We start from the raw sequence: 56,784 nt of genomic DNA, 5'->3' as shown, positions 1-56,784 counted from the left end.
GCTTGGCCGACAAGGTCGACGCTTTTCCCAGCCGTCTTTCAGGCGGGCAAAAGCAGCGTGTCGCCATTGCACGGGCGCTGGCAATGCGGCCGGATGTCATGTTGTTCGACGAGGTGACGTCTGCGCTCGATCCCGAGTTAGTATCCGAGGTATTGGGGGTGATCAAGGCGCTGGCGGCGGAGGGGATGACCATGGTATTGGTGACGCATGAAATGGCCTTTGCCGCTGATGTGTCGGATCGCGTGGGGTTCATGCTGGATGGCGTCATGGCCGAAATCGATACCCCCGCTGAAATTTTCGGCCATCCGCGTAATGAACGCCTGAAATCCTTTTTGCAACGCTTCCATCACGGCTCGTCTTTGCCGGCGGCTATGGCAGCGTGAGTTTTTTTGATATTTGACGCATGACTTCTGAATCTTCCGCCTCTCGCGCCGCCTCGCATAGCCATGTCTACGATCGCATCAAAGCCATGGCGACCACTTTTCGCCTGCGCCCGGGCGAAAAAGTGAATGAGCTCGAGTTGTCGCGCCAACTGGGCGTGAGCCGCACGCCTGTACGTGAGGCGCTCAGCCGCATCGCTGCCGAGGGATTTCTGGTGGCGACCCCGAATCGCGGCTACACCGTGAGGGGGCTCGATGCCAAGCAGTTGATGGCGCTGTACGAGTATCGGGCGACGGTGGAGTTGGGCGTCGTGCGTCTGGTCTGTATGCGGGCCTCTGATCAAGAGCTGGCCGATCTGGCAAAGATGGTTGAAGGCAGCCGGGACGAAGTCGATACGGATGCTCAGGCATTGCGCCTATTGTCCCGGGATGAGGCTTTTCATGAGCATCTGGCGGGGTTGGCGGGCAACCCCGAGTTCTTGCGTTCGGTGCGTTCGATTAACGAGCGTCTGCGTTTCCCTCGTTGGATCGATTTGAAGGCCCGTCGCGGGCAGACGCGCAATGACCATCCGGATATTGTGCGCGCGCTGCAGGCGCGTGATCAGGCGGCGGTGCAGGCATTGATGAGCCAGCATATCGAAAAGCATCTGGATCACATCATTGAACTGACCCGCGCGGGGTATGCCGAGATTTATACGGGTAATGCGCTGGCCGATTATGCCGAGTCGCGTTTTATGGAACACCAGGAGGACTGGGCCTCGTCCTCTGAGGGTGGCAAGGAAACGAGGGATTAAGGGGCGTTTCCGCGACGCCAGCCGCGAGTCGGCGTCATTGCAGGTTTTGATTTACATCTCACTTTTTTCAGGAAGATTCTTGACTGCTCCCTGCCCTAAAGGAAAGGGATTCCCACTTCACCGAAACCGAGCCGTCGTACATCATCATTCATGCACTCAGGTCTTACCGTTTCTCCATGGGCTAACACCGCCAGTCCGGCGGCTAATACGTTATGTGCCGCGTTGACGTCGCGGTCGTGGTCTGCATTGCATTGCGGACAGAACCAATGCCGCACGCGCAACGGCAGCTTCGGTAAGACATATCCGCAGACGTGGCAGCGCTTGCTCGACGGATACCAGCGATCTACCCGCACGAACTCACGTCCATGCCAACGGGCCTTGTATTTGAGCTGCCTCACAAACTCTGCCCATCCGGCATCGCTGATGGACTTGGCAAGACAGCGGTTTTTCTGCATGTTGGACACAGACAAGCTTTCTACGGCGATCACTTGGTTCTCGTTGATCAACCGAGTAGAGAGCTGGTGCAGGAAATCCCTGCGAGTGTCTGCGATCTTGGCATGCAGCTTGGCGACTTTCAGCTTCGCCTTGGTGCGGCGGACCGATCCTTTTTGTTTCCTGGCCAGGCGGCGCTGTAGCTTAGCTAACTTAACTTCATGCTTGCGAAAGATCTGTGGTGCATCGACTTTTTCTCCTGTTGAGAGAATCGCAAAATGAGACAGGCCCAGATCAATCCCGACACAGCTCGGCGTACGCGCTTTTTGTGCCACAACGTCGTCGCACAGCAGACTGACAAAGTATCTTCCTGCCGGATCTTTGCTGACCGTGACGGTAGTAACCTTGGCGGCTTTGGGAATCTGACGGGACCAGCGGATGGGCAACGCCTCAGTCATCTTCGCCAGCTTGAGCGAACGGCCATCCCATCTAAAAGCACTGGCGGTGTATTCCGCCGATTGCGGGCCATCTTTGCTTTTGAAGCGAGGATATCCCGTTCGCTTGGCAAAGAACCCAACAAACGCCGTTTGCAGATGACGCAGTGTCTGCTGCAACGGAACACTGCTGACTTCGTTCAACCACGCGTAGTCTGGAACCTTTTTCAACGCCGTCAGCGCAGCAGAGGTCGCGTGATACCCCAGGCGCTCTTGCCGCTCAGCCCAGGCTGTCGAACGAAGGTTAAGCATGTGGTTGTAAACCACACGTACGCAACCAAACGTGCGAGCCAGCGTGATCGCTTGCTCGGGCGTCGGATAGAACCGGAATCGGTAGGCACGTTTGGTTTGCATGCCCGAGATACTATCCACGCCAGACCAGAAACCTGGATGTTTATCCAGTCATCAACTCAAATCAGACCAACCTTGCAGCCTTGCGGCTGCGCCCCTTACCTCCCCGGCATGAATGCCGAAGTTTCTCGGAGCAATGAATGAAAGCTATTTTCGTTGACGCCAATCCCACTTTGTCCGCGGTGGCAGAGCGCCTGCATCGTGCAGATGATCTGGAGCTGGTCATCAACCGTCAACCGGATATCACCTCGGATCAATTGCCGGGCGTGCTGGGCGATGCGGAAATCGCCATCATCGACCATACGCATCTGCCGACTGATATTGCTCGTCAATGCAAGGGTCTGAAGCATGTCGTGTTCCTGGGAACCGGTGCGCGCTCGTATATGAATCCTGAGGAATTGGCAGAGATCGGCATCGAGGTGCACATTATCAAAGGGTACGGCGATACGGCTGTGGCCGAGTGTGCGTTTGCCTTGATGTGGGCGTCGGCAAAGGGCTTTGCGCGCATGGACCGTGAAATGCGAGCGGGTAATTGGCTGCGCAGCGATGCCGTGCAGTTGACGGGCAAGACGCTGGGTCTGGTCGGTTTCGGAGGCATCGCAGCAGAGGTTGCGCGTCTGGCGCAGGGCGCTGGTATGGAAGTCATCGCCTGGAACCGCAGCGCGAAATCGCACCCAGGCGTGCGCTTCGTGGAATTGGATGAGGTGCTGGCCACGAGCCACGTGGTCTCGATGCATTTGCTGTTGACGGACGAGACCCGAGGCATCATTTCGCGTGAGCGCATCAACGCGATGCGCGATGGTGCGATCCTGGTCAATACGGCGCGCGGCGCGTTGGTGGACGAGGAAGCCATGATTGACGCATTGAAGTCGGGCAAGCTGGGCCACGCCGGTCTGGACGTGTTTGTCACCGAACCCATGCCGAAGGACCATCCGCTGACCAAGCTCGATAACGTGACGCTGTCGGCGCACTCGGCATTCCGTACCCCCGAGGCCAGCGACAACCTGATTCAATCCGCACTGAATCATTGCCGTCGTATTTCGGGCAAGGGAGTGCAGCAATGAGCTCGCCTATCACCCGGTTGGACCAGAACACACGCCGTTCGCGAGCGGTGATTCACAACGGCACGGTGTATCTCGCCGGCCATACGGCAGACGATCGCAGCGCCGATGCAGCAGGGCAGACGCACCAGGTGCTGGCCAAGATCGACGAGATGCTGGCGGCCTCGGGCACGGACAAGTCCAAGCTCTTGAATGTCACGATCTGGTTGCAGCACATGTCTGATTTTCAGGCGATGAATGAGGTTTACGATGCATGGATCGTGCCGGGCCAGGCGCCGGCGCGTTGCTGCGGCGCCGTCGAGCTGGCGTTGCCGGAAATTCTCGTCGAGATCATGGTGACCGCCGCGTTGTAGGCGGGAATGTTTTTTCAGGATTGATATGTCTACCGATAACTCTCAGGCGCCGGCGTTTCGCCGCGCCAGTCGTATCTCCCGTATTGCGGTGTCGGAGATCCTGCGCATCGGCGCGCGCGCTGCGCAGCTAAAGCGCGAAGGACGCGATGTCATCGTGTTGGGGGCGGGCGAGCCCGACTTTGATACGCCGGACAATGTAAAAGAAGCAGCGATCCGCGCGATACATGCCGGCGAGACGAAGTACACCTTGCTCGATGGCACCCTGGCGTTGAAAGCCGCGATCGCGCGTAAGTTCGAACGCGAGAATGGCGTGACGTACGGCTTGGATGAAATCAATGTGGGCGCTGGCGCCAAGCAAGTGATTCACAATGCCTTGATGGCGACACTGGATGACGGCGATGAGGTCATCGTCGGCGTGCCGTATTGGACGTCGTATGCCGACATGATCACCATCGCCGGAGGCAAAACGGTCGAGGTCGCATGCCGCGAGGAAAACGGTTTCCGCATGGATCCAGCCGATCTGGAGCGCGCCATCACGCCGCGTACGCGCTGGGTCATGTTGAATTCGCCGTCCAACCCGACGGGGGCCGCCTATGGTGAAGCGGATCTGCGGGCGTTGGCCGAGGTGTTGCTGCGGCATCCGCATGTGTGGGTGCTCGCTGATGACATCTACGAGCATCTGATTTATGGTGATTTCACGTTCAAGACCATGGCGCAAGTCGAGCCGCGCCTGAAGTCGCGCACGTTGACTGTCAATGGCTTGTCGAAGGCCTATGCGATGACAGGCTGGCGTTTGGGCTTTGCGGGCGGGCCGAAGGAATTGATCGGGGCGATGGCGGTGGTGCAAAGTCAGAGCACGTCGAACCCCTGCTCAATCAGTCAGGCTGCCGCAATTGAGGCTCTGGACGGACCGCAGGATGTGTTGGCAGAGCGCCGTGCCTCCTTCCAGGTGCGGCGGGATTTGGTAGTGAATGGCTTGAATGCGATTCCGGGTTTGAGCTGCCGTCTGCCCGAAGGCGCGTTTTATACCTATGCCAGCTGCGCTGGGGTATTGGGCCGTACGACGCCGAAGGGCAAGCGTCTGGAAACGGATGCGGATTTCTGCGAGTACTTGCTGCAGGATCATGACGTAGCTGTCGTGCCAGGCACGATTTTTGGTCTGGCGCCGTATTTCCGGATCAGCTATGCCACGTCGCAGGCCCAGTTGCAGACGGCGTTGGAACGTATTGCAAAGGCAGTTGAGCAGTTGAGCTGATGCAGCGAGGGCTGCCCGTCACGACGGACAGTCATTGCCGCATAGTGATTCATTACGCACATTCAATATCGCAGGCTAAAGATCTTCGGATATCCGGACTCGGCAGCCATGCTTTTTCAAGGGGAATAATCATGTTGCGTCGTTTCAATATTGCCGCGTTGACGGCTATGACATTGGCTGCTGCCATGCCGGCGGTTGCGCAGGACAGCAAATGGCCTACACACGCCATTACCATTGTCGGGGGCTTTCCGACGGGGGCAGGCACCGATCTGTATACCCGTAAACTAGGGCAGGGTCTGACGGAAACGCTGGGTGTGCCCATCGTGGCGGAGAACCGTACGGGCGCCGGCGGCAACGTGGCGTCGGATCTGGTGGCGCGGGCGGCGCCTGATGGCTATACCTTTTTGTTCGGCACGGCGGGCACTCACGCGATCAATGCGGAGTTGTACAAGAAGAGCCTGAGCTTTGACGTCTGGAACGATTTCACGCACATTGCGTTGCTGGGCGATGTGCCTAACGTGCTATTGATCAATCCGAAAAAGCATCCCGATATCAAGACCTGCAAAGATCTGCTCGAGCTGGCTCGCAAGAATCCCGGCAAGATGAATTACTCCTCGACCGGGAATGGGGCTTCGGGCCATTTGGCTGGTGCGTTGTTTACGCAGATGGCTAAAGTCAACATCGTGCATGTGCCCTATCGTGGACAGGGGCCTGCCATGACGGCACTCTTGTCGGGTGAGGTGGATTTCTTTTTCAACCAGAGTGCGGCATCGATCGCCGCTGTGAATTCGGGGCAAGTGCGCGCGCTGGGCGTGACGGTATCTAAACCGATCGAAGCGCTGCCCGGGGTGCCAACCGTGGCTGAAGGCTGCGGCTTGCCGGGCTATGAGAGCAGCACGTGGTATGGCCTGTTCGGGCCGGCGAAGCTGCCTGCCGACATCCAGAAACGCATGAGCGATGCGGTGATCAAGGAGATTTCCAAGCCTGAGTTCAAGCGTTGGCTGATCGATACGCAAGGCATCACGCCGCCGGCCGATCCCAGCCCCGCCGCGTTCGAGCGCGTGCACAAGGCGGATATCGCGCGATGGGCGGAGGTCGTCAAGATGTCGGGCGCGAAGGTGGATTAAACGCTCGCGTTCGTCGCTGCAGGGTTTGCTATCAGCCTGTCCGGTATGTTCGGATGGGCTGATTGTTTTTGTGGGCTCTGCAGGGGCGGCAAGCACGGGGGATCGAGTTCTATTGGACGTCGAGGCGGGGCAGTGACCGTGTTGGCGCTTCACGTGGCTGGTCGGCCGCCTGCGCGTCCGACACCGCTTCGTTCGTCTCGTCCGGCCCCTTCGGGCCTCCCTACGACCTCCACTCGCTCAGCCACGAGGCGCGCCAACACGGTCACTGCCCCGCCTCGACTCGCAGCATCTCTGATTCCCTCATCGCTGGCACGGCTGGTCTTCGTAGGCTTCGTAGCACTGGCGTTTGCAAGGAGGAAGATCTTGCAGGGCCGCTATTCATGGCCGCCTACGGGCGCGGCCATGAATAGCGTTCGGGATCTGCATGCGAAGGTTTTGGCATCGGAGATGAACAGAAGATCTCTCGAGCTACGATTTCTCGTGGACAAGCAGGAATATTTCGAACTGCAGCTTCGTGATGTCCAGACAGGGACAATGCATCATCGTCGCAGGCGTCAACTCCAGCCAAGCAGATCTTCCAAACTGGCACCATGCCACCCCGCCGCATGCCCGGACCGATCGCTATTCGCGCGTGTGCAGGGCACGCGCGAATAGCAGCCCTGCAAGATCTTCCTCTTTGCCAACAGGGCTACAAAAAAACGCCAAGCAAGAAAATCGTGCCAGCGATGTGATGAGCTTGAATGACTGCGAGTCGAGCCGAGGCAATCGGGCCGTGCGGGCGCCTCAAAGCCGAGTGGAGCGGACACCGAAGGAAGCGCGAAGGCGCGGACGAGGTGAGCGAACACGGTGTCCGGCGCCCGCGCGCCGGACCGGCTTTGTGAAGCCCGCACGGCCCGATTGCCTCGGCTCGACGTCCATAAGCACGCCAACCACCCGCCCCCCTCTGATGCCCCGAAAAAGGCTTTAGGCGAGGACAATAACCGCGATAGTCAGCAGGCCAAGTACCAGATTGACCGTCACCAAGGTTTTGATCGATTGCATCGCGCGGCCGCCCGCGGGCCAGTCACTGGCTTGTACGGCACGATCCAGGCGCGGGTAGAGCGCAAAGCGGATATGTCCGAAAATCGCCGCCATGATGACGCCCAACACCGCCATGCTTATCCAGGCATGCGGCATCTGAAAGCTGCCGCCGGTGTCCGCAACCTGGCGGGCCGTTCGGCCTATCATCCATGCGCCGCTCAGCAGCACGAGCAATACGGCTCCCAGCACAGCGTTCAAGAACCGTGCCAGCACATCGCGCATCAGGCGCAGCCGTTGAGGCGGCTCCAGCGCGGCCACGGCGGGCCGCAGGAAACAGTGAGCGAAGATCATTCCGCCTACCCACAGCAGAATGGCCAGGATGTGTACGAGCTTGAGGACGCTGTAAAACATGGCAGAGTGGTTCCGTGAGTCGCAGTGCCCGGGATAGGCGCCGCATAGCCGGTATTATCCATTGCTCCGGGGCCCGCGGCGTTGATTCGGCGGGAAAAGGGGGCAGTCAGATCGCCGCAAATCGTCTTACACTGGATACCTGTGCGGGTATGCGCATCGTAATGGATAGCGCTATCCTTGATTGACTCTTTTCTTTTGTAGGTTGCAGCCATGCCCAGTTTCGACGTGGTTTCCGAAGTAGACAAACACGAGCTCAGCAACGCGGTGGACCAGGCCAATCGCGAGTTGGCCACCCGTTTTGATTTCAAAGGCACCGACGCCAAATTCGAACTCGAAGGCTTTGTCGTCACGCAGATCGCGCCCAGCGCTTTTCAACTGAAGCAAATGCTCGATATCTTGCGCGGCCGGCTGTCGGCGCGGGGTATCGACGTGCGCTGCCTGGAGGTCGCCGATCCGTTGGAAAACCTGGGCGGCGCGCGCCAGAAAATCACGGTTCGCCAAGGGATCGAGCAACCTGTCGCAAAAAAATTGATCGCTGCCATCAAGGCGGCCAAGCTCAAGGTGGAAAGCCAGATCAATGGCGACAAGCTGCGCGTCAGCGGTAAAAAGCGCGATGATTTGCAAGAGGCGATCGCGTTGCTGCGCAAGACCGACGTGGATCTGCCGCTGCAGTATCAGAATTTCCGCGATTGAGTTTGATCCCCATCTGCGAATGAGGGTGTTCGTTTCATCCCGGCCAGGCGTGGCGGCCTCATATTTCTACGGGGCCGTCCGCGGGCAGCGCGCTTATCGTTTTGATTTGGGGCGTGCCTTTGCGGGCTGCCGATTGCCGACGGTGATCCCGATGGATGCGGCAACAATGGCGACGATGGCTGCCCATTGGGTCAGGGATAGCGTCTCGCGCAAGAACAGCATGCCGGAAAAGGCAGCAAAGACAGGCTCCAGGCTGAGCAGCGTGCCAAACACCCGGACAGGGATACGTGACAGGACGGTGATTTCCAACGCGTAGGGCAATGCGCTGGACAGCACGGCAACGCCCAGTGCCCAGGGCAATACCTCCAGCGCGAACAGGCCCGTGCCTGCTTGTGCGAATCCGAAGGGCAGAACCACCACGGTGGCGACTGTCGAGGCTAGTGCCACGGTCTGGGTGCCATGGTGCAGACCGGCACGGCGTCCGAACACGATATACAGCGCCCAGCATAAGCCTGCGCCCAGCGCCAGCAGCATCCCCGTGGGATCCAGCGTGTGGACCTCGGCGCCTCGGGGAATTAGCAACAGAATGCCCACGGCCGCCAAAATAATCCAGCAGAAATCCGCAAAGCGGCGTGAACTCAAGAGCGCTACCGTCAGCGGTCCTGTGAATTCCAGAGCGACCGCAATGCCCAGCGGGATGGTGCGCAGCGACATGTAGAACAGCAGGTTCATCATCCCCAGAGACAAGCCGTAGGCCAGCACCACGCGCCATCCCGAGGGAGTCAGGCGGACACGCCATGGCCGGAAATAGGCCAGCAGCATGAGCGCCGAGAACAACAACCGCAGCGCCGCCGTGCCTTGTGCGCCCACCATAGGAAACAGGCTTTTTGCCAATGCTGCGCCACTGGGCATGGACACCATGGCAATCATCATCAACAAGATGGGATAAAGCGAAGGGGTGGGCGAGGTAGCAGTGGATGCGGACATGTTGCATAAGCCCGGCACAAGAGGGCCGGTACGTCGCACATTCTACGCGCAACAGGAGCGGTCTAACGTTGAGGGCGATTTTGGTTTTGCGCGAGTGATCGGGCGAATCTTGATCGAGTGGCGTCGTTCCGTCATCCCCGGCGCCGATTTGCCCCCTCCATCGTCATGGTGATTGACGGATGCAATTGCGCGCCGGTGCGAGCAGGAGTAGGCTTTCGTCCCGATTGATCTCCCGCTGTTCAGAGCCGCCCGCTCGCTGCTCAGGAATCATCGCGTCCCGATCTCTGCTGGAATTTTGATGAACGCCTCGTCTTCGACTGCCGTATCTCCCGTGTCTGAGCCTCCCTCGTGCTGGGCTCTGTTCAAGGGATTTTTCTGGTTGGGCTTGAGCGCCTTTGGTGGCGCCTTGCCATTGGCCCGCCACATGGTGGTGGAGAAACACCGATGGCTATCGTCCGAGGATTTCACCGAGCTGCTCGGGCTGTGCCAGTTTTTGCCGGGCGGCAACATCATCAACATGTCCGTGGCACTGGGGATGAAATTCCGCGGGGTCAAGGGCGCGTTTGCTGCCCTGATGGGATTGATCGCCGCGCCGTCTTTCATCGTCATTGCGCTGGGCATGGTGTACGACAGGTATGCGGATGATCCGCATATTCAACATCTGTTCGCGGGCTTGGCGGCCGCGGCTGCGGGCCTGCTGATTTCGATGGCCGTGAAAATCGCCAAGCCGTTGCGCGGCAAATGGGCGGGTATCGCCGTGGCCGTGGCATGTTTTATTTGCATCGCCGTGCTGCGTACGCCCTTGCTGCCGACAATGCTGGTGTTGACACCGATCAGCATCCTGGTGACTTGGAGGCTGGCGCGATGACTTCCGTATTGATTTCGCTCTTCGTTATTTTTACGCAGTTGTCGGTGCTGGCCTTTGGCGGGGGCAATACGATTTTGCCCGAGATGCAGCGGCAGGTCGTGGAGATCCATCAGTGGATGTCGAATGCCGATTTCAGCGCCTTGTTCGCATTGAGCCAGGCTGCACCCGGCCCCAATCTGATGATCGTGACGCTGGTTGGCTGGAATGTGGCGGGGTGGCAGGGCGCCTTGGTCACGACGATTGCGAAGTTCGGCCCCTCGTCGATTTTGACGGCTGTTGCGTTGGGATTGTGGGAACGGTTCAAGGACAAACCGTGGCGGCGTGTGGTGCAGGCAGGTATTTTCCCCATGACGGTAGGGCTGATGGCTGCCAGCGCGTCGTTGATCACGGAGGCCTCTGTGCATACGTGGGTATTAGGGGGGATCACAGCTCTCGTCGCTGCCGTGACGATTTTCAGCCGCGTGCATCCTTTGTGGATGTTGTTGGCGGGGGCGTTGATCGGGTTGAGCGGGATCGGGCAGCCTTGAGGGGCGCTGCCCGTTGCGCAGGAAACGTTACTCGACGTAGCTCTTGGTGCTGTACAACTCGACGGGCAGTCGATTGAGAATCGGCAGGTTCGTGTTGGCGTCCTTAGCCTGCATATCGATGTAGGTTTGCAGCACGTCGGCATCCAGCACGCCGATGTCTTGACGCCGCTCATCGGGGACGTTGGCCAGCGTGGTGTAGCCGTCGCCGCCTGTCGCGTTGAAGCTCAAGACAAACAGCTTGTAGGTGCGGGTCGCGTTCAGGGATTGCCAGGTGTTCGCGGCGGAATCGAATACTTCCACGTTGGACACACGGCTGCCCTTGGCGGCCAGGCTGTTGACGTCATAACGCAAGCCGCCCGTGTAGGGGTAGGGGCCGGTGGTACCGCCGTCGCCGTAGACCGCCTCGAGGCCGTCCTCCAGCATGCCGATGACTTCGGTGCCGGTGATGTCCAGGCGCCACAGCATGTTGCCGAACGGCAAAACCTCGATGACGTTGGCCGCGGTCACGTTGCCATGCAGCGGGACGCGTACGCCGCCGCCGCTCTGAAGCGAGATGTCGGCACCGCCGTATTCGGCATTGGCGACTTCGAGATAGGCCTGGGCGACGAGCTGCTGAATGTCTCCGCCGCGAAGGCTCACGCTGCCTTCGGCGTTGCAGGCTGCGCTGGATCGGCTGTAATCGACCGAGCCGGGGCCGCCGGGAACACGGCGTGAGCAGAGTTCTTGCGGCACGTTGGCGACGACGCTCTGGCTGTAGGTGTCGACTTGTTCTTTGAACGGTTGCAGGGTTTGCGTGGCGTTGGCGTCGGGCGCTTGTACACGCAGGAAGCCGCTGGCTTCGATGTCGGCCTGCATGGCGGCTGCGTCTGCGGGGTTGGGCGCCGTGCCGCCGACGGTCAGTGTGTCGCCGATCAGGACGTGGGGCGTGCCGCTGCATGAGGTGACATCGCCATTGGCGTCAAAGCTGACTTTCAGTTCGCCTACGACTTGCGCGTATTCCCAGGCTTGGACCAGGCAGACGCGCTTGCCGTCTTTGTCGGTCAGTTCGGTAGGATAGGCGCCGGCGGGAGTACCTGCGTCGTAGGTTTCCATCGCGCCGGGGCCCAGCAGGGAATGCGAGTCGCCGCCTACGACGACGTCTACGCCGCTCAGATTGGGGATGATTTCTTTGTCGTAGCTGTAGCCGATATGGCTCATCACGATGATCTTGTTAACGCCTTTAGCGCGCAGCGCATCGATCTGGGTTTGGGCCGCTTCGGTTTCGTCGGAAAAGGTGGTGCCGGGGTCTGGGCTGGAGGACTGCTGTGTTTTACCGGCGATGGTCAAACCAATGAGGCCGATGGATTGGCCGCCGCGTTCGAGGGTGATCGAGGGCTGGACCCAGTTGGGCGCGTTGGCTGCATTCAACGGCGAGTTGGGGCCGAAGCTGACGTTGGCGCTGAGCAGCGGAGTCTGACACGTACCTGCGTGCAGGAGTTCGATAAAGCGATGCAGGCCGCTGTCGCCTTTGTCGAACTCGTGGTTGCCGAGCGTCATCGCATCGAAGCACACCGTGTTCATCAGGGCGGCATCGGCCTCGCCGGCCTCGCCTGCGCGGTTGAAATACAAGGTGCCGGTCATGGCGTCGCCCGCGTGCAGTTTGAGCACGTTGGGGGATGCTGTCGCGAGTTCGTTGATGGCTGCGGTCACGCGCGGAAATCCGCCAGCGTCGACAGTGGCTTCGGTCTGGGTGCCAGCGGCGTTTTTCAGCAGCAGGGTTCTGCTCTTGCTGTCCAGGTTGGAGTGATGGTCGTTGATGTGCAGGATCGTCAGGTCCATTGCCTGGCTGACGGGCGGCGTCGGGGGCGAGGCGTCGTCATCGTCATCGTCGTCGCTGTTGCTGCACGCGGCTAGCAGGGTCAGGCTGCTGAGTAGCAAGACTTGGGTGGTCCTCTTCCAGTTTTTCATCGCGCTGTGTCGGAATGTGTCTTGGTGGAAGAGGAATGATTGGGGAGGGAGGTTACGGGGGGATTAAGGTTGCATGACGGGGATGTGAAAAGGGGGCTCGAGGGAAGGCGCTTGGGAGCGCTGACCCGATGAATGTGGCGGTGTGTGGAAGTACTAGGCGACGCGCGTTAATCAATGTGCGACAGGCGCCACAGCGATGTGATTTCGGCTGCGCGGGCTGCGTGCAGCGGATCGGTGGGGTCTGATGCGCGGCCGTGGGCGGGGCGGGCCGTGAGGCGGTCTACGATGCGCAGGCCGGCGTTGGTGATCAGTGTGGACAGTTCGTCAGGGGCGCGTAGCCCCAGGTGTTCGGCCAGGTCTGAGAGAATCAGCCAGGCTTCGCCTTTGGGGGCGAGGTGTTTTGAGAGTCCTTGCAGAAATGCGCGCAGCATGCGGCTGTCGGGATCATAGACCGCGTATTCGACAGGCGCACTGGGACGTGCGGGCAGCCACGGTGGATTGCAGACGATCAAGGGGGCTTGGCCGTCGGGGAACATGTCGGTTTGCGTCAGGGTCACGTGTGACTGCAAGTCCAGTCGGGTCAGGTTTTCCTGTGCGCAAGCCAGGGCGCGTGGGTCCTGGTCGGTGGCAATGACTTGTTTGATACCGCGTTGTGCCAGAACGGCGGCTAACACACCTGTGCCGGTGCCGATGTCATACGCCAGCGATGTATCCGCCGGAAGAGGTGCGCGGGCGACGAGATCGATGTATTCGCCGCGTACCGGCGAAAACACGCCGTAGTGAGGATGAATGCGAGCATTGAGGGCGCGGATAGGAACGCCTTTTTTGCGCCACTCATGGGCGCCGACAATGCCTTGCAGTTCGCGCAGGGACGCCAGATAGGGACCGGGGGCTGGGCCATAGGCCTCCAGGCAGGCCTGTTGCACATCTGGTGCCCGGCGCAGCGGGATGGTGTGGTCTGCATCGAAAGGCACCAGTACGCTGCCTAGCAGCCGGGCGCGTTGGGATTGCGCTTGGCGATGCTGGTTGAACGCCTCCAGCGGCGTTGCCGCAGGTTTGCGTTTTTTCTTGTCGATACGGCGTGCCAGTGCCTGCAATAACTGACGCGCATTATGAAAATCGCCGCGCCACAGGAGTTGCGTGCCTTCGCAGATCAGGCGATAGGCCGCGTCTGCCGATAATTGATCGCCCGCGATTTGAATGCGTGTTGGCACTGGGGCGGCCGATTCGGAGCGCCAAAAGGCTGTCTGGGATTGGCCGGATTCGGTCCAATGGACGAGAGGTAATGCGGACATGGCAAAGGCAAGGAGTGAATGCCTGGCAATGTAGCAGGTTCTCGAGTGGAGGAAAGGGGGGGGCCGCCCGGATCAGGCGGCTCGGGGAGGCGGTCTAGTCGATCTGGGCACCCGACTGTGTGACGAGTTCGGCCCATTTGCTGATTTCGTCTGGGGTGAATGTGCGGAGTTCCTCTGCGGTGAGAGGGCGTTGTTCGATTCCCTGATTGCCGAGTTTGGCAGCCACGTCCTGATTGGAAAGCGCGGCCCGGGCGGCTTTTTGCAGGGTCTCGATGACGGGCGTAGGCGTGGCGGCAGGAGTGTAAATCATGAACCAGGCGACCAGGTCGAAATCCTTGCCGGTCTGTTCGGCTATGGTCGGGACGTCGGGTGCAGACGCGCTGCGCGTCGCACCGGAGCTACCCAATGCTCTCAGTTTGCCGGATTTGATGTGGGGCAACGTCGCGGCGGGGTGGTAAAACATGAACTGGGTTTGTCCTGAAATGACGTCGGTGACGGCCATGCCTCCTTCTTTATAGGGCACGTGTGTCATTTCGCCACCCAGGCGCAATTTCAGCAGCTCGCCGGCGAGATGTCCCGAGGTGCCGTTGCCGGCCGATCCAAAACTGATGCCTCCCGGCTTGGCGGCGGCGGTGGCCAGATCGCTGAGCGAGCGCAACGGCGAGTCAGCTTTGACGACCAGCAGGGTGGGCGTTTGGCCGACGAGCCCGATGGGGACGAAGTCTTTGACAGGGTCGTAGCCCAGCTTCTTGTATAGGGTTTTGTTGATCGCGTGTGTGCCAACGGTGCCCATTACGATGGTGTATCCATCCGCAGGAGTGCGGGCGACTTGTTCCGTGCCGATCGTGCCGCCCGCGCCCGCTTTGTTTTCAACAACGATGGTTTTCCCAAGTGATTCCGCCATGGCGTTGGCCATGATGCGTGCCACGGTGTCGGTGGATGTTCCCGGGCCGAAGGGGACAATCATTCTGATCGATTGCGACGGGTAGTCCTGAGCGTGAGCCGATGTGGCGGACAGCGCCAAAAGGCAGGTGCTTGCTGCGATCGCCAGGGTTTTGTGCAGCAGTATGCTGAGAGGGGTATAGCGTGCCATCATGAAATCTCCTCCTGAGTTCTTGTTCTGTGTGCGGGCATGGGTTGCCGCCGCAGGCCACGGCACAAGTGCGCCTTGGCGGACAGCAAACCGCCGGGGCTGTGTGCTGCAGCCGTGTCGGTTATTGGCCTGAACCAAATCCTGGCGGAACTTCTCCGTCGTATTGCAATTCGCGCGTGGCTTGATAGGACAGCGCAAATCCAATGGACGCCTGGAGTTCTTCGGTGAGGTGTGCAATCAAGCCGGCCGTTCTGGCCAGGATGGGTACGCCTTTCAGTGCGGCCAAGGGAAAGCCTACGCCCAGCAGCACAGCGGGGATCGCCGCCGAGACGTTGAGCCGGAGATCTTTGCCGATGATGGCTGGAATCTGTTTTTCGATTTCTTCGGCAATGGCAATGTAGTTCAGCTCTGCGCCGTTGATCCGGGCGACTTCGAGCAACCGTGCGACACGAGGGTCGCGTTCCTTGTGCAGCGGATGGCCGTAACCCGGAATCGCTTTACGTGCAGCGCGGTACTCTTGCAGTTCTGCCTGAACCGCTGCTTCCAACGTGGCGCCTGCGGCCTGGCGTTCTTGAATCGCAACGAATAACCGTCCGGCGTATTCTGATGCTCCGAGAATGACGGAGCCGCATCCCAGGATGCCGGCTGCGACGGCGCCCTGCAACGCATCGGGCGCTGCGGCGAGCGTCATTCGGCTGGCTTGCACGCTGGGTACCAGACCATGTTCCGCGATCGCAACCAGGGTGGCGTCGAGCACAGCCGTCGCAGTGACGCTGGGGCGTTGGCCGGTGACCAATAGATGAAAATAATCCGTGAAGGAAATGTGGCCGATGAGGTCTTTGCAGAGATCCTTGCCGCGCACGACGATGGTGTGTTCGTCAGAGGTGCAGATTGCACTATGAGGGATAGTCGCTTTACCGATTTTCATGGTTCTTTCTGAAAAGTAGATGGAATATCGTCAAGAGATGAGGGTGTTGATTCACACGCGAACGGGCGCAAGGCAGAAATCGAACGATGCGCTCCAAAAAGGCGTCGCGAGCGTTCGGCCATCATGAGCGGTGCCGGGAGGATGATGTTGGAAGTCGACGATCAGACTGTCCCGGACACCGAAGACCACGTCGGAGTCGATGTACGGACTGTTGGCGACGAATAAGTGGGTGGTGATATCGACATAGCCGGGGGCCGAGAGTTTGAAATGGATATGGCCGGGGCGATTCGGGTGTTGACCTATCTTGTTGATCATGAGACCCACGGGACCGTCCATGGGAATAGGGTAGTAGTTGGGCCGGATCGACCAGAATGCGTAGCGGCCGTCTTCGCCTGTCACGAAACGCGCACGGGCCAGCATGTCGGTTTGGCCCTCGATTTGCATGTCATAGACGCCTTCGCCGTCGCCTGACCAGACATCCAGCACGACACCGGAAAGGGGGGTGCCTTGCAGATCCGTGACGCGGCCATGGTAGTAGGCGGGTTCGCCCGCAACGCCTGCTGCGATGTCGCTGCCCATTTCCTTGTGTGGAGCGCCGGCCCAGTAGTACGGGCCCTGCACCGTCGCCTCGGTGGCGGCCGTCGCGGTGGTTGAACCGGGGGCAATGGCCGATGCGCGGGCTTGAGCCGACATGACGACTTGCATGGACGCGCCCAGGGTGTCGGACAGCAAGATGAACTCCTGCCGCTTATCGGTACAGGTTTGACCGGTTTGCGTCAGGAATTCAATCGCGGCCATCCATTCTTCGGGGGTTAAATCGACTTCGCGGATGAATTCGTGCAGCTTGGTGACGAGACCGGTCATTAGCGTTTTGAATCGCGCATCCTGAGTGTGTGCCAATCGCGCAATCACCGCTTGAGTCAGGTTCAGACTTTGCTGATCGTTCAACTGTGTTCTCCTTTGATCGTGTTCCAGCGCGTTACGCTTGTTGCTGTAGATGGGCATGATTCACCCAGCGAATGCGCATGGGTTGCAGCACAAAGAACGCAAGCAGCGCTGCGAGAATGTCGAGCGCGGCGATGGAATAGAAGATCAGATCCCAGGATTGCGTTTTCTCGTATAACAGCGCGGCGAGAGGGCCTCCCAGGATAGAGCCGACCGCTGTTGCGATCAGCAGGTAGCCGAAATTCCTGGCGGCATGTGTTGTCCCGAATGCGTCGGCCTGCAGAGAAGGAAACAAGGAATAGATTTCTCCCCAGCCAAAGAACACGACCGCAGACAGCAAGACGAATGCGATGGGGTTCGATCCGAACTTGAGCAGTAGCAGGATGGAGGCGGCTTCCATCAGAAAGGCGATCAGCATGGTCGGCTCGCGGCCGATTCTGTCCGATATCCATCCAAAGAACGGACGCGTCAGTCCGTTCGCAGCACGATCCAGCGTGAGCGCGAGCGGCAGCGCTGCCATTCCCAGAACGAGTGTCTGATCCGATATGCCGAAATGCACCGCGAGTGCGCCGAGTTGAGAGATGGCCATGAGCCCGCCTGTGGCGACCAGGGCCATGATGAAAAACATCAGCCAGAATAACGGGGTGCGCAGCATCTCACGCGAGTTGAAATCACGCCTGGACGCCATACCCGGCTGGGATGAGGGCTCGGCGCGCGGCAATGCGGTCGCGCGTTTCATGCCTAATGACGCGAGCACGATGACAGCAGATAGCGCCATACCGAAAACCACCAACGTCGTTTGCAGGCCGTGCTCGCGAATACTGGACGCGATAGGGAATGTGGTGACAATCGCACCGAGCCCATAACAGCCTGCCGCCATACCGACCGCAAATCCTCTGCGGCGCGGGAACCACTGCACCATGAGCTCGATGACAGCGACATACACCCATCCTGTGCCGATACCCGAGAGCACGCCGTAGGTGATATACAGCAGCGGCAGTGAGGTGACGTAGGCCGAGCTTATCCAACTGAGCCCTACCAGCAAGCCGCCTGCCGCTGCAAAGGCCCGAGATGAAAATCGGCTGGCCAATTCGCCATGTAGAGGGCCTATCCCGCATTGAAAAATGCTGAACAACGCAAAGGTGACTTGCAGGGCCGACAGCGAAACGTCAAGTGAGCTTTTAAACGGTTGAACAAAAAGCGCCCAGACATACTGCGGGCTGGAGATCGCCATCATGGCAATCATGCCGAGTATCAGTTGAATCCACGGTTGGGCGCTGCGGCTTTGATCGGCCGGCCCTGAGGCAGCGAGTGCGGGTGTTGGTGAGAGCGTCACGGTTGTCTCCATTCATTATTTTTGGGACCATCCACTCAATATCAGTTCATTGCTGTTTTGCCTGCAGTGCGGTCCTGATTTCAGTGTTGTGCTCGCCAAGCAGTGGCGGAGGAACGACGTCCAAAGGTCTTTCGCCATCGAAACTCACCGGCGATCGAACGGTCCGCCAGGTGCCGAGCGTTGGGTGCTGCCCCTGGATCTCAAGCTGCAGATGTTTCGCCTGAGGATCCTGCAACGCCTCGCTGGTGTCGTACATGGGCGCATGCGGAACATCCTCGGCCTCAAGCCGCCTGCACCATTGTTCACGAGTGCGTGTCACGAAAATCGAGCCTAATACATTGATCAGCATGGCTTGATTGTCAATGCGCGCCTCACGCGTGGCGAAACGCTCGTCCTGAAAAATATTCGGACGCTCAATCGCGCGGGCCAGGCCCTGCCAGAACTTTTCAGGCGACGACATGTGCAATGCTATCCATTTCCCGTCTGCGCATTTCAACGTATAAGACTGCGAAACGCTGGGCCGGCTATATGGGCCCATCACCTCGTCTTCGGCAAAGAAATGCGTGAACGCGTCCAGGTTAAAGTGGCTCATCGCCTCCAACATCGAGACCTCGACAGATCGGCCCGTGCCCGTTCGGCCTCTTTCGACCAGCGCACCCAGAATGCCGTAGGCCGCATAAAAGCCGGTCAAGGCATCTGCGATGGCGGGGCCGACAACACGAGGGTTTTCGGGATTGATCAGCAGATTGAGAAAGCCGCTCGCTGCCTGCGCTACCGTGTCATAGGCAGGCCGCCCCGCGGCGGGGCCGGTTTGTCCGAATCCGCTGATCGCACAGTAAATCAATCGTGGATTGATCTGACGCAGCCGCGCTTCGCTTGCGCCAAGGCGGGCCGCAGCACCCGGTCGAAAATTCTGGATGTAGACATCGGCCTCACGTATCAGCGCATCGAAAACCTCGGCGTCATCCGCCTGTTTGGTATTGAGCGTAATGCTGCGCTTGTTGCGGTTATAAGTCTGGAAATGCGGGCTGTAGAGCCCCCCCTTGAATGCGCGGAACGGATCACCCGTGTCAGGCTGTTCGACTTTGATGACATCGGCCCCCAGATCGGCAAGCAGCATTCCTGCCGCGGGGCCAGTAATGAACGTGCCTTGTTCTACGACGATGATTCCATCCAATACTTTGGCCATACGTGTCGTCCTTGAGCGTAAGAAGGAATGAGAGCTGGAGCAAGGCTAATCGAGCCAAACAAAAGATAGAAATGATTATTTTCTGCAGTTATCATTGATGGCATCGATTGATGAGGCAGGTATGGAATTACGTCATCTGAGGTACTTCATTGCGTTGGCGGGGACATTGAACTTCACACGTGCTGCTGAAAGCGTGCACGTCACGCAATCGACGTTGTCCCATCAGATCCGCCAACTCGAAGACGAAATAGGACAATCGCTCTTTGACAGGATAGGAAAACGCGTCTTTCTGACTGAGGCTGGCGAGGCATTTTTGGAGTACGCCTCTCGCGCTTTATCAGAAATAGACCAAGGCCTCGGTGAATTAAAGGCGCGTGACGTCTCCATGTCGGGCGTCCTGCGAGTCGGCACCACGCATACGTTCAATCTGGGATTCATCCCTGAGTGCGTCGCTCAATTTCTGTCACGGTATGCCACGGTGAAAGTCGTGATCGAGGAACTGCCGGCCGACGCCATTGTCGCCAGCCTGGACGCGGGCCAGTTGGACATGGGTGTGGCCTATCGTCCCGAATTACGTTCCGGTCTACGCTTTGAGCCCTTATTCAACGAAGAGCTCGTCCTCGTCGTGGCCAAGACCCATCCCTGGGCACGTCGGAAGCGAATTCGGATGATAGAGCTGCATCGAGAGCCCTTGGTCATGTTGCCGCGCAGCTTTTCTACTCGTCGCATGCTGGACGAATTTTTTAGCGCAGCCGGCGCGGTACCAAACATCATCGCAGAAATGAACACGGTAAACGCTATGTTCGGATTGATCTCTCGCATGCACGTCGGCGCCATCGTCGCAGCCAGCGCCGTAGACGAAAGTAAAGGGCTATGCGCCCTGCCGCTAGAGGGCCCCACCCCCATGAGAACCCCCGGTCTTTTGTTCAGGAACGACCAACCTCAATCCAAGTTGGCAAGAGCCTTCGCCGCGCTGATCCGCAAGACAGCCATGGTCTCCACTCGTAAAAAAGCAGCCCAGGATCAGAGCCCCGAGGTATCAGCTTAAACCCCTGCAGGTATCAAGCAGCTCGAACCGGAACCAACCGCGTCCGGTATCGCGTAACCGCCTCGACCATCAACGCATGCAGACGGACATCATCACCCTGGCCATCCGTGTGCTGAGCCAGGAAATCCAGCAACGCAATGCGCATGCGCGGTTCCCAGGATTTTTGAATATGTGTGGCGGCGCCTTCGAGGGCTTCTTCGCGGTCGGGTAGGGCATCAAAGTAATCGCCGATGCGATTGGCCATGCGGATCAAGTTGGCAATATCCATGACGGTTCAGCTCTGGATGCGTTCAGCATGTGAGTAAATGGTAGCGTCGGCATTGCGCACGAAACCAAGCAATGCCACGTTAGAGTTTTGCGCCAGCCGAATAGCCAGCGCAGTCGGCGCGGAGACTGCAGCCAGAATGCCGATCCCGGCGGCCGCGCATTTCTGCACCATTTCGAAACTGGCGCGGCTCGACACCAGGGCTAAGCCCTGTTGGAACGGTTCATCGCGACGGGCGAGCGCACCAATCAGTTTGTCCAAGGCGTTATGACGTCCAACGTCCTCGCGCACCATCTGAACCTGGCCATCGCTATCGGCCCATGCCGCGGCATGAGTCGCCCCGGTGATGTCGTGCAAAGCCTGGTTCGCCCGCATTGCCCGCATCGCCCGCAGAATCGCCGATATCGCGATAGGCGACGCATCGGGAACAGGTGCGACCTCCCGCAACACCTCCGGCAGGGTTTCAACGCCGCACAGCCCGCAACCGGTGCGGCCTGCCATCGCGCGGCGGCGTTCTTTCAAGCGGACCTCGCAGGCACTCGAAATCTCTATCTGTACGACGATGCCGTTGTGTTGCGCGACGACATCGATGCCCCGCACGTCAATGGGCCGGTTGATGATCCCCTCCGTCAAGGAAAAGCCCAGGGCGAAGTCGTCCAGATCGGCAGGCGAGGCGAGCATCGTCGCATGGCTGATGCCGTTGTATTCCAATGCGATGGGCGTTTCCTCGGCGACGCGATCGATCTGCGTCACAGGCTCTGCCGTGCCGCCTCGCACGCGCACGACAGAGGCCTGCGCGCAGTCTGCGCGATGCTGGATGAAAGAAGGCTGACGATCCATGAAATCAATAGGTATCGAAGGAGACGATCTATTTACTGACGACGGCGGCTTCGTTGTCACGGGCGCGCTCACTCAGCAATTTGTGCTGAACGTCCGTAAAGCGTGACCATTGGCGCTGCCATTCAGACGGTTGCGAGACCCGCATCACTTGCACGGCGGTGACCTTGTATTCCGGGCAGTTGGTTGCCCAATCGGAATTGTCTGTGGTCACTACATTGGCGCCCGACTCGGGAAAATGGAAGGTGGTATACACCACGCCCGGTTGCACGCGGTCAGTCAGGGTGGCGCGCAGCACCGTTTCGCCCGAGCGGCTTTGCACGCCGACCCAATCGCCTTCGGATACACCGCGGTCTTCGGCGTCCTGGGGATGCATTTCCAGCACGTCTTCGCTGTGCCAGGCCACATTGTGCGTGCGGCGGGTCTGGGCGCCCACGTTGTACTGAGACAGGATGCGGCCCGTCGTCAGTAGCAGCGGGAATTTGCGTGTGCTGCGCTCATCCGACGGGATGTATTTGGTGATCATGAATTTGCCTTTGCCCCGGACAAACTCATCGATATGCATGATGGGGGTGCCATCGGGCGCATCCGCGTTGCAGGGCCATTGCAGACTGCCCATTTGATCGAGTTTGGCGTAGGTCACACCGGTGAACGTAGGCGTGAGCCGGGCGATTTCGTCCATGATCTCGCTGGGATGCGCGTAGTTCATGGGATAGCCCAGCGCATTCGAGAGCGCGACGGTGATTTCCCAATCGGCCATCCCATTGCGAGGTTCCATGACTTTGCGCACGCGCGAAATGCGGCGTTCGGCATTGGTGAAGGTGCCGTCTTTTTCCAGGAACGATGAACCGGGCAGGAAGACGTGCGCGTACTTGGCCGTCTCGTTCAGGAACAGGTCCTGGACCACGATGCATTCCATGGCCGCCAGCGAGGCAGCCACGTGCTGTGTGTTGGGGTCGGATTGCACGATGTCTTCGCCCTGGCAATACAGACCCTTGAAACTGCCGCCCAACGCGGCCTCGAACATATTAGGGATGCGCAGGCCCGGCTCGGGTTGCAGGGTGACGCCCCAGTCGGCCTCGAATTGCGCGCGTGCCGCGTTATCGGAGACGTGACGGTAACCCGGCAACTCATGGGGGAACGAGCCCATGTCGCAGGAGCCTTGTACGTTGTTCTGGCCGCGCATGGGGTTCACGCCCACGCCTTCGCGCCCGATGTTGCCCGTGGCCATGGCCAGGTTGGCGATGGCCATGACGGCGGTCGAGCCTTGGCTGTGTTCCGTGACGCCCAGGCCGTAGTAGATCGAGCCATTGCCGCCGGTGGCGTAGAGCCGGGCCGCGCCGCGGACATCCGCCGCGGGCACGCCTGTGATGTCTGCAGTGGCTTCTGGCGAGTTTTCGGGGCGCGCTACAAAGTCGCGCCATTCGTTAAAGGCTTTGGCTTCGCAGCGTTGCGCCACGAAGTCCTCGGCGACCAGGTTTTCCGTGACGATGACATGAGCCAACGCGGTCAGCAATGCGACGTTGGTGCCGGGACGCACGGGCAGGTGATAGTCTGCCTTGATATGCGGCGAGTTCACCAGTTCGATGCGGCGCGGATCGATGACGATCAGACGTGCGCCCTGGCGCAGCCGGCGTTTCAGCCGCGAGGCAAAGACAGGATGCGCGCTGCTGGGATTCGAGCCCATCAGGACGACCACATCGGTATGCATGACCGAATCGAATGTCTGCGTGCCCGCGGATTCGCCCAGGGTTTGCTTCAGGCCATAGCCGGTCGGCGAATGGCAGACGCGCGCGCAGGTGTCGACGTTGTTGGTGCCAAAGGCCGCGCGAACGAGTTTCTGTACGAGCCAGGTTTCTTCGTTAGTGCAGCGCGAGGATGTGATGCCGCCGATGGAATCGCGGCCGTACGTGGCCTGCAGGCGGCGGAATTCCGACGCGGTGTAGGCGATGGCTTCTTCCCACGAGACTTCGCGCCAGGGATCCGTGATGTTTTTTCGGATCATGGGCTTTAGCACGCGTTCCTTGTGCGTGGTGTAACCCCAGGCGAATCGGCCTTTGACGCAGGCATGACCGCGATTGGCCTGGCCGTCTTTCCAGGGCACCATGCGCACGACTTCCTGGCCTTTCATTTCGGCCTTGAAGCCGCAGCCTACGCCGCAATAGGCGCAGGTCGTGATGACCGAGTGTTCGGCCTGGCCCATCATGATGACGGATTTTTCTTGCAGCGTAGACGTAGGGCATGCCTGGACACAGGCGCCGCAGGACACGCAATCACTTTCCAGGAACGATTGGTTCTGGCCGGCGGTCACGCGCGAGGCAAAGCCTTTGCCGGAGATCGTCAAGGCAAATGTGCCCTGGGTTTCCTCACAGGCGCGTACGCACCGGTTGCAGACAATGCACTTGGACGGATCGTAGGAAAAGTAGGGATTGGACGCGTCGGTTTTGTCCTTCAGGTGATTGGCGCCCTCGTAGCCGTAACGAACCGCGCGCAATCCCACGACGCCCGCCATGTCCTGCAGCTCGCAGTCGCCATTGGCCGGGCAGGTCAGGCAGTCGAGCGGGTGGTCGGAGATATAAAGCTCCATGACGCCGCGCCGCAGATCACGCAGTTTGGGTGTTTCGGTGGTGACCACCATGCCGTCTTCGACGGGTGTGGTGCATGAGGCGGGATAGCCGCGGCGGCCGTCGATCTGCACCAGGCACAGACGGCACGAGCCAAAGGGCTCCAGGCTGTCGGTAGCGCAGAGTTTCGGGATGTTGATACCGGCCTCGGCCGCGGCACGCATGACGGAGGTGCCTTCGGGAACGGAGATTTCCTGGCCGTCTATGGTGAGCGTAACGAGGCGGGCATCCGCTTGTGTGCCGCGTGCGGGCGTGCCCAGATCGCGGTCGCGTTTGATAACGGTTTCGAGCATGGCGGGTCTCGTTCGAATCAGGCCTGATGAGAGGCGGTTGGGTTGCCGGACGTGGCAGGCGCTGCGATGCCGAAGTCTTCTGGGAAATGGTTCAGCGCGGACAGCACGGGGTAGGGCGTCATCCCGCCCAAAGCGCAGAGCGAGCCGCCCAGCATGGTGTCGCAGAGGTCGCGCAGCAGATGAATGTGCTGTTCGTGTTGCGGGCCGCCGGCACGGATCTTGTCCAGCGTTTCCTGTCCACGTACCGCACCGATGCGGCAGGGCGTGCATTTGCCACAGGACTCGACGGCGCAGAACTCCATGGCATAACGTGCCATGCGGCTCATGTCGACGGTATCGTCAAAGGCGACAATGCCGCCGTGGCCTACCATGGCCGAGATCTTGACGTAGGCCTCGTAGTCCAGCGGCACATCCCATTGGGATTCAGGGAGGTAGGCGCCTAGCGGACCGCCGACCTGTACTGCGCGCAGGGGCCTGCCCGAGGCACTGCCGCCGCCGTAGTCGTACAGCAACTCGCGCAGTGTGACGCCGAATGCGACTTCGACCAGACCGCCGTGTTTCAGATTGCCTGCCAACTGGAAAGGCAGCGTGCCTTGTGAACGGCCCATGCCATAGTCGCGGTAATACGCAGCCCCGCGCGCCAGAATCACGGGCACCGTAGCGAGCGAAATCAGGTTGTTGATAACAGTGGGTTGACCGAACAATCCGGATATTGCCGGCAACGGAGGCTTGGCGCGTACAACGCCACGTTTGCCCTCGAGGCTTTCGAGCAGCGATGTTTCCTCGCCGCAGATATACGCGCCCGCGCCTTTGCGGACCTCAAGGTCAAAGCGTTTGCCGCTGCCTTGTATATCGTCGCCCAGCCAACCTGCGTCGCGAGCACGGGCAATGGCTGCGTTGAGCGTGTCGATGGATTGAGGGTATTCCGAACGGACGTAGATATAGCCATAAGTCGCGCCTACGGCCAGGCCGGCGATGGTCATGCCTTCGATCAACACAAAGGGATCGCCCTCCATGATGAGCCTGTCGGAGAACGTACCGGAGTCGCCTTCGTCTGCATTGCAGACGATGTATTTCTGCGGGGCGGGTGTGGTCAGGACGGTTTTCCACTTGATGCCCGTGGGAAAGGCGGCGCCGCCACGTCCGCGCAATCCGGAAATCGTGATTTCGTCGACGATCTGCTCGGGCGTCATGGTCAATGCGCGTCGTAAGCCTTGCAGCCCCTCGTGAGCGAGGTAGTCGTCGGTAGACAGCGGATCGGTGATACCGACTCGGGAAAACGTCAGGCGTTGCTGGTTCTTTAAATAGGGGATTTCTGCGGTCAGGCCCAGATTCAGGGGATGCGCGCCGCCATGCAGCCAATCGGCTTCGAACAGGCTGGCGACGTCGTCGACCTGGACGGGGCCATAAGCGATGCGGCCTGACGGCGTGATGATTTCGGCCAGTGGCTCCAACCAGAGCATGCCGCGTGATCCATTGCGCACGAGCTGGATCGTGAGATTGCGGCGGTGCGCTTCTTGTTCGATGGCCAGTGCGACGGCGTCGGCGTCCATGGCCAGTGCCGCTGCATCGCGGGGCAGGTAGATGGTGACGATGTCAGCGTCGGTTGGAATGCCTGTCGATGATGCGGCGATGACGTTATCGGCTGCCGTCGTGGCGTCAACGGATGTGACAGTGGGCCGAGGGGGGGAGGCGTTCATGCTTTGGCCTCCTGAGCGTGTTGCATAGCGCGGTCCAGAATGCGGTCAAGCTTGTCGGGTGTGACGCGCGCGTGCGGTTTGCCGTCCAGCATGACTGCGGGGGATTGCCCACATAGCCCGAGGCAATACACGGGCTCGAGAGTGACTGCGCCATCGCTCGTCGTGTGATGAAAGTCACAGCCCAGGGTCTGCCGCACATGGTCTGCCAAGTGCTCGGCGCCCATGGCTTGGCAGGATTCTGCCCGGCAGACTTCCAGCACGTGCCGCCCAGCGGGCTCGGTACGGAAATGGGGATAAAAACTCACGACGCCATGGACTTCGGCGCGGGACAGATTCAGGGCCTCGGCGATGGTGGGGATCGCCTCGGCTGGAATACAGCCAAGCTGGTCTTGTACGTCGTGCAATATCGGCAACAGTGCGCCGGGCTGGCCGCGCCATTGCGTGGCGGCCTGTGCGGCGGCTTTGACAGCCGGCATCGATGACAGGCGAGCGGCCGATAGGGCCGACTCACCGCCGCGTGCACCAGCGCTGCCGGGGGGATTCGGCGTTGCCTGAGGGGGGGACATGCAGATCTCCTGGAGGCGGCTTCGTGATCGTGCCGCGTCGGTTTTTATTGCTAGCTGCTTGCATTGATAATATGCTTTGTAAAGCATATAAAATGAACGCAGTTGCTCGTTGGTCGTACTGTAAACGCCAAATTTACCGCGTTCAATAGGAAATTAATGACATATAAATTCCGGATCGGGTTGCGCCCGCAATGGGTGCTGGAGGGCGACGCCGAGCACCCGCCTCAGGCGCTGCATGACATGTTGGCCTTGCTGTCCGCGATCGACGCGACAGGCAATATCGCCGGCGCCTGCCGCGCCTGCAGTCTGTCGTACCGGCACGCCTGGGGCGTGTTGCGGCGATTCGAGGCCCTGTTCGGCACGCCGTTGTTGATCACCAATCGTCGTCAGGGCACGAAGCTGTCGCCGTTTGCACAGCGCTTGTTGTGGGCCAACCGCCGTATTGAGGCCCGGTTGATGCCCACGCTAGAGAGCCAGGCATCCGAGCTGCAGGAGGAACTGGAAAAGCTGCTACCCGAGACGATGCCGCACCTGCGCCTGCACGCGAGCCATGGTTTCGCGGTTGAGGCATTGATGCAGCACATGAGCGGACGGCAGTCCGGCCTGGAACTGCGCTATCGCACGGCGATCGAGGCGCTGGCTGCGCTGGAGCGCAACGAATGCGATCTGGCGGGTTTTCAGGTGCCGAGCGGTGCGTTCGAGGGGCCCATCCTGGCGCGTTACGCGCAATGGCTGTCGCCGGATGATTATCTGTTGATCCATCTGGCGGTGCGCAACACGGGCTTGTTTGTGATGCCTGGCAATCCGAAGCATATCCGCGGGATGGCGGACCTGGCGCGGCCGGATGTCCGTTTTGTGAATCGGCAGATCGGCTCCAGCACCCGTTATCTGGTGGGGTTGATGCTGGAGGAAGCTGGCGTGTCGATCAGCGAGGTGCAGGGGTACGAGACCAATGAGTTCACCCATATGGCGATTGCGGCGCATATTGCCAGCGGGATGGCCGACACGGGTGTTGGCGTCGAGACGGCCGCGTGGCGGTTCGGCTTGGATTTCATCCCGCTGGTGCTGGAGAGATATTTTTTTGCCATACGCCGCGAGTCGCTGGACACGCCCGCGATGCAAGACCTGCTGGGCATCATGCGAGGCCGTGAGTACCTGTCGTACGTACGTCAATTAGTGGGCTACGACACGACGAATACGGGTCAGTTACAGACTTTGCACGAGGCATTCGGTCGATAGAAAGAGTTCCGCGCCATTGCGCGATATGATATTTCAATGAGCAAAGTTATTTTCCTGACCGATCACACTGCGTCGCGAGCCGCCCGGCTGCCGCAGTCAGCCTTGCCGCCATCAGGGCAGCCGGCGCAGGATAAGCTCGCGCGGCCGATGCGTGATTTGCGGATTTCGGTCACGGATCGCTGTAATTTCCGGTGTACGTACTGTATGCCGCGCGAGGTTTTCGACGGCAACTATGCATTCATGCCGCATTCGGCGATGCTGTCGTTCGAGGAAATCACCCGCGTGGCGCGACTGGGCGCACAGCTGGGCGTCCAGAAAATTCGCCTGACGGGCGGCGAACCACTGCTGCGCAAAAATATCGAAATCCTGATCGGCATGCTGGCCGAATTGCGCACGCCAGAGGGCAGGCCGCTCGAATTGACGCTGACCACCAACGGTACCTTGTTGAGCCGTAAGGCGGCTGTATTGAAACAAGCGGGGTTGACGCGTGTGACGGTGAGCCTGGACGCGCTGGACGCCGAGATGTTTGCGCGGTTGAGCGACAGTACGTTCACGCCGGATGACGTATTGCGCGGCATCGATGCGGCAGCCGAGGCGGGTCTAGCGCCTGTCAAGGTCAACATGGTGGTGCGCCGCGGATTGAACGATAACCAGATCGTGCCGATGGCAAAGCATTTCCGGCATACCGGCCATGTACTGCGGTTCATCGAATATATGGACGTGGGCAACACCAACGGATGGAATTTGCAGGAAGTCGTGGCCAGCGATGAGGTACTGCGCAGGATTTCGGAGCAGTACCCGTTGCGTGCCCTGGATGCCGAGGTGATGGGCCGTGTGGCAGAACGTTGGGCCTATACCGATGGCGGCGGCGAAATCGGCGTGATCTCCAGCGTCACGCATGCATTTTGCAGCGGGTGCACACGCGCGCGCTTGTCGCCGGAAGGCAAAATCTTTCTGTGTTTGTTTGCGTCGCAGGGACACGATCTGCGCACGTTGTTACGCAGCGGCGCCGACGATGAGCAGGTCGCGCGTGCGATGGCCGGGATCTGGGCGCAGCGCGATGATCGATACTCTGAACTGCGGGGGCGCGGCGTGCCGATCCTGCCGCAGGGTGAGCGCAAAGTAGAGATGAGCTATATCGGCGGATGAGTCCAGTGGCACCGGTACAAAAAAGGCGGCTGTGAAATAGCCGCCTTTTTGCATGCCGATTCGATTTGACGGATTACGCCAGCCAATGCGCTACATCGTAGTACTTCACGATATCGCCATCGTTGACGGTTTCTCCCGCTGGGGTACGTGCCAGTCCGCTTGCCCAGGGCATGGAACTGATCACTGATGAGTCCTGATTCGCGTATGGCACGAGTTCAGGCGCGCCTTCGGCAGTGTGGCGCCATTGCACACGCAGAAACTCCTCGCGGCTGTCTTTGTGCGGACGCGACAGGCGCAGCGCTGCGGTGCTGACTTGCGGGAATAGATTGGTCCGTCCTTGCATGCGCCGCACCAGCGGCGACACCAGCATGGCGTATACCGCATAGACCGAGACGGGATTGCCCGGCAGGCAGACAACGGGTTTGCCGTCGATATGGGCCAAGGCGACCGGCTTGCCTGGTTTCATACGGACTTTCCAGAGCGCCAGTTTGCCGCCCAGGGATTCCAGTACGGGTTTGACGAGATCCTTTTCACCGACGGACACGCCGCCGATGCTCAATAGCAGATCGCAATCGGCCAGGATGGTGGTGATGGCAGCGCGCAGGTCGGGTTCGTTGTCGCGGGCATGCAGCACGTGTATCGCCTGGGCGCCGGTTTTCTGTACCAGGGCGGCCAGCATGGGGCCGTTGCAGTTGTAGATCTGTTGTGCAGCGCGTGCTTCGCCGGGACGAACGAGCTCGTCGCCGGTCGTCAGAATGCCTACGCGTAATGGGGCAAACACTTGAACCTGTGTCAGCCCTTGAGAGGCCAAGAGTGCGATATGTGCAGCCTCGAGCACGGTGCCTGCGGTCAGCAGGGGCTGGCCGGCGGTGGTATCCATACCGCGTTTGCGTACGAACTCTCCGGCCTTTGGCGCCTGCAGGATGTGGACCTGCCCGTCGGATTCGCGGGTGTTTTCCTGGATGACGATGGTGTCTGCGCCGTCGGGGATCAAGCTGCCCGTGAACAGCCGCGTGGCTTGACCCGGAATCAGCGCGGCGGGCATTTCGCCTGCATAGGTACGCTGCTGTATAGGCAGGACGATATCAGGCTGGTAATCCGCGTAGCGAATGGCATAGCCATCCATGGCACTGTTATCGGCAGGCGGCAGATCCAGCGTGGCTGCCAGATTGACCGCCAGGACACGGCCCACGGCGTGGGCCAAGGATACGGTTTCGTGGCGAGTGATCGGCGCGGCCGCCTGGGCCAGCAGGGATTGGGCACTCTCGAAATCTAGCAGATCGTTATTCATGCGGTGTACGTCAGACAGGACGGTATGGGCTAGCGGCGGAGGGAATTGAGGTCATGCGAGTCGTTCCAGGCCTCGGTGCGTTCCTCATCGGCTTGGCGGGCCTCGACCCAGAAACTGCTGCCGTCGGACAGGGTTTCGCGTTTCCAGAACGGTGCGCGGGTTTTCAACGCGTCGATCATGTATTCGCAGCCCCGGAACGCGTCGCCGCGATGGGCGCTGGCGGCCGCGACGAAGACGATCTGGGCGCTGCGGGGCATGGCGCCGACACGATGGGCAATGACAGTACCGGCCAGACTCCAACGCTCGCGTGCCGTGTCTGCGATTTCAGCCAATTCGCGTTCGCACATGCCTGGATAGTGCTCCAGGAACAGTGTCTCGGTCGCCTGATCCGAAGAAAAGTCGCGCACATAGCCGGTGAACGTGACGATCGCACCGGCCTGGGCGCCAACCTGCTCGCGCAGGCCCCCCAGCAATGCCGTGCTGTCGAAGTCGGCTTCCTGAACGATGATCATGGTGTCAGCCTCCCGTGACGGGTTCGAAAATCGCGACCTCGTCGCCTGGCTGGATCGAGGCGGTGGCTTTGGAGTGATTCTGGTTGATCGCCAGTTTCAGACGCGCCGCCGGCGCCAGGTCCGGATACTGTGTCTGCAGGGCCTGGAGCAATTCGGCACCCGTCGTCGGCTCGGCCAGCGGCCAGGCTTCGCTGCGCTTGCCTACCAGTTCGGCGACCCGCGCGAAATACAGCAGATTAATGGTTGCGCCACTCACCGCTTTTTCCTCCTGCCTTGTATTCAAGGTGTATTTGTTCGATCAGAATGCCTTTGTCGGCCGCCTTGCACATATCGTAAATGGTGAGCGCTGCGACGCTGCAGGCTGTCATGGCCTCCATTTCGACGCCGGTTTTGTAGCGCGTGCGGCAGGTGGCCCGGATCTCCACAGTATGGGTGTCGTCGTTCAGGCCAAACTCCACCCCGACAAAGGCCAGCGGCAGGCTGTGACAGAGCGGGATCAGCTCTGCGCAGCGCTTGGCCGCCAGGACGGCGGCGACGCGGGCCGTGTTGAGCACTTCGCCCTTTCCCTGGCCCGGTTGGGTCAACAGGCCATAGGCCACGGCGTTCATGCGTACGCGGCCCGCCGCAATGGCAATGCGGTCGGTTTCGGTCTTGGCGCCAACGTCAACCATGCGGATCTGGCCGGATTCGTCCAGATGGCTAAGCGTAGGAGAAGAAGAGGACATGGGTAGAAAAAATGTTAACGATTGAAAACGAAAGCGGGTTTTCGCCTGAGCCAGGCTTGGCTACACCCTATGATAGACGAGCTATGGTTCCGGGTGGATAATTGCCGTTGCCTATGCCCCGCTGTTCACATCAGGAGATGACGCATGGCCCTTTCGATGCCCAGGTTGAGATTCACTCGGCGTCTCGGAAAAATCCTTCTGTGGATAGTGGCCATAATTCTTATTGTGTTCGGCGTGGCTGCCTGGCAAGTGCCCAAGGTGCTGCGTTCAGCGCTGACTGGCGATGTCGCCCAGTTGTTGGGCCGGCCGGTGCAGGTCGGTGATATCAGTTTTAATCCTTTTACGCTGACTGTGCGAGCGCAGGACCTGGCGATCGAACAGCCGGGGGGCGCGTCGCCGTTGCTGCAGGTCGGGCAGCTGGAGGCCAGCGCCTCGTGGGCGTCATTGTTCTGGTTTGCACCGGTGGTGGACTCCGTGCGAGTTCAGCGGCCGCAGATCGCGTTGGTGCGTGAGGACAAGACCACATTCAATTTCTCGGATATCCAGAAAAAACTGGCCGATATGGCGGCGGCTCAGCCCGAGCCCGAAAAGAAAGAAGAGGACGCCGGGCTGCCCCGGTTTTCTTTGAATAACCTGGTGTTGGAGGACGGCGCGATCACCCTCGATGACAAGGTGACTGGCCGTAAACAACAGATCGACGAGATCAAGCTCGGGGTGCCTTTTATTTCCTCGTTCGGCTATGCCACGGATATCGACGTCGAGCCGCTGGTGCATTTGCGTATTAACGGCAGCCCGTTCGATATGAGGGGCGTGGCCCGACCGTTCGAGGCCGTGCCCTCGTCGACCTTGAATGTGGATTTTCGGGGACTGGAGCTGGAAAAATGGGCAGATGTATGGCCCATGGCTCTGCCGATCAAGGTCGAACGTGCCTTACTGGATTCGAATCTGAAGGTCGTGTTCGAGCAGCCGCGTGATGCGGCGGCAAAGATCCTGGTGACGGGGGATGTGGGACTGCGGCAATTGGATCTGCGCGAGGCCTCGGGCGCGGCATTGGTCCAATGGAGCACGCTGGAGGTGCAGCGGGTCAGGCTCGATATGCTGGCAAAGCAGTTTTCGATTGGTCAGATCGAAATGTGGTCCCCGGTATTGCAGACCAGCCGGGATGCGAATCAGCAGCTGAATTGGCTGCGGGTGGTCGACAAGCTCAAGGCATTGGGAGGGTCGGCGACTGCTGCGAAAGCGGGCAAGCCGGATGCGGTTCGAGCGGCGGACGGTAAATCAGGCAGTGCTAAGGCCGCTGCCGCGGCCCAGACTGCGGATGGCAAGTCGGCCGGGGGCAAGCCTGCTGTGGCGCAGACGGATGGCAAGCCGGCCAGTGATAAGGCGACTGCTGCGGCCAAGACATCGGGACACAATGATGGCGCCCCGCTGCAAGCCGTGGCGGCAACGACAACGGCTGCTGTTGCGCCTGCATCGGGCGTGCCGAGCGCGAACGCGGCTGGCGGAAATGCCTCTGCGGCGTCGGGAAATGCACCTGCCGCGCAGGCCGAGGCCGCCATACCGCCCGCCAAGGAGCCGGACGAATGGCAGATCGCGGTCGATGCGATCAATATTCACGATGCTGAACTGCGTGTGCAGGATGCGGTGACCAAACTCAATACGACGTTTGCTGGCGTTGCGGTCACGGTAGAAAGCGTGCAGTTTCCCCAGCCCGCAAAGCAGCCCATCAATCTGTGGCTGACGATGGACAATCCCGGCGACGGGGGCTGGATACGTGCAAAAGGCCCGCTGATGCTCAGCCCCTTGGGGCTGAAGCTCGATTTCCGCGCGGGTCATCTGGGGCTGGCTCAATATGCGCCCGCGGTGCGCAGTCTGTCGCCGATCCAGGTACTGGATGGTTTGCTCGATGTGCAAGGACTGATCACCGTGGCTCAGCAGGGCAATGCGACGCAAGTCGCCGCGACGGGCGTCAAAGTCGATCTGTCTCAATTGGCCGCGCGTGACGAATCGCAGAAGCCGGCGGTGGACCTGAGCGTGAAACAACTCAGCCTGGCGGCCGATCGGGTGGCGCTCGATGCCACGCCGTCGCCGTTCACTCTGCAGGCCACGGGGGTGCAGGGCGATGGCAGCCTGGCGCTGCAGGGGACCTTGACTACGCAGCCTCTGGCGCTGCAAACCAAAGTGGATTTGCAGAACTTCAACGCGGCGTCGTTGGCGGCCTATGGCGCGTCGAGCTTGAATGCGACCGTGCGTTCGCTGGTTGTGGGTGCCAATGGCGAGGCGGCATTCACCGCGGCGACGGCGAACGCGCCGCTGAAGGCCAATTGGAAAGGCGGCGTGGACATCACTGATCTGCATCTGGCCGACCGAGTGAATCGCGATGACTTTCTGCGGTGGAAAACGCTGGATTTGAGCGGCATGCAGGTGTCGGTCAATGGCGATCAGTTTGCCGCCAATCTGGGCGACGTCACGCTGGATGATTTTTATGGCCGCATTCTGCTCAGTGCCGAAGGCCGTTTGAATGTGATGGACCTGGTGGCCGAGCCGGGGCAGGCCGGCGGGTCGATTACCCAGGATACCCAGACGCGCGGCCGCTCGGCACGCGAGGCCCAGGCCGCCAAGACCGGAAAACTGCCGGATATCGCGTTAAACAGCGTCACGCTGAAAAACGGCCGCATGACGTTTACCGACCATTTCGTCAAACCGAACTATACGGCCCAACTTTCCCGTATCGAAGGCGGTTTGTCGGCGGTGTCGTCGCGTGCACCCAAACCCGCAAAGGTCAATGTGACGGGCCGTGTTTACGACACAGCGCCCTTGTCGATCGGTGGGACGGTGCAGCCTTTTGCCGAGTTTCTGTCGCTGGATCTGAAGGTCTCGGCCAAAGGCGTGGATTTGCCCCGCTTCACGACGTATTCCGCAAAGTATGTGGGATATCCGATCAAGCGCGGCAAGTTGTCGGTGGATCTGCAATACAAGCTCGAAGACCGTGCGTTGCAGGCGACGAACCATGTGGTGCTGAATCAATTGACGTTCGGCGACAAGACGAACAGTCCGGATGCCACGACCTTGCCTGTGATGTTGGCCGTGTCATTGTTAAAGGACAGCAAGGGCAATATCGATATCAACCTGCCGATTTCCGGGTCGCTCGATGATCCTGAGTTTTCCGTCGGCGGGATTATTTTGCGGGTGTTGGGCAATTTGCTGGTCAAGGCGGTGACCTCGCCGTTCTCATTGCTCGCATCCGCGTTTGGCAGCGGCGAAGAGCTGTCGTATATCAATTTCGAACCCGGCAGCGCGGTGTTGGCGGCGGACGCGGACGAGCGTATTTCGACTTTGGCCAAGGCGTTGAATGATCGGCCTGCCCTGAAGCTGGATATCATCGGGCGAGCAGACCCCGCCACCGATGAGGAGGGCTTGCGCCAAGCCTGGGTCGATCGCCAGATTCGCAAAGCCAAGGCCGAGGACACGTCGGGCAAGGGTAAAAAGCCTGATCTCTCTACGGTGACGGTGTCGAGCGCTGAGCGCGAAAAATATCTGGAAGACGTCTACGACGATACCGATATCGAGGAAAAGCCGCGCAATTTCATCGGCATGGCCAAGTCGATTCCGGCCGACCAGATGGAGTCCTTGTTGCGCAAGGCCGCGCCGATCAATGAGCAGTCGCTGGAACGATTGGCGCAGGCCCGTGCGCAGGCCGTGTATGAAAAATTGCAGGAGATCGGGCCTGCCGATCGGATCTTCATTGTGACGCCCAATCTCGAGGGGGGGGCCGGCGAGGGTGACGCTCTGCCGTCGCGTGTGGAGTTTTCGTTGCAATGAGGCGAGGCAGTCAATGTGATTCTTTCGTTGTCATCAAACGCAAGCCCTCGACTTGGCACTATGATGAGGGTTTGGCGGACGGCTCGCGTCCGCGTTTCTGCGTTCACTTGGAGATGTAAATGACAATCAAAGTCGGCGATCGCGTGCCTGATGGCACTCTGACTGAGTTTTTCGAGACCGAAGCCAATGGTTGCTCCCTGGGACCCAATGCGTTTCAGGTCGCAGATCTGGTCAAGGGCAAGACGATTGCCCTGTTCGCCGTGCCGGGCGCTTTTACGCCGACGTGCTCGGCCAAACATCTGCCGGGCTACGTCGAGCAAGCCGCGGCGCTGAAGGCCAAGGGCGTGGACGAAATCTGGTGCGTGTCGGTCAATGATGCGTTTGTGATGGGCGCATGGGGCCGCGAACAGCAGACGGCGGGCAAGATCCGCATGCTGGCCGACGGCGCGGCTCACTGGACGCGGGCGTTGGGTCTGGAGCTGGACCTGGATGCACGTGGCATGGGCATTCGTTCGCAGCGTTATTCGGCGTTGTTGAAAGACGGCGTTGTGACGCAATTGAACGTCGAGGCGCCTGGCAAATTCGAGGTCAGCGACGCGGGCACGATGTTGTCGCAGCTTTAATTTTTTCCGCCGGGGACTATCCCAGCTGCCGGGCCGTCCCAGGGCAATAACATTTCCCTGGTGATGACCCCGGGCACAGGCACAGTCCTTGCGGTGACTTTGCGCCTGGCAAATTCGCGCGGCTTGCGCACCGCGTGGTGCGATGGCACGTTTCTGCATCCCATGCTGACCACGATTTCCTCTTTTTCGTCGCTCTATCTGGCGACGCTGCTGATGCTGATCGGCGGCGGTCTGTTCAATACTTACATGGGGTTGCGGCTGACTGCGCAGTCAGTCAGCGAGATCTGGATCGGTACACTGATTGCCGGGTATTACCTGGGGTTGGTGTGCGGCGCGCGGCTGGGGCACAAGCTGATCATCCGGGTAGGACATATCCGCGCTTTTGTGGCCTGTGCGGCGATTTCGACTTGCATGATTCTGGCGCAGATCATGGTCGACTATATGCCGGTGTGGCTGGTATTTCGCCTCGTGGCCGGCATTGTGATGGTGACCGAGTTGATGGTCATCGAAAGCTGGCTCAACGAGCAAACGGAAAATCATCAGCGTGGCCGAGTGTTTTCGGTCTATATGGTGGTATCCGGGCTGGGTACAGTCCTGGGTCAATTGGTGTTGACCGCATATGGTCCGCTGGATGAGCAGCCGTTGGTGTTGGTGGCGGCCTGCATGGTGTTGTGCCTGGTGCCTATTGCCGTGACGGCCCGTTCACACCCGCCGACGCCCGTGCCGGCCCCCCTGGATCTGCCGTTTTTCCGCCAACGGGTGCCGTTGTCGCTGACGGTGCTGTTTGTCGCAGGGAATCTGTCGGGGGCGTTTTATGGGCTGGCCCCTGTGTTTGCGTCGAAGTACGGGATGACGACGTCGCAGTCGGCGCTGTTTGTGGCGGCGGGAGTGACGGCGGGGTTGTTGTCGCAATGGCCGATGGGGTGGTTGTCGGATCGGATCAACCGTGCGGGGTTGATTCGTTTCAACGCGTGTTTGCTGGTGTTGTTGCCTGCGGTGCTGTGGGGCTGGGTGACCTTGCCGTTCTGGGCGCTGGTGTTGCTGTCCTGTGTGTTCGGGGTGTTGCAGTTCACGTTGTATCCGCTGGGGGCGGCGTTTGCGAATGACCACGTGGAGTCGGATCGGCGCGTCAGTCTGAGCGCGATCTTATTGATGACTTATGGGGTGGGAGCGTGCCTGGGCCCACTCGTGGCGGGGGCGCTGATGTCGGCGGGCGGACCGAATATGTTCTATGTATTTGTGTCAGCGTGTGCATTGATTTTGGTATGGCAGGTGCGGCCGGCGCGGGTGACCGGGGTGCATCAGGTGGATGAGGCACCGGTGCATTTTGTGCCGATGCCGGATAGTTTGCAGAGTTCTCCAGCCTCTGTGACCTTGGATCCGCGGGTGGATATTGAGGCGGATGCGGGGATGGAGATGGTGTCGCCGGAGCCGGATGTGGTGCAGGTGCCGGCTTCTGCTGAGGCCACGGACACCGCAGCGGATGACGCGGCGCTCGATGAGGTGACGGCCACCGCCGAAGCTGACGGCGAACGTTCAGCACAGGCTGGCGGGCGGCCTTGAGGGGCGAGGCCAAGCCTTTGTGCCTACTTTTGGCCGATCATCCAGTTGGCAAAGGTGCTGAACGGCAGTGTGGCCGCCCGCGCCGGATCGCTGACCAGGTAATAGCCGTCGCCGCTGCGCGCGCTGTGCGCCAGGGGTTGCACCAGTTGGCCGGTGGCGAAGTCCTGGGTGATATAGGCGCGCTGCGTCACGGCGATGCCCAGGCCGTCGGCCGCTGCCTGCAGGCACAGTACCGCGTTGGCCAGCGAGAGAAAGCGCGTGCCGCTGTTTGCGGCCAGGCCGGTCGATAGCAGCCAGCGATCCCAGCAGTCCGGCGCAATCATCGAATTCAACAAGGTTTCGCCCAACACGTCCTGGGGCGTGCGCAGGCGCTCGGCCAGCGACGGTGCGCAGGCCAGTACCAACTCGTCAGGAAACAGCAGATCGGCGCGCAGCCCCGGCCAGTTGCCATTGCCCCGGCGCACGACGAAATCGGCGTTGTGCAGATCGGTGTCATCGGCGCGAGCGACGGTGGCAACCTCGATGTCGATGTTGTCATGCTGTGCATATAGCGAGCCCAGCCGGGGCATGAGCCATTTGATGGCGAGGCTGGGAATGACTTTGACTCGAATGCGAGGGTTGGCTCCGGCCTCGCCGGCCTTGGCCAGCACCGACTCAAGTTGATCGAACAACTGGGCGGCCTGTATGGCCAGTTCGGTGCCTGCTGTCGTGAACCCAATGTCGCGACCGTTTTTTTGCACCAATCGCACGCCCAGGTCGGATTCCAGTCGGCGCAACTGATGGCTGACCGCGCTCGGTGTGATGTGCAGGAGTTCGGCGGCCCGCCCAACGCCGCCGCCGCGATGCACGGCATCTAGTACACGCAGCGGGCCGAGGCGGTTTCTCAGTTTGTGCATTGTTGAGATGGATTCAATGATTGAGAAATAAGTTTCCACAGACATCAGGGAGGAAGCGGCCTACAGTCTGTCCTATCCAACAAAACCAAATCAAGTGTCGGATCGGTGTTTGCGCTGCGGTATCGCCGCAAGCGATCCTGCCACGAGGAGACAGAATGACCAAGCCTCATCGACGCCGGGCGATCGCCCGCGCACTGATTCCGTTTGCCTGCGTCGCGCTGTGGTGCTTGCGCACCGAAGCGGCTTACCCTGAGCGTCCCATCAAACTCATTGTGCCGTTTGCCGCGGGCAGTGCGGCCGATACGTTGTCTCGCGTGGTGGCCACGGCATTGAGCGAGCAACTCGGCCAGCCTCTGGTGGTGGACAACAAGGGGGGCGCGGGCGGCACGATTGGCACGGTGGACATCGCGCGTTCCAAACCCGATGGCTACACGTTAGGTATCGCCGCGCAGGGGACTTTTGTCAACAACCAAGTGCTCTACAGCTCGCCAGGGTACGACTCCATCAAGGATTTCAGTTTCATCAGCGAGATCGCCGATGTGCAGAACCTGTTGGTCGTGTCCGAGAAATCGCCTTATCACAGTGCGCCGGCGCTGCTGGAAGCAATCAAGGCCAAGCCGCCGGAGACTTTCCGCTATTCCTCCAGCGGCGTGGGCACCAGTCACCATATCGCCGGCGCTACTGTCGCGCAATATCTAGAAAAGCCGCTCATGCATGTGCCCTATACCGGCGCGCCGCAAGGCTTGAGCGCGATCCTGAGTGGCGATGTGGACATGGGTCTCTACAACATGCCCGCGGCCTTGGGCCTGGTGAAGTCGGGCAAGCTGCGGCCGCTCGCAGTCACCGGCCCGAAGCGTTCGAGCTTGTTGCCCGACGTTCCTACGCTGGACGAGAGCGGTTTGCAAGGCTATTCGGTCACGCTCTGGTGGGGACTGGTGGGTCCGGCTCAACTTCCCCCTGACATTTCGTCGCGTCTGTATGCCGCGCTGGACAAGGTCATGAGCGATTCGGCGTTGCGCGACAAGCTGATCGGCCTGGGATTCACCTTGCCCGATACGCCCATCCCCCAGCCCGCGGCTTTCGAAGCGCTGGTGCGCCAGGATCTTGCCACGTGGATTCCGGTCCTTCAGAAATTGGGCACGGCGGCACAGTGACACCGCGGTAACTTACAAAGGAAACTTCTACTGTGCGATCCCTTTTATTGACGCCGCCGTTGGCGCGTCAACTGGCTGAGTTCGTCCTGTCGACCCGTGTCGGCGACCTCCCGGCTTTGGCGCTCGAGCATGCCAAGATGAGTCTGGCCAGCACGCTTGCCAGTGCCGCCGCCGGATACGGTATCGAATCGGCCCGCATTATCCGTGAGCTGGATCTGGCAGATGGCGGTGCGCCGGTGGCGACCGTGTGGTTTGACAATGCCCGGTTGCCACTGGCGAGCGCGGCGCGTGTGAACGCAGTGGCCAGTGATGCGGCTGCGTCAGATGATAGCGATATGCGTAGCATCGCGCACATCGGCACCATTGTCTCAAGTGCGGCGTTGGCAGTGGGCGAACGTGAGGGATCGACTGGCCACGATGTGCTGACCGCCATGGTGCTGGGCTATGAGATAGCGGGACGCATTGACGAGTCGCTGACACCCGGACGCATGCAGCGCGGTTTTCATGGTTCGTTTTCCACGGTGTTTGGCGCCTGTGTGGCTGCTGGCCTGTTGTTGCGGCTGGATGCGCATCGGCTCGCCCACGCTATTGCACTTTCGGCAACCTCGATCGGCGGTATGGCGATCGCGGCCGACACCAGTTGCGCGCGGGAGTATCACGCCGGGCTGGCCGCCAGCACGGGCGTCCGAGCCGCGTTGGCGGCGCAGTCCGGTTTCGAGGGCGAGCTGGGTGTGTTCGAGCAGCCGCGCGGGTTTCTCGATGCGCTGGGCGGGCTGGCGCGCGAGGACATCGTGCGAGACTGGGGGGGGTCTTGGGACATTGTGACCGACATGGCCATCAAGCTGATGCCGGGTGCGCATCCTTTTCATGCAACCGCCGAGGCCGCGGCCGAGGCCGCACGGGCTGGCGGCCGCATCAGCCCTGACGACATTACGCGCATCGTTGTGTCGGCGGCAGTGCAATGGACCGATTTCAAGGGTGAACCCCATCCTCGTAATCTGGTCGACGCCGCTCATAGTCTGCATTATTTCGTCGCCGCGGCCATTGCCGACGACGGCTTCGCTTGGCAACACATGGACCCGGCCAAGATGGCCGATCCCGTGATCGCTGCGTTGCAAGACAAAGTCGAGTTTGACCCCGACCCGCCGCCACTACCGGATCGCTTTCCTCATCGGCATGGCGGCAGCGTCACGATACATATGAAAGACGGCGCCATGCATCACGCCGCCTGCACAGCGCCTCGCGGAGCAGGTGTGCGTGGCATCGATTGGCGCGACGTGGAAGACAAGTTTTTTCAGCTGTTCCCGCGTGCAGGATTGCCTACAGGTGCGGCCGAGAGCTGCCTGGAAGCGATCATGCATCTGGAACGCGCCGACTCCATCCGTCCGCTGACGCGCTTGCTAAGCAGGTGTTGAGGGTTTTTTGAAGAAGGAGGCAACATGAAACGACGCATCGCATCCGCGCTTGCCAGCATTGCTTTGTGTCTGGGCGTGAATCACGCAGCCCGGGCCGACGACGGTTTTCCTTCCAAACCGGTCACTATCATCGTCGGCGTGGCTCCCGGCGGCAGTCTGGACGCACTGGCCCGGTTGTTGGCCACCGAACTCGGAAAAGTCACGAACAACACCTTTGTAGTAGAAAACGTCACCGGGGCGGGTGGACTGCTGGGGTTTCAGCGGCTGGCTCGATCGGCGCCTGATGGGTACACGCTGATGTTCAGTAATCAGTCCATGGTGCTGATTCCTCTGCTCTATCCCAAGGCCGGTTTGAACATCGTCAAGGACACGACAGCGATCGGCACAGTCGCCAATGTTCCCATGGTGCTCAGTGTGAGCAATCAGAGCGGCATCCAGGATCTGCCCTCGATGTTGGCGGGTATGCGTAGCGGTGCGCTCAAACTGTATTTTGGCTCGGGCGGCCCGGGCACGACCGCGCATCTGGCCGAGGCGTTGTTCTTGCGCATGGCCAATGTGCAGGCCGAACTGCTGCAGTATCGCGGTTCGGGTCCGGCGATTACCGATTTGATGGGCGGCACCATTCAGTCAGTGCTGGATCAGACAGTCACCATGCTGCCGCTGCACAAGGGCAAACAGATCAAGGCCATCGCGGTGGCGTCCAAGGAGCGTTTGCCGCAGATGCCTGACGTGCCGACTTTTGCCGAGGGCGGCCTGCCACAGTTCGATCTGCAGATATGGAACGGCTTGGTCGGGCCCAAGGATATGCCCAAGGATGTGGTCGACAAACTTTCCGAGGCAGTGACCAAGGCAGTGCAGACGCCGGCGTTCCGCGAGCGTATCGATACGCTCGCCGCGCAGATTCCCGCGGATGACGAACGCAGCTCCGCGGGTTTTGCGCGCACGCTGCAACGTGACCAAAAACAATTCGCAGAGCTGGCCAAGCAGATTGGACTGGAGCCTCGCTGAGCCCGTCCGCGAGACAGAGCTGCAATTCGATGGTGTAGCGTGGACGCGGTTCTCCGCGTCCCACAATTGGAGGACAGACATGAGTGAGACGATTTACGGATTCATTGGATTGGGAAATATGGGCGGCCCCATGGCGAAGCGTTTACTCGATGCGGGCAACGTGCTTCACGTGACCGATAGCGACCCGGCGATGATGCGCCGCTTGGTGGAGTGCGGCGCCGTGGCTCACGACAGCGCTCAGGACGTGGGTGACGCGGCCGATGTGGTATTCCTGAGCCTGCCCGATGGCAAGGTGGTCGAGAGTGTGCTGAGTGGCGAGCAGGGCCTGGCGTGGGCGAATCGCGCCAAGTGCGTGGTGGATTTGTCGACCATCGGTCCTGCCGCGGCGCGGCGCGCGTTCGACATTCTGGCCGAGCAGGGTATCGAGTATGTCGATGCGCCTATCAGCGGCGGCCCGACCGGGGCCGAACGCGGCACGCTGGCGGTCATGGTCGCTTGCGCGCCGGCGCGCTACCAAGCGTTGACGCGGGTGTTGGGCCATTTCGGCAAGCCGTTTTATCTCGGCGCCGAGGCAGGCCAGGCTCAGGTGATGAAGTTGGCGAACAATCTGCTGTCGGCGACTGCCGTTGCCATTACCTCGGAGGCCATGGCGCTGGGAGTCAAGGCAGGCTTGGACCCGAGCGTCATGATCGACGTAATCAATGCAGGCTCGGGCCGCAACTCTGCCACCATGGAGAAATTCCCCAAGGCGGTGCTGACGGGCACATTCAATGTGGGTTTTGCGGTCCGCCTGGCACACAAGGATGTGCGCTTGTGCCTGGAAGAGGCCGAGCGCCACGGCGTGCCGATGGTGGTGGGCTCATCGGTGCGCGAGATGCTGGTGATGACCACCGCTATCTGCGGCCACGACGCGGACTATACCGATGTGGCCCGCGTCGTCGAGGATTGGGCCGGCGTGAAGGTGCGTGCGAAATCCTAGATCAGGGTAAATCCTTAGGCAAAATTCCAATTTAGTCGCCATCCAATAATACAATCAGTCTATAGTACAAGAATACAAAAATATGTGAGGCCCACGCTACGTCGGCACATCCTGGCCGGCGCGCGGGAAAAGGAGGCGATGGTATGGGAGTGCTGGAAGGAAAAGTCGCGATCATCACCGGTGGCGCGGGCGGCATCGGCCGAGCTATTGCGCGGGCCTATGTCCGCGAGGGCGCCAAAGTGGGATTACTGGATATCAACGCGGACTTGTTGGCCGAGGCCGAGCAGGAGCTCGCGGGCGTCCGGGCGCTGCCTTGCGATGTATCTGATCGCGAACAAGTGCAGCGCGTGATCAATGCCTATGCGGACCAATCGGGTGGCCTCGATATTTTGGTGAACAACGCGGCCTATTTCTACTATGCGCCGCTGGCGGAAATGCCCGAGGAGCAGGTCTGCAAGATGATCGACGTGGGACTGAAAGGCGCGCTGTGGTCGCTGCAGGCTGCCACGCCGCACCTGATTGCACGGGGCGGCGGTTCTGTCATCAATCTTTCGTCGGTGGCCGTGTCGGTATCGATCAAGAACGCAGCAGTCTATAGCGCTATCAAGGGCGCTCTGGACACCCTGACCCGGCAGCAGGCCGTCGAATTGGGCGGGCACGGTATCCGCGTCAATGCGCTGGCGCCCGGGCCCGTGATCACGCCGGGAGCAAGCTCGGTGATTTCCGAGGAAGGCTGGGCCACGCGTCGACGCCGCACGCCGCTGAATCGGTTGTCAACCAGCGAGGATATAGGCGAAGTCGCCGTGTTTCTGGCTTCGCCCGCCAGCGCGACGGTGGCGGGGGTCACGCTCAAAGTGGACGGAGCGATGACCGTTCTCGGCTATTAACGCGGATTCGCACGTTCCCAAGGGGAGCAGGATGACGCATCCTGACAGACAAGGCGCGGGCGCAGCGCGGGCAATTGTGCGCGCCGCGTTGAATGAGTTACCACCAGCGGATGCGGTGTTGGCGTCGGCCAAACGATGTCTGCTTGATTACCTTTCATGTGCGTTCGAGGCACAGTCGTTGCCATGGAGCGAACAGGCTGCACAGTTGGCGGCGCCCGACGCACACGGCGCGCATCAGATCGGGCGAGCCGGCACCTATGTGTTGGCGGACGCGGCCTTTGCCAATGCCGTCGCGGGCCATGGTCTCGTACGGGAAGACATGCATGCGGCGAGCGTGACACACCTCGGGGTCGTGGTATGGCCGACCGTGCTGGCGCTAGCGGAGCGTCATGCTGTGCCGGGCGCGCGGGTGTTGAGTGCGGCCGTCATCGGTTATGAGGTAGGCGCACGTATTGGCCGCGCGTTGATTACGCCGTCTTTGGCGCGTTTGTTTCGGCCCACTGGGTTGGTGGGGCCGTTCGCCAGCGCAATGGCCGGCGCCCATCTATTGGGCCTGGACGAGGATCAGGCGTTGAACGCATTTGCGCTGGCTGGCAATAGTTGCGTGGGATTGAACGAATGGGCGCACACCGGTGGCAGCGAGATGTATTTCCATCCGGGTTTTGTGGTCCGCAACGCGATGACCTGCCTCGAACTGGCGCGTCTGGGCGCGCAGGCCTCGCCGTCCATTCTGGAAGGAGAGGCAGGCTTGTTCCAGGCCTATGCGCGTGCGCCCATGCCGGGACGGATTACGTTGTTCCCGCATGGCGAGGCTGACATCCTGGAAGTTTTCAACAAGCCGGCACCAGCCTGCAATTTTGCCCAATCACCTTGCCAGGCAGCCTTGCTCGCCTGGCGGAGGGTGCACCGCGACCGGCGCATCGTCGCGGTGCGAGTCGAGACCACGCAAGCCGCGCTGGCATATCCCGGGTGTAGCGCCAAGGGGCCATTTGACTATGCACTGCAGGCCAAGATGAGTATCGCTTTCGGTGTGGCGGCGGTGCTGGCCCGAGGCGCGATCGAAGAGGACAACTACCACCGTCTTGATGACGTCGAGATCGCACGCTTGATCGCACATACCGAACTCGTGCCGGACGACGCTTATACGGCGGCTTTTCCGGCTCGGCAGGGGGCTCGCGTCGTGCTGCTCCTGGATGACGGGGCGCACGTACGGGCTGAACTGGACGACGTGGTGGCAGCCGACGAGGCGCTCATCCGTGCGCGATTCCGCCGCGCCGCGCAAGCGGTGCTCGGAGACGAGAGGGCTGAGCGTATCGAGGCCATGGTCGACGGCTACGAACGCGAGCCCGACGCGGGACTGCTGGCGCGATTGTGCGCCTTGCAGCCGGATACGACACAGACCTGGGACGAGGCCTGACACGATGGACATGACAGAACTGCAAATTCATCTCGAAGCATTCTTGCAGGCACTCACCGCTGGTGTGCTGGTGGGTGGGCTATATGGATTGATGTGCGTCGGATTGGCAATGATCTTCGGCATCATGCGCGTCATCAATTTCGCCCAGGGCGATTTCATGATGCTCGGGATGTATGTGACGTACTACTTTTTCATCCTGTTGGGTGCGCACTGGCTGGCGGGCTCTGTGCTGGGCCCCTATATCTCGGTGTTGCTGGCGGTGCCCGTGATGTTCGGGGTGGGCTATCTGGCGCACCGGCTCTTGATTTCGCGCGTTACGGGCCGGCGTGGTGCGGCGCTCGATGGCGATGGTCACTACGCTCAACTAGTGCTGACGCTGGGCATTGCCCTGATTCTGCAAAACGGCGGCATGATGGTGTTTGGTCCGCAACTGGTGTCGTTGCGCACGCCGCTGTCGAGCAGTGCCTGGGAAATCGGACCGCTATGGGGAGACTACGTCAGCGTGTTCGCCAACAAGGGCCGGGCAGTGGCGGCGTTGATCTCTGTGGCCGCCATTGTGGTGCTCGGCGCATTGATTACGCGCAGTCGGCTTGGCAAGGCCTTGCGCGCCTCGGCTGACAATCCGGTCGCCGCCTCGTACATGGGCATCGACGTCAACCGTTCGTACCGCATCGCCTTTGCGTTGGGCACCTGCGTGACTGCGCTGGCCGGCGGCCTCTTGGCGACCAACTTTCCGTTTCATCCCTTTGTCGGCCTGGAGTACGTGATCATCATGTACGCCGGCGTGGTGCTGGGTGGCATAGGCAGCATCTTTGGCGCCTTCTGGGGAGGCATGGTGATCGGACTGGTGCAGCAGTTGTCGTCGCTGGTGCTGCCCACGCAATTGCAGAACGCGGCGATTTTCGTGTTCTTTCTGTTGATCGTGATGTTGCGGCCGCAAGGACTATTCGGCCGCGTGTCGGAGCGAACCTGATGAAACGATTGCCGACTTCTTTGACCTTGCTGCTGGTCGCCGCGATCTACTTGGCCGCCGCGTTGCTGGCGAGCAATGCGTACCATCAACTGATCTTTACGCTGGTGCTGGTGTGGGCGTGCTTTGGCTTGTCGTGGAACATGCTGAGCGGTTATACGGGCCTGGTCTCGTTTGGCCATGCTGCATTTTTTGGCCTGGGGGCCTACGCGGCGGTATTGGGACAAGTCTATCTAGGTCTGTCGCCTTGGATAATGTTGCCGCTGGCCGGTGTGATCGGCGCGGTGGCTGGAATTCTGGTCGGGCTGCCGACGTTTCGGTTGCGCGGACATTATTTCGCGCTGGCGATGCTGGCGTATCCACTGGCATTGTTATATGTGTTCGAGTGGCTGGGGCTGCAGGAAGTGACCTTTCCGATGCAGCGTGAGCATCCGGCGCTGTATATGCAGTTTGCCGACCGGCGTTACTACACGGTGGTTGGCCTGATCATGCTGCTGGTGTTTGTGCAAATCACTCTGTATGTGGAGCGAACGCGATTTGGTATGGCGCTCATCGCCATCAAGCAAAACGAAGCCGCGGCTGAAGCCGCCGGTATCGACACGCTGCGATGGAAATTGCGCGCCATCACGTTGAGCGGCGCCATTGCTGGTGTCACGGGGGCGTTTTATGCCGTGGTGCTGCTGGTGGTCACGCCGGTGTCGGTGTTCGGCATGCTGGTGTCGGCGCAGGCGCTCACGGTATCGATGTTCGGTGGCGTGGGGACGGTGTGGGGGCCAATCATCGGTGCGGCCATTCTGGTGCCCTTGGGCGAGATCCTGCATGCCGAGCTGGGCTCGACCTATCCGGGTATCCAGGGCGTGATCCTGGGCGTTGCCATCATCGCCGTGATTCTGGCAGCGCCGGAAGGCGTGTTCTGGAAACTGCGCGACACGTTGCAACGGCGCCATCGCGCGCCAACGCCGGCTGCGCCGTCAGAGCAGACCACGTCAACGCAGCGGCCCGCCAAGCTGTCGCGGCCGGTGCGGCCTGCGATGTCGGCCGACGACATCATCCTCGACGTACAGTCTGTCTCGCGCAGCTTTGGAGGACTCAAGGCCGTGCAAGATGTCAGCTTTTCGGTGCGCCGAGGCATGATCCTGGGGATTATCGGCCCTAATGGCGCGGGCAAGACCACGCTGTTCAATCTGCTCAACGGCTTTTTGCAGCCGGATACGGGCAAGGTGATCGTCAATGGTGTAGATATGGCGGGCCGCAAACCGCATGCATTGTGCGCGGCGGGGGTGGGACGAACTTTCCAGATAATGCGGCCTTTTATGCGGTTGACGGTGGCGCAGAACGTCAAGGTGGGCGCCTACGTGCGCGCCAAAAATGAGGCGCAGGCTGAGGCGTTTGCGGCGCAGGCCATCGCGCGGGTCGGTCTGTCCGATTGCGCAGAGAAAATCGCCGCACTGCTGACCACCCGTGAATTGCGATTGATGGAGCTGGCTCGCGCGGTGGCTGGGCAACCCGAGTTGTTGCTGTTGGATGAAACCCTGGCGGGCCTCGGGCACGGCGAGGTCGATGACATTGTCGATGCGATCCACGCGCTCGCGGCTGAGGGCGTCACGATTGTCATCATCGAGCACACCATGCAGACCATGGTGCACCTGGTCGATGAGTTCCTGGTGCTGGATCATGGACAGGTGCTGACTCGTGGCGATCCGCTGTCGATCACGCAAGATCCACAGGTGGTCCAGGCCTATCTGGGTAAGAAGTGGAGCGCGCAACATGCTGCTTGAAATCAATGAACTGACGGCTGGCTATTCCGCAGTGCCGGTGCTCAAGGGGGTGTCGGTGGCAGTTGGCGAGGGGCAGTTCGTCTCTGTTGTCGGCCCAAACGGAGCGGGCAAAAGCACCTTGTTCAAGACCATTTCCGGCAGCGTGTCGGCCCGTTCGGGGAGCATACGCTTCGATGGGCGGGACCTGTTGACCGTGCCCAGTGATCGGCGGCCTCACTTGGGCATCGCTCATGTGCCCGAGGGGAGGCAAGTATTCGCCTCGATGAGCGTGTTGGAAAACCTGGAAATGGGCGCTTATACCGAGGCCGGCCGGCGCGATTGGGAAAGCAATCTGGAACGCATCTATGCATGGTTTCCCGTGCTCAAACAGCGCAGCCGGCAATTGGCGGGCACGCTGTCGGGAGGCGAGCAGCAAATGGTGGCCATCGGCCGCGGGCTGGCCTCGTCGCCACGCTTGTTGATGCTTGACGAGCCGTCAATGGGGCTGTCGCCCGCCATCGCCGATTTTATTTTTGAACGCCTGATCGACATTCGCCGAGAGGCGAATCTGACCCTCCTGTTAGTGGAGCAGCGGGTAGCGGAGGCGCTGCAATATGCCGACCGGGGCTATGTGCTGGAAACCGGATGCGTGGTGCTGGAAGGCACGCATCAAACACTGCAGGCTGATGACCGGGTGCGTCGCGCCTATCTTGGGATGTAGCACACATGCCGCCCCGAACCAAGGCGGAAGAAAAGCGAGGAGATCAACATGAAAAAGCAATCCATGGTGGCCAGTGTCGTGAGCATGGCCTTGGGCGCCAGTTTGTTGCTGGGCGGCGGTGCTCTGGCCGAACCGGCTCCCGTGAGCGTTGGCCTGATCGCGCCCATGTCGGGCATTTACGCGCGTTATGGCCAAGTCATGCGTATGGGCGCTGAAATGGGCGTCAAAGACATTAACGACCAAGGTGGAATCAAGGCGCTGGGCGGTGCCAAACTGAAGCTGATAGTGGTGGATTCCGGCGACTCCACCGAAAAGGCCAAAAGCGCAGCGGAACGAATGGTCGCCGATTATCCAGGCCTGGTCGCAGCGACCGGTGCCTACCTGAGCTCATTCACCTTGGCCGCAACCGAGGTGACTGAGCGTGCCGAGTTGCCAATGCTGACGTTGTCGTACTCTGACCTGATTACTTCGCGCGGATTCAAGTACGTGTTTCAGACCTCGGCGCCAGCCGGCAAGCAGGCTGAGATCGCGCTGCCGAGCATCCTGGACCTGGCGCAGCAAGCCTCAGGCAAGCGGCCCAAGACGGTGGCCATCGTGACCGACAATACCGCCGCCTCGCTGTCGACGGTCAAGGCCCTGAAAGACGGCCTTTTGAAGAAAAATGGCTTGGAGCTCGTTGTCGACGAGACCTTCACGCCGCCGCTGGCGGACGCGTCGTCCTTGATCCAGCGCGTGCGTTCGCGGCGTCCCGATCTGCTGTTTTTCCTGCCCACGGTGATCTCCGATGCCAAGCTCATCCTTGAAAAGATGAACGAGACCAATGTAAAGGTGCCGGTGATTTCTTTTGGCATCGCCATCGCCGAGCCTGAAGTGCTGAACACCGTCAGTCCGGCGTTGCTCAATGGCGTCATGTCGGCCGTGGGCAATTGGGGAGCCAAGGGCCAGGAAGCCCTGATCCAGCGGATGAAGACCGAATACAAAGAACCGTGGATGACGCAGAACGCCATCTCGACCTATGGCGATATGTGGATCATGAAGGCGGCTTTGGAACGCGCTGGCAAAGCCGATCGCGAGGCGGTCGGGCAGGCGATGCACACCCTGGACGAAGGTCCCAGCCGGTACTTTCCTGGGGGTGAGATCAAGTTTGATGAGGCGGGGCACCGCATTGGCGCGACGCTTACCGTGATCCAGTGGCAGGACGGTGTGCCGGTGACCGTATTCCCGCAGGAACAGGCTGTCGCCCAGCCCATTTGGCCCGGCAAATAGCACACTCTCGCGCCATGGCGGCACATAACGGCGCATCGATGATGATGGAGGTAATTTCATGCAGCAATCTGATCGGTTTTCCGAGGGCTTCGAGAATCGCAAAACGGTCCTCGGCGCAGATCATGTCGAAAAATCGTGGTCGGCCGCCGACGAGTTCAATCGGCCCATGCAGCGGCTGGTGACAGAGTACTGTTGGGGTGAAGTGTGGGGGGACGATACGTTGTCGTTCAAGGTGCGCAGTATGGTCAATCTGGCCATGCTCACCGCCATGAGCCAGCACCACGAACTGGCCGTGCATGTGCGAGGGGCGCTGCGCAACGGCGTCACCACGGAGGAGATTCGCGCTGTGTTGACGCAGGCGGCGGTTTATTGTGGCGCGCCCCTCGGATTGGCGGCATTCCGGGTCGCCTCCGAGGCCATACGGGCATACGAGGTGGAGAGCGCGGCACAGGCCACTGGGAATAAGCAATGAACCGGACGCGAGTAGGCTTTATCGGTCTCGTCGACGCTGGCATATCGGGTGGTGCCTCGCTGAACGCCGCAGGTCCCGCGGCCTGCTTTGGCCTGGCCACTGCGCTGGGTTATGGCGACCAGATCAGCAATCGTGTGGTGGACGCCATCGGCGACGTATCGGGCGGCGTTCGTTTGAAAAGCGCTTCAACAGCGGAGTAAAAGGTCATGCAAGTATTTCACGGCAGAGATCAGGGCAAGCCCTCGGAGCAACGCGGTGCGACGTTCACAGGGGTTGTGTGGGCTGATCCGGTCATGCCCCCGGAGGACAACGTTGGCATCAATCACGTATTTTTTTCGCCGGGCGCACGCACGTTCTGGCATACACATGAGTATGGCCAAGTGTTGCATGTGACATCGGGCCGCGGCTGGATATGCTCCGATGGTGACGAGCCTCAGGAAATCCGCCAGGGCGACGTGGTGTGGATTCGACCCAACGAACGTCATTGGCATGGTGCGGCCGCCGATACGTTTATGACGCACTTGGCCATCTCGCTGGGCGAGGCCGATTGGCAGGAGGAATTGCCCCAGTCCGAATACCCCAAAGCGCAACGCTGAACCACGTTTGATATTGCAGAGGAGACGTCATGATTATCGAAACGCGTATTTACCATTGTTTGCCGGGCCGCCTGCCGGCGCTGCACGAGCGCTTTACCAGGACGACGCTGGATTTTTTCAAGAAATACGGTATCAAGCCCATAGGGTTCTGGACAACGCTGATCGGTCCCAGCAACCACGCGCTGACCTATTTGTTGGAATGGGAAAGCCTCGAGGAGCGAGAGCGCAAGTGGAATGCCTTTCAAGCGGATCCCGAGTGGATCGCCAAACGGGCCGCCAGCGAAGCCGAGAAGCCCATCGTGGAGCGCGTCGAAAACCATATTCTCGTCCCGACCGATTATTCTCCCATGCGTTGATTGACCGGCGGCGCGCCCGGTGCCAGACATCGGGCGTGGTTCAAGCGGGCATCATCAGGAAGATCGCCGCTGCCGCGATCAAGAGGCCCAATAGGTTGATGCGGCTGAGCGGCTCGCGAAAGGCTAGCGCTCCTACTACTGTGCCTGCTGCGATCACGCCCATGTTCATGGAGGCGAAGACCAGGGCGGGGTTGTCGGGCAGGGATTGATGGGCGCGGATGTAGGTGACGATGTTGCCGAAGTTCAGCAGGCCCAGAATGACGCCGGCGAGCAGGTGGCGAGGATGCCAGGCGATGCGGCGGATGAGCAGGTAAGCGGTCATGGCGATGCCGGCCAGGACCAACGCGATGAGGAGCGCGCCCGCAAAGGCGGTGCCGGTTTTGGCGACTTGTTTGAACAGGATGTCTACAAGGCCGTAGGTGATCCAGACGCCCAAGGGCCATATCCAGGTGTGTGAGCCGGCAGCGATGTTGGTTGTATGGTCGCGGCGTCGTAGGATGCAAAACAGGGCGGTAAAGGCTAATGCGATGGCGGCGGCTTTGTGCCAGGTGATGTTTTCGCCGAACAGCAGGAAGGCCGCCAGCAAAGGCAGGAACAACGATAAACGCTGCGCGGCGTCGCTGCGGACGATACCGGCATGGCGCACCGATTGCGCCATGGCGATGAAACCGGTGGGCAGGATGATGCCCAGGGTCAGTAGCAGAGGCCAGGACTGGATGGCGGATTCGACTTGGGCTGTTGTGGGGCCTAGCACTATTGCGCTGAGTATTGCTGTGACGGCGTAGTTCGCCGCGATGGCTTGGCGTATGGCGATGTCGTATCGACGAGCGACTTTAAGCAGAACGGCAACGCTGACGCTGCAGGCCACGCTGGCGATCAGGTACAGCAATCCGGATGTGAGTGAAGGCATAGGCTGTGATGCGAGAGTCAGAGGGTTGTCCGGAGAGATGAGCGAGGCTCGATCAGAGATGAGACAAATACGAGCCAGGCGTCCTGATCAGAGGACCGGGACCAAGCCATTAAGCGGCCTCGGCGTGCAGGCCCAGGCGTTCCATCAGGCGCTGGTCGGCTTGTACCTGCGGATTGCTGGTGGTCAGCAGCATGTCGCCGCAGAAAAGCGAGTTGGCGCCGGCCAGAAAGCACAGAGCTTGCAAGGTGTCGCTCATGGTTTCGCGGCCGGCGGACAGACGCACGTGTGCGCGCGGCATGGTGATGCGGGCGACGGCGATGGTGCGCACGAATTCGAATGGGTCCAAGGCGTCGGTGCCGGCCAGTGGGGTGCCTTCGACTTGTACGAGGTTGTTGATGGGCACGGATTCGGGGTACGGCGCCAGGTTGGCTAATTGAGCGATGAGGCCTGCACGTTCGTTGCGTGATTCACCCAGGCCGACGATGCCGCCACAGCAAATGTTCAATCCGGCATGGCGCACACGGTCCAGCGTGTCGAGACGATCCTGATAGGTGCGGGTCGAGATGATCTGGCCGTAGAACTCGGGCGAGGTATCGAGATTGTGGTTGTAGTAGTCCAGTCCGGCAGCTTTGAGTTGTTCTGCCTGGCCTTCACGCAGCATGCCCAGCGTGACGCAGGTCTCCAGCCCCAGGGCTTTGACTGCGCGGATCATTTCGGCGACCTGGTCCAGGTGGTGCGGCTTGGGACTGCGCCAGGCGGCGCCCATGCAGAACCGCTGTGCGCCGCCCGCCTGGGCGGCACGAGCGGCCTGCAGGACGTCGTCCAAGGGGATCAGTTTGTCGGCGGCGAGGCCGGTGTCGTAGTGCGCCGATTGGGGACAGTAGGCGCAGTCCTCCGGACAACCGCCGGTCTTGATCGAGAGCAGGCTGGACAGCTGGATCGCGTTGGCATCGAAATGCTGGCGATGGACCTGCTGGGCTTGGTAGAGCAGGTCCATGAACGGCAATTCGAACAGCGCCAGGATGTCTTCGTGGGGCCATGCTACACCGGTGGGAGCAGGCAGCGGTTTGGCGATATCGGAAACGGGAACAGTGGCGACTTGCAAGACGATCCTCCAGCGAGAACGATGCCGCGGCAATGGTTGCGGCTTGAGCAATAGCGGCGGATCGTAAGAACGGTATTCCGGAATGGCAATGGCTGGATTTTGGCCGGAATTGAGGGGGCGTAGACGGTAGTAGGTAGGGATTCGCTGCGTGTTGCGCCAGAGAGCTCATTAACGTGCCGCGATCTCCCGAGATAAGTTCTGCCGGATATTGTGTGTCATTTTGTAAATTCCCTCTGCGCTGCATGACAGCACATAGACAGGCCAGGCCATGAATTCGTCGACGGTTTATGCGCATTCGTCGAAAAACAGTAGCTGGCCTTTGCGGCTGAGCATACTGTCAGTCTGGCCGCGGTCTCAGATCACAGTGCGGCGTAGATGCGAGAGCGGTGGAGGCGATGTCGAGTCATGGCGCAATGTGGACGCGGGGACGATGGCCTTCATGTCAAACCATCGCGCGGCGCAGGCGCAGGGATGCGGTACGGCCCAGGATGATGGGGGCAATGTTGTTGTGAGTGAAGGTGATTTCGGCCTGTTCGCCGGGCCGTTGGGAGACGTGGGCAATATGGTCCAGATTGATGATCATCGACCGGGAGACCGCGCAGAACGGGGGCGTGGGCAATTGCGGCACCAGACGCTTGAGTGTGATGTGCATCAGTTCATTGGCATGCGCAGCACTGCACAGCAGGACATAGTCTCCTTGTGCCTGGGCGATGGTCAGGTCCTGGATTTTGATGATGCGTGTGCCGTTTTTGGTTTTGGTGGTCAGGTAGGTGCTGCCACTGCTGCGCGATTGCAGACGGGTCAGGGTCTGGGTCAGGCGTTCGGGGCTGACGGGTTTGAGCAGATAGTCCACCGCAGCGATATCGAAGGCCTGCGCACCGTAGTCGTCGTGTGCCGTGACGAAAACGACGGCTGGCGCGGGATCCAGTCCGGGCAGCAGGTCGAATCCGGTGCCGCTGGACAGTTCGATATCCAGGAAGAGAACATCCGGGCGGAATTCGCGGATCATGGCCTGGGCTTGATCGGGGGTGGAGGCTTCGCCCTCGATATGGACCATGGGGAATTGTTCGAGCAGTCGGCGCAGATAGCGGCGTGCGGGCGCTTCGTCATCGATGATCAGCACGCGTAACATTGGTTCTCCTTGGGAGCCTGATGATGGCGAGCTAGCTGAGCGTGGGCAGCGAGCGACCAGACGATGGGGCGCAAATGGGCAGCGCCTGCACAGCAGGGGCTAAATATAGGCCATGTTGAGCTTGTCGGAAATCCGTAGCGGCCCGTAGTCGTAGTCGGTACGTCCAATAAGGTGTAGGGAGATGTTCTCATGATTTTTGTGCCCATCGGTCAGGCGTTGAGCCTGGGGGAATCGTCGGTGGCATTCTGGCGCGCCCAGGTGGTTGGGTGGTGCGTGCTGGCGATCATCGGCTTTTGTATACGGCTGGTGGTGTTTGCGAATGCGACGGTCGCGTTTTGGCTGACCGTGGGGGTAGAGCCATTGGCGTTTGCGATCACGAGCGCCGTGGCCGTCTTTCACGGGCGCCATCCCAGGCCGAATGCATCGATCCAGGTGCTGGCCAGTGCGGTGTTGCTGTGCCTGGCGACGTCGGCGGTGTTGGCGGGGATCGCTTATGGGATACATCAGATGTTCGGCCCGGAGATCCGGTATGTGATGCCGGTCGATCAGTACCGGTTGGGCTTCATCTACTACATGGGTATCTTGTCGATCTGGACGCTGATCTACTTTGGCGTGTCGGCAGAGCTGGCTGTACGCACTGAGCGTATTTCGAAGATGAAGGCCGAGACGCGTGCCTTGCGGCTCGAGCTGGAATATCTGAAGCTGCAGATCGAACCGCATTTTCTGTTCAATGCGCTGAATACGATTGTGGCGGAAATCGCGGATCGTCCTGCGATCGCCGAGGAAATGACGCGCCGGTTGGCGGCCTATCTGCGTTATTCGCTGGATCGGCGCGGGCGCGGGATGTGTCGGCTGGAAGAGGAAATCGAAGCAGCGGAAACGTATATCCGCATTCAAGCGCTGCGTTTTGATAAGCGGCTGGAGTATCGATGCCAGGTGGATCCTGCCTCGCTGGAATTACTGGTGCCGCATATGACGATGCAGGGGCTGGTGGAGAATGCGATCAAGCATGGCATGCGATCTGAACACGATCACTTTCTGATCAATGTCAGGACGCGGGTGCAGGGCGATGAATTGATTGTCGAGGTGGACAATCCGGGGCAATTGCATGCACCGTATGATTTGGCGCGCAGTGGTGGCGGGCTGGGGAATCTGTGCCGCCGGTTGGCGTTGCGTTACCCGGATCGGCACAGTTTTTCTCTGGAACAGCGTGCGGACAAGATCGTGGCTGAGGTCCGCATGAAGGGCGAGCCGTTGTTGTTATAGGGCCGCGATTCCGAACGCTTCGCCTTTTTCTACGATGCGTTGGGCCTGTTTGACGACGGGCGCATCGACCATGCGGCCTTCGAAGGTGCAGGCCGAGCGGCCTTTGGCTTCTTCTTCCTTGAATGCGGCGATGAGGCGGCGTGCGCGTGCGACGGCCTCGGGCGAGGGGGCGAAGGCAGCGTTGGCAATGGCGACTTGCGCGGGGTGGATGCAGAAGGCGCCTTCGAATCCCAACGCTGCGCCGCGCTCGACGGTTTTCTGAAAGGCATCGCGGTCTGCAAAGTCGGCGACTGAGCCGACGAAGCCTATGGGGGCGATGCCTGCTCGACGGCATGCGGCGACGGCCATGACGTTCGGCACGTAGAGGGTGTCGGGGGTAACGGCCATTTGCAAGGAGACGGCGAGGTCTTCGGCACCGACGATCAGGCCGCAGATGCGTGGGTGCGCGGCGGCGATGTCGTGCATGTTGTGCAGGCCTTCGGCGTCTTCGACCATGACGATCAGGCGGGTGGTGCCCAGCGGTATGCCGCGTTCGGTCTCCAATTCATCGATGATTTCTGCGACGGATTGTACGAAGGCGGGGTTGGGGACTTTGGGCAGGGTCAAGGCTTGTACATGCGGGCCTATGCTGGCTTCGATGTCGCGTAGCAGCTGCCGCCAGGGGCGGTTGACGCGCACGATGACGTCTTTGCCTTGGTCGTGGCATAGCTTGGCGACGCTGGTGACGCGTTCGC

General features: G+C 60.5%; 53 protein-coding genes and 1 pseudogene (2 of these 54 cut by a window edge). 30 read left to right on the top strand and 24 right to left on the bottom strand.

The genetic code is table 11. From position 1 onward, the window contains the following. Both CAL20_RS19170 and CAL20_RS19165 read left to right on the top strand, forming a co-directional pair. Positions 1-383: the final stretch of an amino acid ABC transporter ATP-binding protein gene (locus CAL20_RS19170; RefSeq protein WP_094838660.1), read on the top strand. The gene continues 424 nt to the left of window position 1, outside the view; only the last 383 of its 807 coding nucleotides appear in the window; its start codon lies off the left edge, out of view; the stop codon is at positions 381-383. Between the two features lie 20 nt (positions 384-403). Continuing rightward, the gene (locus CAL20_RS19165) at positions 404-1,174 is read left to right on the top strand and encodes a GntR family transcriptional regulator (RefSeq protein WP_094822606.1); all 771 of its coding nucleotides are present in this window, start codon (positions 404-406) and stop codon (positions 1,172-1,174) included. Positions 1,175-1,269: 95 nt separating this feature from the next. Here CAL20_RS19165 and CAL20_RS19160 read toward each other — a convergent pair whose 3' ends face one another. After that, entirely contained in the window at positions 1,270-2,454 is a 1,185-nt protein-coding gene (locus CAL20_RS19160; RefSeq protein ID WP_094822605.1) for an RNA-guided endonuclease TnpB family protein, read from the bottom strand. Between the two features lie 137 nt (positions 2,455-2,591). On the opposite strand from CAL20_RS19160, the gene CAL20_RS19155 reads away from it, so the two are divergent. From CAL20_RS19155 to CAL20_RS19140, 4 genes are all read left to right on the top strand, one after another. After that, positions 2,592-3,515 carry an NAD(P)-dependent oxidoreductase gene (locus CAL20_RS19155; RefSeq protein ID WP_094822604.1) on the top strand — a complete coding sequence of 308 codons (924 nt, stop codon included), beginning with the start codon at positions 2,592-2,594 and terminating at the stop codon, positions 3,513-3,515. Next, positions 3,512-3,865: a RidA family protein gene (locus tag CAL20_RS19150; RefSeq protein WP_094822603.1), complete on the top strand. Its 354-nt coding sequence runs from the start codon at positions 3,512-3,514 to the stop codon at positions 3,863-3,865. Before CAL20_RS19155 ends, CAL20_RS19150 begins: the two co-directional genes overlap by 4 nt. Before the next feature lie 25 nt (positions 3,866-3,890). Next, positions 3,891-5,120, top strand: coding sequence for a pyridoxal phosphate-dependent aminotransferase (locus CAL20_RS19145; RefSeq protein ID WP_094822602.1), 1,230 nt, complete (start codon positions 3,891-3,893; stop codon positions 5,118-5,120). Positions 5,121-5,251: 131 nt separating this feature from the next. After that, positions 5,252-6,247 carry a Bug family tripartite tricarboxylate transporter substrate binding protein gene (locus CAL20_RS19140; RefSeq protein WP_094822601.1) on the top strand — a complete coding sequence of 332 codons (996 nt, stop codon included), beginning with the start codon at positions 5,252-5,254 and terminating at the stop codon, positions 6,245-6,247. A gap of 963 nt (positions 6,248-7,210) precedes the next feature. On the opposite strand, the gene CAL20_RS19135 is transcribed toward CAL20_RS19140, so the two are convergent. Continuing rightward, a complete protein-coding gene (locus CAL20_RS19135; protein WP_094822600.1) occupies positions 7,211-7,678 on the bottom strand; it encodes a CopD family protein in 468 nt (155 codons plus the stop codon). Positions 7,679-7,888: 210 nt separating this feature from the next. Here CAL20_RS19135 and CAL20_RS19130 point away from each other — a divergent pair, with 210 nt between their 5' ends. Continuing rightward, positions 7,889-8,371, top strand: a complete 483-nt coding sequence (locus CAL20_RS19130; RefSeq protein ID WP_094822599.1) for a YajQ family cyclic di-GMP-binding protein — start codon at positions 7,889-7,891, stop codon at positions 8,369-8,371. 93 nt (positions 8,372-8,464) lie between these two features. On the opposite strand, the gene rhtA is transcribed toward CAL20_RS19130, so the two are convergent. Then, complete coding sequence (rhtA, locus tag CAL20_RS19125) at positions 8,465-9,358, bottom strand: threonine/homoserine exporter RhtA (RefSeq protein ID WP_094822598.1); 894 nt, start codon at positions 9,356-9,358, stop codon at positions 8,465-8,467. A gap of 298 nt (positions 9,359-9,656) precedes the next feature. Between rhtA and CAL20_RS19120 the strand changes: the two genes are divergently transcribed. Together CAL20_RS19120 and CAL20_RS19115 are read left to right on the top strand one after the other, a co-directional pair. Beyond that, a complete protein-coding gene (locus CAL20_RS19120) occupies positions 9,657-10,226 on the top strand; it encodes a chromate transporter (protein WP_094822597.1) in 570 nt (189 codons plus the stop codon). Further along, on the top strand, positions 10,223-10,753 hold the full coding sequence (locus CAL20_RS19115; protein ID WP_094822596.1) for a chromate transporter: 531 nt from the start codon (positions 10,223-10,225) through the stop codon (positions 10,751-10,753). The genes CAL20_RS19120 and CAL20_RS19115 overlap by 4 nt, the downstream gene beginning before the upstream one ends. A 27-nt stretch (positions 10,754-10,780) precedes the next feature. Here CAL20_RS19115 and CAL20_RS19110 read toward each other — a convergent pair whose 3' ends face one another. The 7 genes from CAL20_RS19110 to CAL20_RS19080 form a co-directional block, all read right to left on the bottom strand. Further along, positions 10,781-12,700 (bottom strand): bifunctional metallophosphatase/5'-nucleotidase, encoded by a 1,920-nt coding sequence (locus CAL20_RS19110; protein WP_094838659.1) that lies wholly within the window; start codon positions 12,698-12,700, stop codon positions 10,781-10,783. Between the two features lie 167 nt (positions 12,701-12,867). Next, entirely contained in the window at positions 12,868-13,995 is a 1,128-nt protein-coding gene (locus CAL20_RS19105) for a methyltransferase (RefSeq protein ID WP_094822594.1), read from the bottom strand. A 94-nt stretch (positions 13,996-14,089) separates the two neighbouring features. Continuing rightward, entirely contained in the window at positions 14,090-15,091 is a 1,002-nt protein-coding gene (locus CAL20_RS19100; RefSeq protein ID WP_094822593.1) for a Bug family tripartite tricarboxylate transporter substrate binding protein, read from the bottom strand. A gap of 118 nt (positions 15,092-15,209) precedes the next feature. Further along, complete coding sequence (locus tag CAL20_RS19095; RefSeq protein WP_094822592.1) at positions 15,210-16,016, bottom strand: citryl-CoA lyase; 807 nt, start codon at positions 16,014-16,016, stop codon at positions 15,210-15,212. A gap of 51 nt (positions 16,017-16,067) precedes the next feature. Further along, positions 16,068-16,964 (bottom strand): dioxygenase family protein, encoded by an 897-nt coding sequence (locus CAL20_RS19090; protein ID WP_256981626.1) that lies wholly within the window; start codon positions 16,962-16,964, stop codon positions 16,068-16,070. Positions 16,965-16,995: 31 nt separating this feature from the next. Then, complete coding sequence (gene oxlT / locus CAL20_RS19085; RefSeq protein ID WP_254924244.1) at positions 16,996-18,297, bottom strand: oxalate/formate MFS antiporter; 1,302 nt, start codon at positions 18,295-18,297, stop codon at positions 16,996-16,998. A gap of 46 nt (positions 18,298-18,343) precedes the next feature. Continuing rightward, complete coding sequence (locus CAL20_RS19080) at positions 18,344-19,486, bottom strand: CaiB/BaiF CoA transferase family protein (protein ID WP_094822589.1); 1,143 nt, start codon at positions 19,484-19,486, stop codon at positions 18,344-18,346. Between the two features lie 121 nt (positions 19,487-19,607). Between CAL20_RS19080 and CAL20_RS19075 the strand changes: the two genes are divergently transcribed. Next, positions 19,608-20,534 carry a LysR substrate-binding domain-containing protein gene (locus tag CAL20_RS19075; RefSeq protein ID WP_094838700.1) on the top strand — a complete coding sequence of 309 codons (927 nt, stop codon included), beginning with the start codon at positions 19,608-19,610 and terminating at the stop codon, positions 20,532-20,534. A gap of 13 nt (positions 20,535-20,547) precedes the next feature. Here CAL20_RS19075 and CAL20_RS19070 read toward each other — a convergent pair whose 3' ends face one another. From CAL20_RS19070 to CAL20_RS19050, 5 genes are all read right to left on the bottom strand, one after another. Beyond that, the gene (locus tag CAL20_RS19070) at positions 20,548-20,802 is read right to left on the bottom strand and encodes a formate dehydrogenase subunit delta (protein ID WP_094822588.1); all 255 of its coding nucleotides are present in this window, start codon (positions 20,800-20,802) and stop codon (positions 20,548-20,550) included. Positions 20,803-20,808: 6 nt separating this feature from the next. Beyond that, complete coding sequence (gene fdhD / locus CAL20_RS19065; RefSeq protein WP_094838657.1) at positions 20,809-21,639, bottom strand: formate dehydrogenase accessory sulfurtransferase FdhD; 831 nt, start codon at positions 21,637-21,639, stop codon at positions 20,809-20,811. 28 nt (positions 21,640-21,667) lie between these two features. Continuing rightward, positions 21,668-24,553 (bottom strand): formate dehydrogenase subunit alpha, encoded by a 2,886-nt coding sequence (gene fdhF, locus CAL20_RS19060; protein ID WP_094838656.1) that lies wholly within the window; start codon positions 24,551-24,553, stop codon positions 21,668-21,670. Between the two features lie 17 nt (positions 24,554-24,570). Beyond that, on the bottom strand, positions 24,571-26,106 hold the full coding sequence (locus tag CAL20_RS19055) for a formate dehydrogenase beta subunit (RefSeq protein WP_256981637.1): 1,536 nt from the start codon (positions 26,104-26,106) through the stop codon (positions 24,571-24,573). Positions 26,107-26,249: 143 nt separating this feature from the next. Next, positions 26,250-26,819 (bottom strand): formate dehydrogenase subunit gamma, encoded by a 570-nt coding sequence (locus CAL20_RS19050; protein ID WP_094838654.1) that lies wholly within the window; start codon positions 26,817-26,819, stop codon positions 26,250-26,252. Between the two features lie 156 nt (positions 26,820-26,975). On the opposite strand from CAL20_RS19050, the gene CAL20_RS19045 reads away from it, so the two are divergent. Both CAL20_RS19045 and moaA read left to right on the top strand, forming a co-directional pair. Then, positions 26,976-28,058 carry a substrate-binding domain-containing protein gene (locus CAL20_RS19045; RefSeq protein WP_094838653.1) on the top strand — a complete coding sequence of 361 codons (1,083 nt, stop codon included), beginning with the start codon at positions 26,976-26,978 and terminating at the stop codon, positions 28,056-28,058. A 36-nt stretch (positions 28,059-28,094) separates the two neighbouring features. Then, positions 28,095-29,207 carry a GTP 3',8-cyclase MoaA gene (gene moaA / locus CAL20_RS19040; protein WP_094838652.1) on the top strand — a complete coding sequence of 371 codons (1,113 nt, stop codon included), beginning with the start codon at positions 28,095-28,097 and terminating at the stop codon, positions 29,205-29,207. Positions 29,208-29,280: 73 nt separating this feature from the next. Here the strand turns inward: moaA and CAL20_RS19035 are convergent, their stop codons facing one another. The 4 genes from CAL20_RS19035 to moaC are packed head-to-tail and all read right to left on the bottom strand — an operon-like array spanning position 29,281 to position 31,735. After that, a complete protein-coding gene (locus tag CAL20_RS19035) occupies positions 29,281-30,486 on the bottom strand; it encodes a molybdopterin molybdotransferase MoeA (RefSeq protein ID WP_094822727.1) in 1,206 nt (401 codons plus the stop codon). Positions 30,487-30,527: 41 nt separating this feature from the next. Continuing rightward, complete coding sequence (locus CAL20_RS19030) at positions 30,528-31,010, bottom strand: molybdenum cofactor biosynthesis protein MoaE (RefSeq protein WP_094838651.1); 483 nt, start codon at positions 31,008-31,010, stop codon at positions 30,528-30,530. A 4-nt stretch (positions 31,011-31,014) separates the two neighbouring features. Further along, positions 31,015-31,266, bottom strand: coding sequence for a MoaD/ThiS family protein (locus tag CAL20_RS19025; protein ID WP_094822580.1), 252 nt, complete (start codon positions 31,264-31,266; stop codon positions 31,015-31,017). Then, positions 31,247-31,735 carry a cyclic pyranopterin monophosphate synthase MoaC gene (moaC, locus tag CAL20_RS19020; protein WP_094822726.1) on the bottom strand — a complete coding sequence of 163 codons (489 nt, stop codon included), beginning with the start codon at positions 31,733-31,735 and terminating at the stop codon, positions 31,247-31,249. The genes CAL20_RS19025 and moaC overlap by 20 nt, the downstream gene beginning before the upstream one ends. Positions 31,736-31,879: 144 nt before the next feature. Between moaC and CAL20_RS19015 the strand changes: the two genes are divergently transcribed. The 3 genes from CAL20_RS19015 (at position 31,880) to CAL20_RS19005 (ending at position 37,743) form a co-directional block, all read left to right on the top strand. Next, on the top strand, positions 31,880-35,557 hold the full coding sequence (locus CAL20_RS19015; protein WP_094838650.1) for a DUF748 domain-containing protein: 3,678 nt from the start codon (positions 31,880-31,882) through the stop codon (positions 35,555-35,557). A gap of 119 nt (positions 35,558-35,676) precedes the next feature. Further along, the gene (locus CAL20_RS19010) at positions 35,677-36,180 is read left to right on the top strand and encodes a peroxiredoxin (RefSeq protein WP_094822578.1); all 504 of its coding nucleotides are present in this window, start codon (positions 35,677-35,679) and stop codon (positions 36,178-36,180) included. Between the two features lie 162 nt (positions 36,181-36,342). After that, positions 36,343-37,743 (top strand): MFS transporter, encoded by a 1,401-nt coding sequence (locus tag CAL20_RS19005; protein ID WP_094838699.1) that lies wholly within the window; start codon positions 36,343-36,345, stop codon positions 37,741-37,743. A gap of 23 nt (positions 37,744-37,766) precedes the next feature. On the opposite strand, the gene CAL20_RS19000 is transcribed toward CAL20_RS19005, so the two are convergent. Continuing rightward, a complete protein-coding gene (locus tag CAL20_RS19000) occupies positions 37,767-38,639 on the bottom strand; it encodes a LysR substrate-binding domain-containing protein (RefSeq protein ID WP_094822577.1) in 873 nt (290 codons plus the stop codon). A 155-nt stretch (positions 38,640-38,794) separates the two neighbouring features. Here CAL20_RS19000 and CAL20_RS18995 point away from each other — a divergent pair, with 155 nt between their 5' ends. The 14 genes and pseudogenes from CAL20_RS18995 (at position 38,795) to CAL20_RS18930 (ending at position 51,637) form a co-directional block, all read left to right on the top strand. Then, positions 38,795-39,793, top strand: coding sequence for a Bug family tripartite tricarboxylate transporter substrate binding protein (locus CAL20_RS18995; protein WP_094822576.1), 999 nt, complete (start codon positions 38,795-38,797; stop codon positions 39,791-39,793). Positions 39,794-39,825: 32 nt separating this feature from the next. After that, positions 39,826-41,208, top strand: a complete 1,383-nt coding sequence (locus tag CAL20_RS18990; RefSeq protein ID WP_094822575.1) for an MmgE/PrpD family protein — start codon at positions 39,826-39,828, stop codon at positions 41,206-41,208. A 24-nt stretch (positions 41,209-41,232) separates the two neighbouring features. Next, entirely contained in the window at positions 41,233-42,216 is a 984-nt protein-coding gene (locus CAL20_RS18985) for a Bug family tripartite tricarboxylate transporter substrate binding protein (RefSeq protein ID WP_094822574.1), read from the top strand. A gap of 79 nt (positions 42,217-42,295) precedes the next feature. Further along, entirely contained in the window at positions 42,296-43,195 is a 900-nt protein-coding gene (locus tag CAL20_RS18980) for an NAD(P)-dependent oxidoreductase (RefSeq protein ID WP_094838649.1), read from the top strand. A 143-nt stretch (positions 43,196-43,338) separates the two neighbouring features. After that, positions 43,339-44,082, top strand: a complete 744-nt coding sequence (locus tag CAL20_RS18975; protein ID WP_094838648.1) for an SDR family NAD(P)-dependent oxidoreductase — start codon at positions 43,339-43,341, stop codon at positions 44,080-44,082. A gap of 31 nt (positions 44,083-44,113) precedes the next feature. Then, positions 44,114-45,499, top strand: a complete 1,386-nt coding sequence (locus tag CAL20_RS18970) for an MmgE/PrpD family protein (protein WP_094838647.1) — start codon at positions 44,114-44,116, stop codon at positions 45,497-45,499. Positions 45,500-45,509: 10 nt separating this feature from the next. Further along, positions 45,510-46,472 (top strand): branched-chain amino acid ABC transporter permease, encoded by a 963-nt coding sequence (locus CAL20_RS18965; protein ID WP_094822724.1) that lies wholly within the window; start codon positions 45,510-45,512, stop codon positions 46,470-46,472. Next, positions 46,472-48,247 carry a branched-chain amino acid ABC transporter ATP-binding protein/permease gene (locus CAL20_RS18960; RefSeq protein WP_094822570.1) on the top strand — a complete coding sequence of 592 codons (1,776 nt, stop codon included), beginning with the start codon at positions 46,472-46,474 and terminating at the stop codon, positions 48,245-48,247. The genes CAL20_RS18965 and CAL20_RS18960 overlap by 1 nt, the downstream gene beginning before the upstream one ends. Continuing rightward, the gene (locus CAL20_RS18955; RefSeq protein WP_176456568.1) at positions 48,240-48,947 is read left to right on the top strand and encodes an ABC transporter ATP-binding protein; all 708 of its coding nucleotides are present in this window, start codon (positions 48,240-48,242) and stop codon (positions 48,945-48,947) included. Before CAL20_RS18960 ends, CAL20_RS18955 begins: the two co-directional genes overlap by 8 nt. A 48-nt stretch (positions 48,948-48,995) precedes the next feature. Next, positions 48,996-50,213 carry an ABC transporter substrate-binding protein gene (locus tag CAL20_RS18950; RefSeq protein WP_094838646.1) on the top strand — a complete coding sequence of 406 codons (1,218 nt, stop codon included), beginning with the start codon at positions 48,996-48,998 and terminating at the stop codon, positions 50,211-50,213. A 58-nt stretch (positions 50,214-50,271) separates the two neighbouring features. Then, a complete protein-coding gene (locus CAL20_RS18945) occupies positions 50,272-50,685 on the top strand; it encodes a carboxymuconolactone decarboxylase family protein (protein WP_094838645.1) in 414 nt (137 codons plus the stop codon). Positions 50,686-50,732: 47 nt separating this feature from the next. Beyond that, positions 50,733-50,885 (top strand): annotated as a pseudogene (locus CAL20_RS18940) (NAD(P)-dependent oxidoreductase); the annotation flags it as partial. A 6-nt stretch (positions 50,886-50,891) separates the two neighbouring features. After that, positions 50,892-51,281 carry a cupin domain-containing protein gene (locus tag CAL20_RS18935; RefSeq protein ID WP_094838644.1) on the top strand — a complete coding sequence of 130 codons (390 nt, stop codon included), beginning with the start codon at positions 50,892-50,894 and terminating at the stop codon, positions 51,279-51,281. 29 nt (positions 51,282-51,310) lie between these two features. After that, entirely contained in the window at positions 51,311-51,637 is a 327-nt protein-coding gene (locus tag CAL20_RS18930) for an NIPSNAP family protein (protein WP_094838643.1), read from the top strand. A gap of 40 nt (positions 51,638-51,677) precedes the next feature. On the opposite strand, the gene CAL20_RS18925 is transcribed toward CAL20_RS18930, so the two are convergent. The 3 genes from CAL20_RS18925 to CAL20_RS18915 all read right to left on the bottom strand — a co-directional run bounded on the left by CAL20_RS18925 (position 51,678) and on the right by CAL20_RS18915 (position 54,784). After that, positions 51,678-52,547 carry an EamA family transporter gene (locus CAL20_RS18925; protein ID WP_094838642.1) on the bottom strand — a complete coding sequence of 290 codons (870 nt, stop codon included), beginning with the start codon at positions 52,545-52,547 and terminating at the stop codon, positions 51,678-51,680. 109 nt (positions 52,548-52,656) lie between these two features. Further along, positions 52,657-53,622, bottom strand: coding sequence for a biotin synthase BioB (gene bioB / locus CAL20_RS18920; RefSeq protein WP_256981636.1), 966 nt, complete (start codon positions 53,620-53,622; stop codon positions 52,657-52,659). 472 nt (positions 53,623-54,094) lie between these two features. Next, complete coding sequence (locus CAL20_RS18915) at positions 54,095-54,784, bottom strand: LytR/AlgR family response regulator transcription factor (protein WP_094838640.1); 690 nt, start codon at positions 54,782-54,784, stop codon at positions 54,095-54,097. A gap of 189 nt (positions 54,785-54,973) precedes the next feature. Between CAL20_RS18915 and CAL20_RS18910 the strand changes: the two genes are divergently transcribed. Then, positions 54,974-56,050 (top strand): sensor histidine kinase, encoded by a 1,077-nt coding sequence (locus tag CAL20_RS18910; RefSeq protein ID WP_094822560.1) that lies wholly within the window; start codon positions 54,974-54,976, stop codon positions 56,048-56,050. Here CAL20_RS18910 and CAL20_RS18905 read toward each other — a convergent pair. Next, positions 56,045-56,784, bottom strand: the 3' portion of a protein-coding gene (locus CAL20_RS18905) for an HpcH/HpaI aldolase/citrate lyase family protein (RefSeq protein ID WP_094822559.1). The gene runs 145 nt beyond the window's last position; the window shows 740 of its 885 coding nt (coding positions 146-885); the start codon falls outside the window, past its right edge; the stop codon is at positions 56,045-56,047. The genes CAL20_RS18910 and CAL20_RS18905 overlap by 6 nt on opposite strands.

This window comes from Bordetella genomosp. 4 (genome assembly GCF_002261185.1).
In the GTDB taxonomy this organism is placed as follows: domain Bacteria; phylum Pseudomonadota; class Gammaproteobacteria; order Burkholderiales; family Burkholderiaceae_B; genus Bordetella_A.
This window is presented reverse-complemented; position numbering and strand designations above follow the sequence as displayed.

Bases quoted from the DNA above. Each gene is read 5' to 3' on its own strand.
- CAL20_RS19165 (WP_094822606.1), top strand. From the start codon at position 404: ATGACTTCTGAATCTTCCGCCTCTCGCGCCGCCTCGCATAGCCATGTC.
- CAL20_RS19160 (WP_094822605.1), bottom strand. From the start codon at position 2,454: ATGCAAACCAAACGTGCCTACCGATTCCGGTTCTATCCGACGCCCGAG.
- CAL20_RS19155 (WP_094822604.1), top strand. From the start codon at position 2,592: ATGAAAGCTATTTTCGTTGACGCCAATCCCACTTTGTCCGCGGTGGCA.
- CAL20_RS19150 (WP_094822603.1), top strand. From the start codon at position 3,512: ATGAGCTCGCCTATCACCCGGTTGGACCAGAACACACGCCGTTCGCGA.
- CAL20_RS19145 (WP_094822602.1), top strand. From the start codon at position 3,891: ATGTCTACCGATAACTCTCAGGCGCCGGCGTTTCGCCGCGCCAGTCGT.
- CAL20_RS19140 (WP_094822601.1), top strand. From the start codon at position 5,252: ATGTTGCGTCGTTTCAATATTGCCGCGTTGACGGCTATGACATTGGCT.
- CAL20_RS19135 (WP_094822600.1), bottom strand. From the start codon at position 7,678: ATGTTTTACAGCGTCCTCAAGCTCGTACACATCCTGGCCATTCTGCTG.
- CAL20_RS19130 (WP_094822599.1), top strand. From the start codon at position 7,889: ATGCCCAGTTTCGACGTGGTTTCCGAAGTAGACAAACACGAGCTCAGC.
- rhtA (WP_094822598.1), bottom strand. From the start codon at position 9,358: ATGTCCGCATCCACTGCTACCTCGCCCACCCCTTCGCTTTATCCCATC.
- CAL20_RS19120 (WP_094822597.1), top strand. From the start codon at position 9,657: ATGAACGCCTCGTCTTCGACTGCCGTATCTCCCGTGTCTGAGCCTCCC.
- CAL20_RS19115 (WP_094822596.1), top strand. From the start codon at position 10,223: ATGACTTCCGTATTGATTTCGCTCTTCGTTATTTTTACGCAGTTGTCG.
- CAL20_RS19110 (WP_094838659.1), bottom strand. From the start codon at position 12,700: ATGAAAAACTGGAAGAGGACCACCCAAGTCTTGCTACTCAGCAGCCTG.
- CAL20_RS19105 (WP_094822594.1), bottom strand. From the start codon at position 13,995: ATGTCCGCATTACCTCTCGTCCATTGGACCGAATCCGGCCAATCCCAG.
- CAL20_RS19100 (WP_094822593.1), bottom strand. From the start codon at position 15,091: ATGATGGCACGCTATACCCCTCTCAGCATACTGCTGCACAAAACCCTG.
- CAL20_RS19095 (WP_094822592.1), bottom strand. From the start codon at position 16,016: ATGAAAATCGGTAAAGCGACTATCCCTCATAGTGCAATCTGCACCTCT.
- CAL20_RS19080 (WP_094822589.1), bottom strand. From the start codon at position 19,486: ATGGCCAAAGTATTGGATGGAATCATCGTCGTAGAACAAGGCACGTTC.
- CAL20_RS19075 (WP_094838700.1), top strand. From the start codon at position 19,608: ATGGAATTACGTCATCTGAGGTACTTCATTGCGTTGGCGGGGACATTG.
- CAL20_RS19070 (WP_094822588.1), bottom strand. From the start codon at position 20,802: ATGGATATTGCCAACTTGATCCGCATGGCCAATCGCATCGGCGATTAC.
- fdhD (WP_094838657.1), bottom strand. From the start codon at position 21,639: ATGGATCGTCAGCCTTCTTTCATCCAGCATCGCGCAGACTGCGCGCAG.
- fdhF (WP_094838656.1), bottom strand. From the start codon at position 24,553: ATGCTCGAAACCGTTATCAAACGCGACCGCGATCTGGGCACGCCCGCA.
- CAL20_RS19055 (WP_256981637.1), bottom strand. From the start codon at position 26,106: ATGGACGCCGACGCCGTCGCACTGGCCATCGAACAAGAAGCGCACCGC.
- CAL20_RS19050 (WP_094838654.1), bottom strand. From the start codon at position 26,819: ATGTCCCCCCCTCAGGCAACGCCGAATCCCCCCGGCAGCGCTGGTGCA.
- CAL20_RS19045 (WP_094838653.1), top strand. From the start codon at position 26,976: ATGACATATAAATTCCGGATCGGGTTGCGCCCGCAATGGGTGCTGGAG.
- moaA (WP_094838652.1), top strand. From the start codon at position 28,095: ATGAGCAAAGTTATTTTCCTGACCGATCACACTGCGTCGCGAGCCGCC.
- CAL20_RS19030 (WP_094838651.1), bottom strand. From the start codon at position 31,010: ATGATCATCGTTCAGGAAGCCGACTTCGACAGCACGGCATTGCTGGGG.
- moaC (WP_094822726.1), bottom strand. From the start codon at position 31,735: ATGTCCTCTTCTTCTCCTACGCTTAGCCATCTGGACGAATCCGGCCAG.
- CAL20_RS19015 (WP_094838650.1), top strand. From the start codon at position 31,880: ATGGCCCTTTCGATGCCCAGGTTGAGATTCACTCGGCGTCTCGGAAAA.
- CAL20_RS19010 (WP_094822578.1), top strand. From the start codon at position 35,677: ATGACAATCAAAGTCGGCGATCGCGTGCCTGATGGCACTCTGACTGAG.
- CAL20_RS19005 (WP_094838699.1), top strand. From the start codon at position 36,343: ATGCTGACCACGATTTCCTCTTTTTCGTCGCTCTATCTGGCGACGCTG.
- CAL20_RS19000 (WP_094822577.1), bottom strand. From the start codon at position 38,639: ATGCACAAACTGAGAAACCGCCTCGGCCCGCTGCGTGTACTAGATGCC.
- CAL20_RS18995 (WP_094822576.1), top strand. From the start codon at position 38,795: ATGACCAAGCCTCATCGACGCCGGGCGATCGCCCGCGCACTGATTCCG.
- CAL20_RS18985 (WP_094822574.1), top strand. From the start codon at position 41,233: ATGAAACGACGCATCGCATCCGCGCTTGCCAGCATTGCTTTGTGTCTG.
- CAL20_RS18980 (WP_094838649.1), top strand. From the start codon at position 42,296: ATGAGTGAGACGATTTACGGATTCATTGGATTGGGAAATATGGGCGGC.
- CAL20_RS18975 (WP_094838648.1), top strand. From the start codon at position 43,339: ATGGGAGTGCTGGAAGGAAAAGTCGCGATCATCACCGGTGGCGCGGGC.
- CAL20_RS18970 (WP_094838647.1), top strand. From the start codon at position 44,114: ATGACGCATCCTGACAGACAAGGCGCGGGCGCAGCGCGGGCAATTGTG.
- CAL20_RS18965 (WP_094822724.1), top strand. From the start codon at position 45,510: ATGACAGAACTGCAAATTCATCTCGAAGCATTCTTGCAGGCACTCACC.
- CAL20_RS18960 (WP_094822570.1), top strand. From the start codon at position 46,472: ATGAAACGATTGCCGACTTCTTTGACCTTGCTGCTGGTCGCCGCGATC.
- CAL20_RS18950 (WP_094838646.1), top strand. From the start codon at position 48,996: ATGAAAAAGCAATCCATGGTGGCCAGTGTCGTGAGCATGGCCTTGGGC.
- CAL20_RS18945 (WP_094838645.1), top strand. From the start codon at position 50,272: ATGCAGCAATCTGATCGGTTTTCCGAGGGCTTCGAGAATCGCAAAACG.
- CAL20_RS18935 (WP_094838644.1), top strand. From the start codon at position 50,892: ATGCAAGTATTTCACGGCAGAGATCAGGGCAAGCCCTCGGAGCAACGC.
- CAL20_RS18930 (WP_094838643.1), top strand. From the start codon at position 51,311: ATGATTATCGAAACGCGTATTTACCATTGTTTGCCGGGCCGCCTGCCG.
- CAL20_RS18925 (WP_094838642.1), bottom strand. From the start codon at position 52,547: ATGCCTTCACTCACATCCGGATTGCTGTACCTGATCGCCAGCGTGGCC.
- CAL20_RS18915 (WP_094838640.1), bottom strand. From the start codon at position 54,784: ATGTTACGCGTGCTGATCATCGATGACGAAGCGCCCGCACGCCGCTAT.
- CAL20_RS18910 (WP_094822560.1), top strand. From the start codon at position 54,974: ATGATTTTTGTGCCCATCGGTCAGGCGTTGAGCCTGGGGGAATCGTCG.